32 protein-coding genes (1 of these 32 running past the window's edge) are annotated in these 57,671 nt (G+C 41.3%); 9 read left to right on the top strand and 23 right to left on the bottom strand.

From position 1 onward, the window contains the following. Positions 1-1,501, top strand: partial view of an AGE family epimerase/isomerase gene (locus AAA970_RS23820; protein ID WP_338239396.1) — the 3' portion only. Its footprint begins 308 nt before the window's first position; only the last 1,501 of its 1,809 coding nucleotides appear in the window; its start codon lies beyond the left edge, outside the window; it ends in the stop codon at positions 1,499-1,501. A 738-nt stretch (positions 1,502-2,239) separates the two neighbouring features. On the opposite strand, the gene uxaC is transcribed toward AAA970_RS23820, so the two are convergent. The 4 genes from uxaC to AAA970_RS23800 all read right to left on the bottom strand — a co-directional run bounded on the left by uxaC (position 2,240) and on the right by AAA970_RS23800 (position 8,816). Next, positions 2,240-3,658 (bottom strand): glucuronate isomerase, encoded by a 1,419-nt coding sequence (gene uxaC / locus AAA970_RS23815; RefSeq protein WP_338239395.1) that lies wholly within the window; start codon positions 3,656-3,658, stop codon positions 2,240-2,242. A 112-nt stretch (positions 3,659-3,770) separates the two neighbouring features. Next, complete coding sequence (locus AAA970_RS23810) at positions 3,771-5,165, bottom strand: MFS transporter (protein ID WP_338239394.1); 1,395 nt, start codon at positions 5,163-5,165, stop codon at positions 3,771-3,773. Positions 5,166-6,154: 989 nt separating this feature from the next. Then, positions 6,155-7,447, bottom strand: a complete 1,293-nt coding sequence (locus AAA970_RS23805) for a glycosyl hydrolase family 28 protein (RefSeq protein ID WP_338239393.1) — start codon at positions 7,445-7,447, stop codon at positions 6,155-6,157. Further along, positions 7,428-8,816 (bottom strand): glycosyl hydrolase family 28 protein, encoded by a 1,389-nt coding sequence (locus AAA970_RS23800; protein ID WP_338239392.1) that lies wholly within the window; start codon positions 8,814-8,816, stop codon positions 7,428-7,430. Before AAA970_RS23800 ends, AAA970_RS23805 begins: the two co-directional genes overlap by 20 nt. A gap of 368 nt (positions 8,817-9,184) precedes the next feature. Here AAA970_RS23800 and AAA970_RS23795 point away from each other — a divergent pair, with 368 nt between their 5' ends. Beyond that, positions 9,185-12,046, top strand: a complete 2,862-nt coding sequence (locus AAA970_RS23795; RefSeq protein ID WP_338239391.1) for an alpha-L-rhamnosidase-related protein — start codon at positions 9,185-9,187, stop codon at positions 12,044-12,046. Between the two features lie 1,502 nt (positions 12,047-13,548). Here the strand turns inward: AAA970_RS23795 and AAA970_RS23790 are convergent. The 5 genes from AAA970_RS23790 to AAA970_RS23770 form a co-directional block, all read right to left on the bottom strand. Then, entirely contained in the window at positions 13,549-14,985 is a 1,437-nt protein-coding gene (locus AAA970_RS23790; RefSeq protein WP_338239390.1) for a tagaturonate reductase, read from the bottom strand. A gap of 30 nt (positions 14,986-15,015) precedes the next feature. Continuing rightward, a complete protein-coding gene (locus AAA970_RS23785; RefSeq protein WP_338239389.1) occupies positions 15,016-16,662 on the bottom strand; it encodes a UxaA family hydrolase in 1,647 nt (548 codons plus the stop codon). Between the two features lie 317 nt (positions 16,663-16,979). After that, on the bottom strand, positions 16,980-21,851 hold the full coding sequence (locus tag AAA970_RS23780) for a hybrid sensor histidine kinase/response regulator transcription factor (protein ID WP_338239388.1): 4,872 nt from the start codon (positions 21,849-21,851) through the stop codon (positions 16,980-16,982). Positions 21,852-22,939: 1,088 nt separating this feature from the next. Next, positions 22,940-24,478, bottom strand: coding sequence for a RagB/SusD family nutrient uptake outer membrane protein (locus AAA970_RS23775; protein ID WP_338239387.1), 1,539 nt, complete (start codon positions 24,476-24,478; stop codon positions 22,940-22,942). Positions 24,479-24,506: 28 nt separating this feature from the next. Continuing rightward, positions 24,507-27,524 (bottom strand): SusC/RagA family TonB-linked outer membrane protein, encoded by a 3,018-nt coding sequence (locus AAA970_RS23770; RefSeq protein WP_338239386.1) that lies wholly within the window; start codon positions 27,522-27,524, stop codon positions 24,507-24,509. 475 nt (positions 27,525-27,999) lie between these two features. On the opposite strand from AAA970_RS23770, the gene AAA970_RS23765 reads away from it, so the two are divergent. Further along, positions 28,000-29,022, top strand: coding sequence for a hypothetical protein (locus tag AAA970_RS23765; RefSeq protein WP_338239385.1), 1,023 nt, complete (start codon positions 28,000-28,002; stop codon positions 29,020-29,022). Between the two features lie 415 nt (positions 29,023-29,437). Continuing rightward, on the top strand, positions 29,438-31,276 hold the full coding sequence (locus AAA970_RS23760) for a glycoside hydrolase family 2 protein (RefSeq protein ID WP_338239384.1): 1,839 nt from the start codon (positions 29,438-29,440) through the stop codon (positions 31,274-31,276). Positions 31,277-31,681: 405 nt separating this feature from the next. On the opposite strand, the gene AAA970_RS23755 is transcribed toward AAA970_RS23760, so the two are convergent. The 4 genes from AAA970_RS23755 to AAA970_RS23740 form a co-directional block, all read right to left on the bottom strand. Then, positions 31,682-31,837 (bottom strand): DUF1328 domain-containing protein, encoded by a 156-nt coding sequence (locus AAA970_RS23755; RefSeq protein ID WP_338239383.1) that lies wholly within the window; start codon positions 31,835-31,837, stop codon positions 31,682-31,684. A 435-nt stretch (positions 31,838-32,272) separates the two neighbouring features. After that, a complete protein-coding gene (locus AAA970_RS23750; protein ID WP_338239382.1) occupies positions 32,273-32,692 on the bottom strand; it encodes a sll1863 family stress response protein in 420 nt (139 codons plus the stop codon). Positions 32,693-32,748: 56 nt separating this feature from the next. Next, on the bottom strand, positions 32,749-33,648 hold the full coding sequence (locus AAA970_RS23745; protein ID WP_338239381.1) for a mechanosensitive ion channel family protein: 900 nt from the start codon (positions 33,646-33,648) through the stop codon (positions 32,749-32,751). A 129-nt stretch (positions 33,649-33,777) separates the two neighbouring features. Beyond that, positions 33,778-33,969 (bottom strand): CsbD family protein, encoded by a 192-nt coding sequence (locus tag AAA970_RS23740; RefSeq protein WP_338239380.1) that lies wholly within the window; start codon positions 33,967-33,969, stop codon positions 33,778-33,780. Positions 33,970-34,774: 805 nt separating this feature from the next. Here AAA970_RS23740 and AAA970_RS23735 point away from each other — a divergent pair. After that, on the top strand, positions 34,775-35,845 hold the full coding sequence (locus tag AAA970_RS23735; RefSeq protein WP_338239379.1) for an endonuclease/exonuclease/phosphatase family protein: 1,071 nt from the start codon (positions 34,775-34,777) through the stop codon (positions 35,843-35,845). A 277-nt stretch (positions 35,846-36,122) separates the two neighbouring features. Here the strand turns inward: AAA970_RS23735 and AAA970_RS23730 are convergent, their stop codons facing one another. From AAA970_RS23730 to AAA970_RS23715, 4 genes are all read right to left on the bottom strand, one after another. Then, positions 36,123-36,965 carry a nucleoside hydrolase gene (locus AAA970_RS23730; RefSeq protein WP_338239378.1) on the bottom strand — a complete coding sequence of 281 codons (843 nt, stop codon included), beginning with the start codon at positions 36,963-36,965 and terminating at the stop codon, positions 36,123-36,125. Continuing rightward, positions 36,966-37,292: a hypothetical protein gene (locus AAA970_RS23725; RefSeq protein ID WP_338239377.1), complete on the bottom strand. Its 327-nt coding sequence runs from the start codon at positions 37,290-37,292 to the stop codon at positions 36,966-36,968. It abuts the gene before it with no gap. Beyond that, on the bottom strand, positions 37,265-38,104 hold the full coding sequence (locus tag AAA970_RS23720; protein WP_338239376.1) for a transposase: 840 nt from the start codon (positions 38,102-38,104) through the stop codon (positions 37,265-37,267). Before AAA970_RS23720 ends, AAA970_RS23725 begins: the two co-directional genes overlap by 28 nt. A gap of 507 nt (positions 38,105-38,611) precedes the next feature. Beyond that, on the bottom strand, positions 38,612-39,490 hold the full coding sequence (locus tag AAA970_RS23715; RefSeq protein WP_338239375.1) for an NmrA family NAD(P)-binding protein: 879 nt from the start codon (positions 39,488-39,490) through the stop codon (positions 38,612-38,614). A gap of 506 nt (positions 39,491-39,996) precedes the next feature. Between AAA970_RS23715 and AAA970_RS23710 the strand changes: the two genes are divergently transcribed. The 4 genes from AAA970_RS23710 (at position 39,997) to AAA970_RS23695 (ending at position 47,668) form a co-directional block, all read left to right on the top strand. After that, the gene (locus AAA970_RS23710) at positions 39,997-41,451 is read left to right on the top strand and encodes a glycoside hydrolase family 28 protein (RefSeq protein WP_338239374.1); all 1,455 of its coding nucleotides are present in this window, start codon (positions 39,997-39,999) and stop codon (positions 41,449-41,451) included. Between the two features lie 26 nt (positions 41,452-41,477). Then, positions 41,478-42,848, top strand: a complete 1,371-nt coding sequence (locus AAA970_RS23705; RefSeq protein WP_338239373.1) for an MFS transporter — start codon at positions 41,478-41,480, stop codon at positions 42,846-42,848. A gap of 210 nt (positions 42,849-43,058) precedes the next feature. Further along, positions 43,059-45,293, top strand: a complete 2,235-nt coding sequence (bglX, locus tag AAA970_RS23700; protein WP_338239372.1) for a beta-glucosidase BglX — start codon at positions 43,059-43,061, stop codon at positions 45,291-45,293. Next, positions 45,290-47,668 (top strand): hypothetical protein, encoded by a 2,379-nt coding sequence (locus AAA970_RS23695; protein ID WP_338239371.1) that lies wholly within the window; start codon positions 45,290-45,292, stop codon positions 47,666-47,668. The genes bglX and AAA970_RS23695 overlap by 4 nt, the downstream gene beginning before the upstream one ends. A 225-nt stretch (positions 47,669-47,893) precedes the next feature. On the opposite strand, the gene AAA970_RS23690 is transcribed toward AAA970_RS23695, so the two are convergent. The 6 genes from AAA970_RS23690 to AAA970_RS23665 form a co-directional block, all read right to left on the bottom strand. After that, entirely contained in the window at positions 47,894-50,707 is a 2,814-nt protein-coding gene (locus tag AAA970_RS23690; protein ID WP_338239370.1) for a M14-type cytosolic carboxypeptidase, read from the bottom strand. Positions 50,708-50,805: 98 nt separating this feature from the next. Continuing rightward, a complete protein-coding gene (locus AAA970_RS23685) occupies positions 50,806-52,878 on the bottom strand; it encodes a beta-galactosidase (protein WP_338239369.1) in 2,073 nt (690 codons plus the stop codon). A gap of 142 nt (positions 52,879-53,020) precedes the next feature. Further along, positions 53,021-54,838 (bottom strand): glycoside hydrolase family 36 protein, encoded by a 1,818-nt coding sequence (locus tag AAA970_RS23680; protein ID WP_338239368.1) that lies wholly within the window; start codon positions 54,836-54,838, stop codon positions 53,021-53,023. Between the two features lie 39 nt (positions 54,839-54,877). Beyond that, positions 54,878-55,975, bottom strand: coding sequence for an ISAs1 family transposase (locus AAA970_RS23675; protein ID WP_053404476.1), 1,098 nt, complete (start codon positions 55,973-55,975; stop codon positions 54,878-54,880). A gap of 76 nt (positions 55,976-56,051) precedes the next feature. Next, on the bottom strand, positions 56,052-57,368 hold the full coding sequence (locus tag AAA970_RS23670; protein ID WP_338239367.1) for a glycoside hydrolase family 140 protein: 1,317 nt from the start codon (positions 57,366-57,368) through the stop codon (positions 56,052-56,054). Next, positions 57,361-57,671: hypothetical protein (locus AAA970_RS23665; protein ID WP_338239366.1), on the bottom strand; the 311-nt coding region annotated here is incomplete at its 5' end. The genes AAA970_RS23665 and AAA970_RS23670, both read right to left, overlap by 8 nt.

Genomic DNA, 57,671 nt, shown 5'->3' with positions numbered 1-57,671 from the left:
ATACCTCCAAGCTGCACAAAAAGCCCTGACCTACCTGAACAACTACGGTTGGGACCAAACTTATGGAGGCTGGTATTTCACCCGTGATATCGATGCTCAAAAATCTTTCGGAGCGCCCTGGAATCCGGAGGAAAAATGGACCTTTCAACAAGAATATGCTTTGGTTGGGCCAACAGCCATGTTCGAAGCAACGGCGGGAACGCCAACGCCCTATTCCGAGGAAACCACCGAAATGCTCGCCAAAGGATTAAAAGCATTGGATGATTATATTTGGGATAGCCGCTCGCAGTATTTAGGTTATTTTGAAAGAGCAGGTGAAAACTGGTCAAATCCAACCGGCAAGGGGTTTACGGCTACCATTGATGGCATCAATACACATACAGCATCATTAGCTTTAATGGGGTATAGCGATGCTATTGAAGAACGATACCTACGGTTGAGTGAAAATGCGGAAGAATACCTGGCCGGGAATGTCAATAAGAGTGGGATAAAACTCGGTTTCCCTGAAAACTTTAACAATAACTGGGAAGTAAAATGGGGCAGTACAAAAACAGGTATTGGTCATATTTTAAAAACGGCCTGGTGCCTTTCCCGAGCAAGTATATTTTTCGACGATGCCGAATTTCAACAAGCCGCCGATAAGATACTAATACAAATATTAGATCCTTCAAAAAAGGCGATCGATCACGAGAGAGGAGGGCCATTTCTTACTCTGAACTGGAAAACCGGAGAAATTACCGACAAGCGGAAAAACCATTGGGTGATGGAACAGGCTTTTACTTCGGGGCTTAGTAATTATTATAATACCACTGAAGAAGAACACCAATGGGCGTATCTGGAACTGGCAGATCGTGCCATGGGCTTTTTCGAAACACATATGCTCCACCCGAGCTTAGGTATCTCCTACCCCACCACATCTCAATATGGCACCCCCACTCAGGATGACCTCGCTGATATGTTCAAAGCGGGCTTTCACGATGCCGAGTTGGGCTATTTTATCTATTTATACACCAGTGCTTATTACCACGGAAAAACTTTTGACCTCTATTATTACCTCAAGGGAGAAAAGGGGCAAACAGTACAAATAGCACCTTTAGAAATGCAGGCGGGTGCCCTTAAGCTGGAAGCAGTCCAGTATCAAAATACGCCGTATACCGCCTTTGAAGCCAGTAGCAATACCCTGAAGTTTCCGGAAGCAAAAGAGGGAGTCTTCAAACTGACCTTTCGGCCTCAGTCCAAATCCAATCCAGTGCTGGCTACCGAGCAGCCTCCTACACTTAAAGTCTCTCCTACCGTTTTTAATAAGACGGTACGCATCAACAGCGGAAACCTAGAGACTGCCTGCTTTATTGACCTCAATGGCCGTCAATATGAGGCCGGCATTACCAACGCTCAGCGTCATTCCGTCATTGAGGCAAAAGAACAATTACCCCCTGGAATTCTCTACCTACAAGTGCAAAAAGCCGGAGTGTTGCATCGTTTTAAACTGATTCAGCAATAGGAGCAAGTTAAGCCGGATTATCATCCTTAAATCCGGCTTAAATTACTCGTGAAAATTAATCCGGATAATTCATGCTTAACCCGGATTATTCATGCTTTAATCCTCGTTTAGCTGTAAGGCGGAAAAAATGAAGGAATAACTTCCTATTTCAAGTTTTTTCCAACGAAGCAGATGAATGAGGAGAAAGCAAGCTTGCCCAAATTTGGGCTATAAAAAAATCAGGGAAACGAGTCTATTGAGTTGATAATAAAACAGTTAAGGTGAGCTACTTAATTTAGCGGTGAATAATTCGGGTTAAATCCTCGTTTAGCTTTAAGGCGGAAAAAATGAAGGAATAACTTCCTATTTCGAGTTTTTTCCAACGAAACAGAGGAATGAGGAGAACGCAAGCCTGCCCAAATTTAAGCTATTATAAATCAAAGTAAATAAATCGATCTGAACTGAAATTCATTTACTTGCAGTCAGTTAATGTATTTAGAGGGGAATAATTCGGCTTAATCTGGCATGGACCAGTAACCTCAAAAAAAAACCGTCACTACTCTTGGAGCAGGACGGCCAATACTATGAACTTATTAACTAAATGAAATTATAAAAGCGTGTTTAAAAGCCAAAATTCGCAGCGAGGGTTTAATTTATGCAGAAGCGATACTAGATTATTTTGTAAGATAGCATCGCTATTGTTGAGCAATTATCCGAAATCGCTTTCAACAATTCGAATTTGCAACCAGTTGGTGCACCTTATACATCCTCAAATTCCAATTGAAACGCATATTCATTGATATTATGAAAACAAATGTTTTCAATCACTTGTCCAATCCACTCCCGATCATTAGGTAGCAAACCCTGCTCTATTTCATGGCCAAACATATTGCACAGAATCCGTCGAAAGTACTCATGTCTTGGGAAGGATAAAAAGCTCCTCGAATCTGTTAACATCCCCACAAAGCAGGGTAATAGACCTAAGTTGGAAAGGGCATTCATTTGCCACTCCATTCCTTCCTTTTGATCCAGAAACCACCAACCGGATCCGAATTGAATTTTGCCTTTACTTCCTCCCTGAAAATTGCCAATCATACTCCCGATCACATAATTATCTGCGGGATTCAAATTATAGATGATCGTTTTGGCCAATTGGTCCGTGGCATCTAATCGACCCAAAAATTTGGAAAGTGCCATTGCTTGCGGTTGATCACCAATGGAATCATAACCGATATCCGGCCCAAGTTGCTCAAACTGACGAATGGAATTGTTTCTTAAAGCACCCAAATGTAATTGCATCGCCCAACCCATACGGTGATAGCGAATGCCGAGCTCATACATAATAGCAGAGCGATATTGATCACATTCTTTCTCTGTTAACCGAACCCCTGCAATCGCCTTTTGGAAAATAACCTCCACCTCTTCCAGCGTATAATCTTCTACATAGAGCTTTTCCTGCCCATGGTCCGACATTCTACAACGATGGTCATTGAAGTGCTCCATACGTTGCTCCAATGCGGTCAATAATGCCGAAAAACTTGAAATATTTCCACCACATACTGAACCCAATTTTTGAATATAATTTCTAAAATTGGTGGTCATATTAATATTAATGACCTGATCCGGACGCCAGGTCGGATAAATTTTGGTGAAATCATTAGTGGCATTATTTTGACGGTGGTACCTCAAATCATCCAAAGGATCATCAGTGGTGCAAACCACCTTCACCTTCATCTTTTTGAGCATGCCCCTGGTAGACAATTCCGGATCAGTACTCAACTGCCGAGATGCCTCTTCATAAATTGCTGCCCCAGTTTTGGAACTCAACAACTGATCAATCCCAAAATATCGCTTAAGCTCTAAATGTGTCCAGTGATACAATGGGTTCCGCAGGGTATAAGGTACCGTTTTGGCCCATTGCTCGAACTTGGCAGCAGGTGCCTGATTGCCCGTACAATAAGTCTCCTCTACTCCCATCGTACGCATCGCCCGCCACTTATAATGATCTCCTTCTAACCAGGCTTCGGTCAAATTATTAAACTGCCTGTTTTCCGCAATATCCTGAGGAGAGAGGTGGCAATGGTAGTCAATGATGGGCATATCCGCGGCAAACTGATGGTACAGATCCTGCCCGGTCTTGGTATCTAATAAGAAATTTTTATCTAAAAAAGGTTTCATATTTCCAATAAATGGGTTTAGTCAAAAGGTCATTATTTTAACTATTTTTTTCTTAAATGTATAGCGCAAGTAACCAATTTCATGATGCTCCAACTAATTGAAACTCAAAAAATCAGGACATAACCCCCTCAACTTCAGCTCCTTTCTTGGTTTTTCGTTCCCGTAAATCTTGCTGTACTTTAGCCATCGTTTTTTCATCCACTTTGTAAAGCCACACTAAAAGCACGCAAGCAATACTCCCTATAGCCGGAATGATACTGATTAATAATTTAATCCCCTCCATAGATTCCGGACTTTGCTCTGTATTGGCTTCATAGCCAAAATATGCCAGTAAGCTCATACTCACTACCCCCGCTAGCGACCAGCCGAACTTCTGGGAAAAGGTACTGGCAGAAAAGATCAGCCCGGTAGCACGGCGCCCGGTTTTCCACTCTGAGTAATCCGCAATATCCGCATACATCGCCCAAACAATCGGAGAGGTAGGCCCCATAAACAGGGAGGCCAACAGCTGCCCGATAAAAATAAGGGCTATTTGCTCTCCACTGAAAAAATAAAAGGACATCGTGAAGAAGGAGGATAAACCCATTAACCATAAATAAGTCTTTCGCTTGCCCAAACGATCGGTTAAGCCTTTAAATAAAAAGATCCCCACAATACCTGCCAGGCTACCTAATACCATAAAGGCTGGTGCTAATTTAATTTCCATTCCCCACCACATTACGGACTTAATCTCTACGTAATATTTGAAATAGTAGGCGATGGCGCCATTTCGAATAGAAACATAAAATATGGTAAACAAACCGGCAAAAAGTAGTAATAACCACGGGCGGTTTTTGGATAAATCCTTTAGATCATCCAGCACATTGGAGCGCTCCGCTACTATTGGCTTCACACGTTCCTTGGTAGTGAAAAAGGTGAAATAAAACAGCATAACGGCTAATACCGCATATACCAGAACCGTCAATTTATAGCCCATCGCATCATTTCCCTGCCCTAAAAATTCTACCAAATAATCATTCAGACCAGTCACAATTAAACCTGCCCCAAAGGCAAAAACAAAGCGATAAGAGGATATACTGTTGCGGGCTTTTTCATCATTGGTCAACACCCCCATTAATGCAGAGTAGGGAATATTCACAAGGGTGTAGATCATCATCATTAAAGAATAGGTGATCCAGGCGTAAACGATTTTACCCGTCGGGGAAAGGTCCGGAGTGGAGAACGTAAGGACGCCAATAATTCCAAAAGGAATGGCTCCCCACAACAGATAAGGTCGAAATTTCCCCCATCGGCTGTTGGTTCGATCAGCGATGATTCCCATAATCGGATCATTAAATGCATCCCATATCCTGGAAACAGAAAATAACAACGCAATTTGCACTAAGGGCAAACCGAATACATCCGAATAAAAAATCGGGAGGAAAAACATAAAGGTCTGCCAAAACAAATTGGAAGCCAAATCCCCGGATGCATAACCTAATTTTTCTTTAATTGAAACTGCACTCATCACTCAAAAAATTTATATGTGTTTGATGAGCAAACCAACACTTTTAGAGCACCAAAATCAGGCAATAAATGCCTGAAAAAGGGGAGAAATAGCCTCTAACGGCTATTCTTCGCTTAAAACAAAACTTCTTTCTGCGCGCCCCTTCGCATAGCCCCGAGCGTGCAACCTGTCCATGATGTATATTTCGAGGTTGACAAATCGAATCCAAAATTTGATCTTCGAAGAAAGGATAGCCCTTAAAAGGCATAGCATTGCTATTGAAAAAAACAATCTAAGGCGAAGGATACATGTTTTCGTTTAACTGCAGGGCGGAGAAAGCAAAATACGTCCCTGTTTCGAGCTTTTCTCCTGCAAGCAGTTATAGGAAAAAGCGAGCTTCACCCGGATAATTCATGCTTAAATCCTCATTAAGCTGCAAGCAAGATAAATGATGGAATAGTTTCCTGTTTCGAGTTTTTTCCAACGAAACAGATGAATGAAGAGAAAGCAATCTTGCCCCAATTTGGGCTATTATAGATCATTGAAAGCGACCTTTAAAGGTCTTAAAATGACCTGGTTGCGCTTAGTTAATAAATTTAGCGGTGAATAATTCGGCTTAAATCCTCATTAAGCTGCAAGCAGGATAAATGATGGAATAATTCTCTGTTTCATTTTTTTCCACGGAAACAGCTGAATGAGGAGAAAGCAAGCTCGCCCAAATCCGGAGCAATTAACCAATAAGCATTCACCACTAAGAGCGTGTTCAAAAGCCAAAATTCGTAGCGAAAATTTGAAGTGTTGGAGAAGTGATACCCGATTATTTTGAGAGAATAGCATCGCTATTGTTGAAAAATTATCCAAAATCGCTTCCAATAATTCGAATTTGCAGCCGGATAGTGTGCTTTTAAACACGCTCAAAATGGGATTGAAAACAGGGCACTTCAGTCGAGTCATTCCATTTATCGGTGAATTATTTAGATTAAGCTAAGCTTGGCTAATGTGCTTCCCAATTATGGTGTCAAGGCAGGAAGGGAAGAATTCCAGTCAAAATCCCAGGATTTTACATATAAATCATCCAACTGCCTTACCACATTCCCTCTGTAGGAGATTCCCTCCATACTAAAGCCTGCAGCATTTTCGGGCCGGCCCAGCTGAAAAACGGAATAAGCCGGAATAGCCCCGCTATATTCATGATCTTTTAACAAAACCTGCCTAAGCTGGCAACTTTCCTCTAACTGGATATTATAAAGCATCAAACGGCTATCATAAATCTGCACATTTTCCAACTTCATCCCCTCTATTTTCATTTCTTTGCCCTGTATGGCGACTGCCGCACCGGCCAGGCAATGGGCAATGTATATATTTCGGAGGCTCACATCTTTTAAATGGATGCCTTCCGCCAAATAACCTACCTCAATCACATTTCCATAATCACCCTTCCAAAAAACGGCCTGATCTACTTGTATATCCTGTGATGGCATTTCATTTTCGGACATAAAGGCAATGCTGTTGTTCCGCGTATTGCTGATCAAATGAGTAACCTTCACCCCTTTTGAGTTAAATATTTCCAGCGCATCATCCCCCATCCGAAGCTCCCGATTCCCCAGCACCTTGATATTACGCAATCGGATTTCTTCTGCGTTTTTGAGCACCATATGTTGATGAGGCGCATCTATTAAACTAATCCCTTCCACAATCACCTCACGGGCATTTTTAATCAGCAAGCCTGCCCGTCCGCTCGATTCTGCAATCGCACTCCCGTGAATTAGGCCAGCACCAAAAATATGGACATTATGCACATCCTCTACCACTACCGTTCCTTTCAAAATCGCCCCTCTTTTTAGATGCAAACGGGTATTAGAAGCCAGCCGTAACTCCCCGACCTGATGTACTCCCGCCTCAAAGGTAAGGGTTGCTTTTGGTGGCGAATGAATGGGCTGTTCGACCGCAACCATTAATGGGTAAACATAATTTCCATTAATTTTTAAAAAAAACTGACAGGCTTCTTTTACTTCTAAGCGCAGAACATTGCCCTGAATTTCTTGTTCAATATGCGCTAATTGCGGAATTATCTCCACCTCCAAAATTTCCCCGGGATATTGAACGTCAATCTGGTTGGTACCTTCAGAAATCTCGGTGGAGAGCAGTGCTCCGGGACGGCCATAATAGACCTCCTGAGCTTGTCCGTTAACCTTAACCTGATAATAATCAGTATAAAATTTATCAGATTGAGCATAAGCCCAAACCTGACAAAAAATTAGGCCAAAAATTAAAAATAGCCCTTTATTCGAAAGTGATGTCATAGGAATATTCACTGTAAAGACCAGCATCTGTTATATTATTTAAAACCTTATCATTTAGGGAAATATTATGAAAAGATATGCCCCTGTAGGCATATTGATCACTTAAACCTGTAATGAGCGAATTCAATTGTACAGGCCCCTGCATAGCGATGTTTTCCAGCATAATATTTTGACCATTTCCCCTGGTATCATCCTTGGAATAATGACTGTCCAAAATCTGAAAATGACACAAAAAACCATTGGCTTCTTCAATACGAATGTCCTTATAATGGACATTATGTACCAATGCGCGATCTCCGTTATGAATCGTGAAAACCCCTCCATTAGCTTCCACATGCAGCACATCGATGTTTGTAAAAAGAATATTCCCTATAGAATCTGCCTGCGTCTCAAAACCTATTTCTATCGCATTTCCCCATTCTGCATTCCAAAGTACACAATTTGAAACGCGGATATTTTCTACATTACGACAACCTACATCGACTTTTACCTGATGATGAACCTCTTCTGGAGCAGTGGGCCAATACACATCAAAGGGCATGGCTTTGATAGCAATACAATCATCCTTAGTCCTGATAAAAGCATTTTTCACCTCCACATTCCGACAACCTACCAGGTCAATGCCATCATCGCTTGGACGCCAGTCAATTATTCGGACGTCATTAATTTCCATATCATCACAGCCAAAAAAGGAAGTACTCCAACGGGGATTACCGATCAGATGGACGTTTTCCAGCTTACTATCGCGGGCTTTTATCCAGTTAATCCCATGATACCCTTGCTCAGCGCCATGCCCAAGACGACTATTATCAATAATACCATGGCCAAATATTTCTACCTCCTCAACATCCTCCATCAGGAAATAGCCTTCGACCACCGCTCCGGCCTGCACCCAAACCTTTTGTCCACTTTTCACCTGAGCAAATCCGTTTTGATAATATTCTCCGGATTTAAAAATGATGTCAGCTGGTCGGTCTTCAACAGGGGTTTGAGAAAAAACATATAAGAGTTGATAAACGCGCTGATCGAATTCCAACACCACCTTACTGGCCACCGGCATTGAAAAAATTACTTTCCCTCCTTCGATCTTTGCTTTAATACCAAGATTTTGGGGACGAATATCCACTTTTTTAAAGGCAAATTGCGGTTCTACCACCACCTCTACCGCTTTATGTGCACCAAAGGTTAATAAACCTGCCACCTCGGTGGGGTATACCGTGGCTTCCGCACCAGCCAGCCATGCTTTAAATTGCCCCGAGGGTTCTACCTCCTTGGGATAATGGTAAATGACGATATCCTCCTCAGCAGGAGCGCAGGAAAATAAATTATACCCCAGGATAAAAATTATAAATAAAAATTTTCGACTCATATCAGCCTTATAGAATAAAAATGAAATCATTATTGAACGATGACAAATTAAGTTTACCCTACCATAGCGAAGGATAAATTCTGTCGGAGAAAGTGTCGATATAAACCTGATTTAGCTTCCAAAAAAAACTACCCCTTTTGCGATGCAAGCTCATCTGAATAGGACGCTAAAATTACTCTATTTGCTAATGAAGCAAAGGAAATAACGCTTTTCAGGAAGGCAAGCAGGTATTGAAACCCCTGAAAAAGCTATGAAGGAGCATCCTATCGTGCCAAACCATCAGGAAAAAAGGGGACCAAATTGTCAATCCTAATGTCCTGAGCATTGCTTCATTGTAAAATATTAAGTCATTTGATAATAGCGGCAGGTTGAAAAGAATTTATTTTTTTTGGGTAATCATTGTTTTATGGGCAATTTCCGAGACGGTAACCGCTCAGGATATTCGCCCCACAATGGTATGGAATCGGGAGACGGGAAGTCTACGAAACGAAATGCTTTACTTTCGCAGGGACGTAACATTGGCCTCTGCAGCGCAACAAGCCATTCTGCATGTATATGCGGATTCGCGCTATGCGCTTTACGTGAACGAGACCTATCTGGGCTTTGGCCCGCTAAGGTCTTATCATAAAAACCCGTATTATGACACCCATGATATTACGCCTTATTTAAAAAAGGGAAAGAATGTGATTGCCCTAAAAGTTTTATCCAATGGGATGCAAACCTATCAGCTTTATGACAATAAAGGCGGCTTTAGTAGTTGGGGAAATATTGTCACAGATAGTCAAAATATTGACTTAAATGTTACCAAAGGATGGAAAGTCAAGTCTGCAGAAGGGGTGGAGCAGGACATGCCACGGCTTTCCTTTGCGGCAGGAGCGATTGAGGTAAATGATTATCGATTGGATACCCATTGGAATTCCTGCAAATTAGAAAGCACGGAAGCGTGGAGCTCGCCGAAACCTCTGAAAGCGCAAGATGCCTGGGGGAAATTTCATGTTCGGCACCTCCCCTATTTAACCAATGAAAAAATAGCCGTTGAGCCAACCATAAAAGCTTATCCAGTCTGCGAAGAGGAGAAGCTTTATTCCTTCCGTATTCCAGTGCCGGATTATAATTTACAGGAGTATAATCGGAGCTATCAGGGGGCGGCCTACACCTATATTTATTCCCCAAAAGCGCAGAAGGTACAGGCAGGACTTTGGTGGGGAAAATATGCCCTCAATGGCCAGCCAATCAAAAAGATAGGGCGAAAAAATCAGCAGGTACATCGGGAGGATTATGAATTTCCCCTGCGTCAGGGGTGGAATTTACTGACTTGCCAATACGGTGTGATCTGGGGTTCATGGGATTTTTATATGTCCTTACCTGCTGATCAAAATATCATCGTCAGTGCGACCAGGGAAGATCTGGCAAAGGGTACTTTTTACACTTATTGTCCGAAAGATCTACAATTAAATGCCGCCATTAAAGCATTAAATTTGAGCACCCTTCCCACCGAAAAAATCAATGGGAAAGCCATCGACTGGACCCTACAAAAACCTGGATTAGCCAATACCAGTCCGGCGCGAGATTTGGCCTGGACACAACCTGAATTACAGCACCCTATTAAATTAAAGAAAAATGGGAAACTAAAGCTTCCTCCATCGGAGACCGGTACGGTGATCTATGCTAACTTCCGGGAGATTCAACTGGGAAGATTATTCATTGAAGGGCAATTCCCCGAAGGAACCATTATCGATATAGGGTTCAGTGAAGAACTCAATAAGGACGGCTTTCCCTATTTATATCGTAGAGAGCAAATTAATGCCGGCATCCGCTATATCACCAGCAAGGACATACAGTCCTACGAAACCTTTAAACCCTACGGTGCGAAATACCTTAAAATTATCATTCGCAACCCCGGAGGAACTGCTAAGATCCACCAAATCGGTACCTATCGGCAAGTTTTCCCATTCGAAACCGCAGGAAGTTTTCATTGCAGTGATACTAACCTAAATAAAATATGGGAAGCCGGATGGAGAACTTTACAGCTTTGTGCCGAGGATTCCTATACGGATACTCCTTTCAGAGAGCGTGGTTTATATGCCGGTGATATGCTGCCGGAAGTGGCCATCACCATGGCCACCACCGGTGACCTTCGGTTAGCCGAATATTCTTTAGCGGTGTTTCAGGATATGTACTACCCTTATATGTATGAAAATTATGATGGGGTGCACATGGACTTTCCCTTTATTACGCTCTTGACGATGAACTATGTGAAGGACTATAGCGGGGATTGGTCGTTAATTGAAAAATATTACGATAATTATAAAAACCTGCTCTTGACCAATTTAAATCGTAAAAATGGTGAGGGATTAATTGAAGCGCATCACGTTTTTACGGAATGGTCAAAAATTAATAAAACAGATGCTGCCATGGGGTCGCTACAGGCCATCATATACCAGAGCATGAGCATTTTGAAAACATGGGCCCTCCATTTGAATAAACCGGAAGAAGAAATCGCCTTTTATGAATCAGAAATGACACAATTAAAAAGCGTATTTAATCGTCTATTATGGGATGACAGCAGAGGCCTCTATTATGATGGGATCAAGCAGGGGGAATTGATTGATGATCAACATCTATCCACTAGTATTTGGGCCATGCTTTACGGACTAACAAATCCTGAGCAAAACCAGCGCATTGAAGAAAACCTGTCGGAGGAACTGAAAGATATCGGGCAGGAGTTTCGGGGACGAAAAATTGCTTCCTACTCTTCTTATTATCTTTTTGCTTACCTCTACCAACAGGGAAAAACGGCATTGGCGGACGAATTTATGAAGGCGCACTGGGGAAAAATGGTGGAAGGAAGAGCGTATCCCACCGTTTGGGAGAATTTTGATATCGATCATAATCAGGGAACCTCCAGCCATGCCTGGAGTGGCCATCCTACCTATTTCCTAAGTACGGAAATATTAGGGGTAAATTTGGGATTTAATAAACCATTCGATAGAAATATAATAGAAATCATGCCTCAATCTTCCTACCTGGATTGGGCAAAAGGAACCGTGATGCATCCCTTAGGGCCCGTGGAAGTATCCTGGGAAGTACATGAAGATAAACTTTATGTAGATTACCGCGCTCCAAAAGGCGCGAAGGTCTTCATCACTCCCCGAGGCCGATTATCAGACTTAAAACTGATCATTAACCAAAAAGCTTTAGAAGTCGAAAAAGTGGCGAAAGGAAAGTAGTTTCCGCTTTCAAAGGTGGATTTCTTTTTAGGGAAAGAAAACGCAGCATCAGAAATTTAAGCCGGATAATTCAGGCTTAAATTCTCGTTTAGCTGAAGGGCGGGAAAAATGAAGAAGTTTTTCCTATTTCGAGATTTTTCCAACGAAACTGATGAATGAGGAGAAAGCAAGCTTACACAAATTTGGGCCATATAAAAATCAGTAGGCATGAGAATAATAGATTGATAATAAGCTGTTTTAAGTGAGCCAATAAATCTAGCGGTGAATAATTCGGATTATATGATAGGAGGGAATTTTGGATCAATTACCCTCGCTCCCACAGTGTTCATTTAAAGTCAGAAGCATCGAAAATCCTTTCTATAATCATCTATTTTTCATCGAAGAATTATAGCTTTAAAGCAAGCATTCCGAACGCTTTGAATTAATAGAATTGGCATTAACCGGGTTATACATGCTTTAACCCTCCTTTAGCGGCAAGGCGGAAAAAATGAAGGAATTTTTCATATTTCGAGATTTTTACAACGAAGCAGATGAAGGAGGAGAAAGCAAGCTTGCCCAAATTTGGGCTATAATAAATCAAAGAAATTAGATTATAAGCCCTAAAAAATGAACCAATTTTGATTGGTTGGTGAATTTAGCGGTGAATAATTCGGGTTAAGATTAAGAGCATTTTTAAAAGCATACCATCCGGCTGCATATTTTAGATTTGAAGCACGCTATAAAAATGGCAAACATGCTATTGCTATTTTTGAAACCTTTTCCATACCCGTGGTTTCTCCCGTCACTCGTCGCTAAATGACAAAATCACGGAAGCTTTCCTTTCCAACTGTATTCAAATGAAGTGATAAAGACTCGACTAAAATATGGAAAACAATGCTTATTCATTTTTGAATGGATGACGACCGACATTATGTTAAATCAAAAACTCTTTGACCATCCTTAATTTTGATAGCAAACGACAAAATCATCAAGGCTTGAAACATTGGTGCTAAGCCGAGAAAGTTGCCCGGGGAATCCATCAAATTATTATATTGATTCGAACAGAAAAAAACTATGAAGCCTTCCTGTTGAATGGTAATAGCCAGAGTTTCACCAGTGGGTCAGAGCCGGAAAATTCTGGCTTAAATTCTCGTTTAGCTGAAGGGCGGGAAATGAAGGAATATTTTCCTATATCCTTTTTTTCCAAGGAAGCAGATGAATGAGGAAAAAGCAAGCTTAGCCAAATTTGGTGGATTAAAAAAATCAGCAAAACCACTCGAAATACGCTGATAATGCATATTTAAGGTGGTTTGCTGAAACCGGCGATGATTAATTCAGAGTATGGGCGGATTTATGGACTTATCGGCACACCATCAGACTTCAAAAAACACAAACGCTAAAGCTAATTCAAATTATGAAAAGCGCTTGAGGATTTTTTTAATCACAATGGATCGTCTGGATCCACACAAATTCACCAGAGCCCCATGCAATAGTAATTCACCCTTCCATCCATTTTTTTGCCTTTAAGCATGTGCCAATAGATTATATTGCTGTAATACATGAGCAATACCCACCTGCTGAAGATCTTCCAATTGCCTGGCCACCAACTTGGTTATGCCCGGGATCTGATTTAAGTCCTGTTCCCATAAAGCTTCATAAGCCAATACTGCCTGGGCGGTTTTACTGCGATCATCCATCTCCCAGGCCTTTTGCACCAAAGCGATAATATCCGGATCATCTTGGAGGGCGATCAATTGATTGGCATATAAAAATATATAGCTGCTTAAGGCCAATATAAGTCGCTCCGGCAACTCGCCTTTACACTTGAAATACTGAAGCACACAGGGCAAAACACGGGTTTTGTATTTTGGAAAGGCATTCAGGGCGATGCTGGATAGATAGTGCTTAATATACGGATTCCGGAAGCGCTCCAAAACTTCATTTGCGAACTGTTCAAGTGCTTCAGGGGGCAGGCTAAGGGTAGGAATAATTTCCTGATGAATCGTCAATGAAAGATATTTGCCAAGCACCTTATCTTCTACGGCCTCTTGTACCGTTTGTAAACCACTAATCAACCCCAACGGCACCATCGTAGTATGCGCCCCATTAAGAATATGCACTTTCCGGTTTCGGTAAGGCTGTTGATCATCAGTATACACCACATTAAGACCAATAGCATCCAAAGGCAATGCGGCCTGCAATGCCCCTCCTCCTTCGATCACCCAAAGCATAAATATTTCTCCTTCTACGACCAACTGATCCTGATACCCCAATTCTTCCTGAAGGGTACTAATGGTATTTTTTGGAAATCCGGGCACAATCCGATCCACCAAAGTATTACAAAAAGTATTGGCCTGCTCCAACCATTGGATAAACTCCTCTCCCAAATCCCAAAGCTCCGCATATTTACGAACATATGATTTCAAAGTGGTTCCATTATGGTTAATCAACTCGCAGGGCACAACAAAAAGCCCTTTTTCCATATCCCCCTGAAACACCTGAAAGCGATGAAACAATAATCGGGTAAGCTTAGCAGGAAAGCTGACTGCCCCCTGCATTTCCATAGTATCCTGTTCATTAAAGGAAATTCCTGCTTCAGTGGTATTGGAAAAAATAAACTGTAATTCCTCCAATTCCCCTAAGGACAAAAAGCCTTCAAAATCAGTATAGGGATTATTGAAAGCTGATATGACATCGATTAATTCTGTATTGCGTACCAGCGCTCCCTTCTGGATCCCTTGCAGCACGGTATGATAAAGGCCATCCTGTGCTGCCAAATGATCCACCATGCCATGCTGCAGGGGTTGTACCACGGCAATATTACCATTAAAGTCTGTTTTTTGATTTAATTGCTGAATGGCCCAGTCCACAAAGGCGCGGAGAAAATTACCCTCTCCGAATTGTACAATTTTTATCGGTCTGCTTTGTGCCTGTGGGCATGTCTTCCTATTGAGTTTCATGATGGTAAAGGTAGAAGTTGAATATAAAAATTATAGCGATAAATCTTTTCTCCAGGGAATAAAATCATCCTGATTCAATTGCTCCGAACAGGTCAATTGTTCCCCACTGGCCACCCGGATAATGTGATCCATTAAAACGTCAGCAGATTCCTCCACGGACTGAATGCCCGAAATGATGCCGCCAGCATTAAAGTCTATAATGTCCGGCATGCGCTTGGCAAGTATACTATTACTGGAAACCTTAATGACGGGAGTGGCAGGATTTCCGGTCGGGGTACCGAGTCCGGTAGAAAAAAGAATCAGGGTAGCACCGGAGCCGGCAAGGGCGGTGGTGGACTCCACATCATTACCAGGGGTAAAGAGCAAATTCAGGCCTTTCTTAACCACCTGCTCGGTATAATCCAACACCGAGCTAATCGGGGCTCCTCCCCCTTTTTTCGCCGCTCCGGCAGATTTCATCGCATCGGTGATCAAGCCATCTTTGATATTCCCGGGAGAGGGATTGGCCTCAAAACCAGAACCGGCAGCCCTGGCTTTTTCACCATATTCCATCATTAAATGCTGAAAACGATAGGCATCCTTCCGGTCCATACAGCGATCGAGCAGGTGTTGCTCTACGCCATTAAGCTCGGGGAATTCCGCCAAAATGCTGCTTCCTCCAAAGGCGACCATTTTATCAGATATTTTACCCAATACCGGATTAGCAGATATTCCGGAAAAGCCATCCGACCCGCCACATTCCATACCGATCACCAATTGATCAACGGAAGCTGGTTGTCGACTAATTTGATTTATCTGACTTAAACCCAAAACGGTGGACTTAACAGCTTCCGCAATAAAAGCCTCCTCGGAAGGACTACCTTGTTGTTCATGAATATAAAGCGGCTTATTAAAACCGGGCGCCATCTCCTCCAGAACTTCCCTGAACATGCTTACCTGGGCGTTTTGGCATCCCAGACTTAAAAGCGTGGCACCTCCCACATTGGGATTCATTAAGTAGCCTACTAATAATTGACAAAATAAACGGGCATCCGCACGGGTGCCTCCACAGCCGGCATGGTGGGTGAGAAACCGCACCCCATCCACATTAGCAAAGGGGCGATCAACAGCGCTTTGTGGTTTCGCCACTTGCACTTCCTGCGCCAAGATTTGGGAAGCATCGGCTCCTTGGGCTGCCATATTCACCATTGCTTCCAGGCCCTCGGTTAGCTGTTGGTCATAGCCTAAATGGGGTTCCAGTGCTTTTTTGATCGCTAAAATATTCCGATTCTCGCAAAAAACTAAGGGAACCACCAACCAGTTATTGCGCGTCCCTACCTTACCGTCCGGGCGATGATATCCCATGAAAGTCGGCACCTTTTCCGGCTTTGGAGAGGTCCATTGATAGTCAAAATCCGGTTTGATTTCCGGTGTTTGGGTAGCATGTTTTACATTTTCAGTGGTAATGCGCTCCCCTTTTCTGATCGCCTGATGTGCTTTCCCCACCAATATGCCATACATCGTAACGGGATCCCCAATTTGGAAATCTCGAAGTGCAAATTTATGCTTAGCGGGCACATCATCGACTAATTTAATATACGCTGCTTTAAAGGGAAGTTCGCTTCCCTTAGGGAGGTCCTGCAAGGCCACCATGATATTATCCTGCTCGTGCACCAACAGGGTTTTGTGTATTGTCATATTTTTTTGATCATTGTTGGTTCACCCAAATTATTCACCGCTATATTCATCTAGTGAGTTTAAGTAGCTTTACTTCAATTAATTATATTGGCTTACTAATATCCCATTAGCCCCAATTTGGCCAAACTTACCTTCACCTCATTCCTCTACCGCTTTGAAAAAAACGGAAAAGGAAAAATTCCTTCATTTTTTCCGCCTGGCAGCAAACCGAGGATTCAAGCTTAAATAAACCGGCTTAGAGCATGTTTAAAGAGCTGATCTCCACTTTCGCTCTGTGAAGATCAATGCTGCCGGCTACCATGAATAAACACCCGGATTTAAAAATCCCCTAACTGCTTATGATTTTCTTTATGTTTTTGGATAGAAAAGCTTTTAGGGGTTTCTCCAAATTTTCGTTTAAAACACTTACTAAAATACTTGGTATCACTAAAACCCACCATAGTGGCTACCTCTGCTACGTTATAATTTTTCTCAGAAAGAATCTTTATAGCCAGCGTCATCCGATAGTGACGAATAAAATCATTAATCGATCTGCCGGTCAATCCCTTTAATTTTTCATAAAGCACCGTTCTGCTCATGCCCATCTCCTCTGCCAATACCAAGACCCCAAACTGAGTATCAGCAATATGTTTCTCTATAATCGCCACGACCTGATTCAGGAAGGTTTGTTCATCATCATTGACGTCAAATTCAGAAAGGATATTGGTTTCCTTTACCTGCCCCTTTATTTTTTCCTTTTTACTGAGAATATTTCCAAGTTTATTCCTGACAATATCCATATCGAAAGGTTTCAATATATAATCCACCGCACCTAATTTCAGTCCCTGCTTCACTGAATTATTATCCCCTTTTGCGGTCAACAGAATCACCGGGATATGCGCCGTATTGACATCGTTATTCAGGCTTTCACACACATAAAAACCATCGGCCTTCGGCATCATAACGTCCGATAAAATAATGTCCGGTAAAATTTCTCGGGCTTTTTTCACTCCTTCGATGCCATCACGGGCCACCGACACCTGCCATTCCTCCATCAGGCAAACCCGAAGGTATTCCCGCAATTCATTATTATCTTCAATCACCAGGATGCTTGGCAACGCTTTGGAGCTGGGTAGTTGGTGGCTGGTCGACTTTAAATCTACCTTTAACAATTCATCGTAGGATACCTGCGATGCGGCCAAAATGGATTCCAGCTCCGAAATACTTTGCTGTTCCTGCAAACCAGAAGTATCCAAGGGTAAAACGACCGTAAATTTCGTTCCATGCTCATCCGGCCCTTCCTCATAACTTTCGACCGATACCGATCCCTGATGCAATTCCACAAAAGATTTCACCAAAGAAAGGCCAATGCCTGTCCCCTGACTACCACTATCGATGCGTTCGCTTCTGTAGTAGCGTTCAAATACTTTATCCAAATCATGTATTGGAATACCGATCCCATTATCCCGCACCACGATTTGTAAATAATCCAGCTGCTCTTTCTTCATCTGTTCCAATTCCACCCAGATGGTGCCACCGCGCGGGGTATATTTTATGGCGTTATTGACCAGGTTAAAAACAATTTTTTCAATTTTATCATGATCAAAGAATCCTTCAGTTTGGAGAGTATTATCGACAAACTCCAAATTAATCTCCTTTTCACGGCCCACCCATTTAAAGGATTCTGTTATGTCCTGTACCTGTGAAGCCAGATGATATCGGCTTAAATTGAGTTTTGTATTGCCCGTTTCTGCCTTGCGTAAATCCAAAATCTGATTGACTAATCGTTCCAGTCGTTTGGCATTTCGTTCCACCAGCTGTAGAATTTGATACTCCTGCTTGGTCAGGCTCTGGCAGTTCTTCACCAATTCTTTCACCGGGCTGATAATTAAAGACAGTGGGGTTTTAAATTCATGAGACACCTCGGTATAGAAGCGTTCATTTTTCAGATTCATTTCCCGCAACTCATGAGACTGTTCACTGATTTTTTCATAGGCCAGGGCATTCTCCAATGCAATGGTGATATAATGTCCCAGGTTTTTCAACAGCCCCATATGCTTTTCATCAAAGTCATTTTTCGTATAACTTTTGGCGACAATAATACCGACCGTATCCCGCTCCTGCATATGTAGCGGTAAGTACAAACCGGAATGCGGCTGATTATGATAATATTCCCCTGCCTCCCCGAAGAGTTCCTCAGCTTTATGCTTCAGGTTTCCCGTCAATATTTCTTCCTGATTGCGGATAGCGTAGGTAGATAAACGATTCTTCTCCTCTATCGCCAGGATATCCTTCACCGGCTCCTTTTCATCATGGCCTCCGGACCAGAATTCAATTAAATTTTTCTCCTTATTGATATAGCCCAACATCAGTTCGTCAGCACCAATCAGTGTAGAGAGGGTTTGGGAAATCTGAAGAAAGACCACACGAATATCTACTGAAGCGGTGACTTTATAGCCAAAATTGAGCAGCATATTAATTTGCTCATGGCTATTATGTAACTTCATACTTTGACTTTGGATCTCCTCATTCTGCTCCAAAATCTCATTTTTCTGTTCTAAAAGCTCCCGGTTTTTCTCCTGCAAATCAGTCGTCTTTTGCTGTACTTTATGTTCCAATATCCGTTGTTGACGTTGCATATTTCGTACCCGCCAATAACTGGTCGTATAAATACTAATCACGAGAAATACCACCACCCAAAAAATCAACCAGGGAGATTTCCACCATGGACTAAGCACTTCAATTTCCAGGCTTTTGAATTGTGGATTCCAAACCCCATCACTATTGGCCACCCTTACCTGCAGCCTGTGTTTGCCCTCGGGTAATTGGTTGTAGTAGGCGGTTTGTAATTTCGAAGCATTCCGCCAATAGGAATCTACCCCCTCTAATTTATAATGGATTTTATTATTGCCGGAACCGTCAAAACTGATGGCCGCCAACGACAATTCCAAATCCGTCTCATTATGATGAAGTACTATCTTGTCGGTATAATGGAGATTTTTTTCCAGAATAAAACCGGATTTTAGCGTATCTCCAATTTGAATCTTCTTCCCCCCAATTTTTAGTTCGGTGATGGAGGGTGTCGCATAATGCTTACTTTCCAAAATATCTCCGGCCTGAAAGAATGTAAGTCCTGAGATGCCTCCAAGATAAATTGTTTCATCAATGGAGCTGAGGGAATAGGAGTTGGTTAAAAAATTATTCCCGGCAATCCCATCCTTTTGATAATAATTGCGCGACTGTCGCTCATCAGGGTTAAAGTGAGATAAACCGTGGTCGGTGCTAATCCAAAATCTCTGGTCTGCGGTTTCAATGATCGACTTAATGGAATTGGAAGCGAGTCCATCCGCTGTGGTAAAGACCTCGAAAGTCCCTTTTTCGGTATCCATCAGGTGCAGGCCTTCAGTTGTTCCTACCCACGTTCTTCCCTGGCTATCCTGCCTCAGATTGCGAATGTAATTACTACGTAAACCCGCCGGATTATTGCTTTCAGCCAGGTAGTGTTTCACCTCCCCCGACTTGGGAAAAATCCGATTCAAACCTAATATAGAGCCAACAAAGATAGTGGAATCATGACCCACCATGAGCTCATAACATTTATTAGAGGTCAAGCGCTTACCTTCAGGGCCATTGACGGTATAATTTAAAAATTTAGACTCCCCCTTCTTGCGGGCATAAACGCCATGATCAAAAGTAGAGACCCAAAGGGTTCCACTAAAATCTTCCTGAATGGACCTTACTGACCAGCCCTCGAAGTAATATTCACTCGCGGGATCATTATTATAATAAATAATTTTATTGGTCTTTGGATAGTATTGCGCCAATTTACCATTAAAAAAACCTAACCAATAAAAACCGTTTTTACTCGGGGAAATGGTAGAAATTGATTTCCCCTGAATACGATGGTGGTACCGCCCTGTCTTTTTATGATACTGAAAAAGACCATCTTTTGAGGCTATCCATAGATTTTTTCCCGCATCATGCAAGCTATAAATGTGAGTCAGGGAGGGGGAAGTGCTATGAGTGGGAAGATCCTCCTGGGTGAAAAAAGGTTGCTCCTTAAGATCTACTTTCACCAGTCCCTCCCACTCTAATCCGATGAGTAATACCTGATTCTCGAGGTATTGCATACTCATCACCATATCATTTAGGATTTGGTCATTGGAAGAGGTAGGCAGATCCAGCTGCTGAACGACTTTTTTGTCTTTAACGGCGAAGATCAATCCGATCTGTTTGATGGAGCTCACCCATAATCTATCCTGATCATCCCTGGTGGCACGAACAGCATTAATGTCCAGGATTTTTTCAAAATCTTCCCCATTCATTTTTGCCGCAAAGAGTCCGTTTTTAGTACCTAAATAGATGGTATTTTCCACTTCCTGAATGAAGTTCACCACATCCTGGTCTTTATCCCCAAAATGATAATGGTCGACATAAATGGGATACCCTTTATTATTGAGGGCGATTTTACTCAGGCCATTTTTTTCAGTGATGACCCAAAGATTACCATGACTGTCCTCAAACAATTGTCGGATGCTATTAGAAGCGATTTGATTGTGGTCGGAAATGGCATCATGTCGATAATTCCGGAAGGTTTGATCCATGGGGTCGTAGCAGCTTAAGCCATCGGTTGTTCCGATCCACAACAAACCGGAAGAATCCTCCATCAGGGACGTCACCTGGTTATTGGCAATACTATTTTTTTGCTCGGCAAAATAATGTGTAATGCTATTATCGGGATGAATTTGATTCAGGCCATTCCGGGTGCCAATCCAAATACTTCCATCGCTGGCCTCCAAAATGGATTTCGTTTGTGGGGTTACAAAATCGTTGGAGGACAAACCGGAAGCTTTACAGTAAAATGTAAAACTATCGTCAATTAGATTAAAACAATCTACCCCACCGGTATAATATTGAATCCAAATTCTATTTTTGGAATCCAAATACAAATTGGAAATCATGGAACCGTGCAAGCCATTATTCCCAGAGGCGGTATATTCATAAGTTTTAATGTGGGTGCCATCGTATCGATGAAGTCTCCGCGTTGTGGCAATCCAAATAAACCCATGTTGGTCCTGAACAGTATGCAAGACTCGTTGAAATTGATAACTGGTATGTTCAAAAATTTTCTCCACCCTAAGCTTTTTATCTGCCATTCCTGAGAAAGGAGCAATAAAAAGCATAAACATTAACAGTAAAAAAAGTCTCATAAGCCGATTAAAAAGTGATGACAACCTGCATAAAGGTGAAATTTTTTTTCAGAAAAGAAAAATTAACGGCAACTCCCGAAAAGGGTAAAAGCCTGTCAATCAGCATACATCGCATTTATGGGGACAATTTATCCCAAATTAACCGACAATATTTACCCTCAGCCCACTCAAATATCCATACCATTGGGGGGCTTAATACCTCCACTAGCAATAAAAGTCCCCTTGGGTCACCCACATTTTCAGTTGCGCTCAAACACTTTACTAATAAAATTTTAATCATTCAAAGCCTCATCCTTTCATTCCCCCAATTACCTATGACCTCATCAGCGGTTACCAAAAGCATGATGATCGTTATCCTCAAAAAAGGAAGCTCCGGAGCTAGTGAAAAAACCCTTTAATTCGGAACGCTCATTTGTCCACAGATTAATGGGATTAATGAAATTAGGACTTTAAAATTGCAGCTAAAAAAACATGGCCCGATAACACCTCCTTCTGCTGTGGGTCTAATAATTACAGGTAATCAATCATCCAGCCTATTTAAGAAAATCCTTTTCATCCCATTTATTTGTGGAAAATAAGGATCAGTTGGTATTTACGGAGCATAACAATAAATGAGGAGAAAGCAAGCCTGCCCATATTTGGGCGATTATAAATCTAAGAATATAAATTGTAATGAGCTGAAATTAATTTACTTACGATCGGTTAATAAATATGGCGGTGAATAATTTGGCTTAAGCCGGATTATTCATGCTTCAATCCTCTTTTAGCTGCAAGGCGGGAAAAATGATGGAATAGTTGCCTATTTCGAGTTTTTTCCAACGAAGCAGATAAATGAGGAGAAAGCAAGCCTGCCCATATTTGGGCGATTATAAATCTAAGAAAATAAACTGTAATGAACTGAATTTAAATTACTTGCGATCAGTCAATAAATATGGCGGTGAATAATTCGGCTTAAGCCTTCATTGTCCGGGACAACAGACCAAAAAAAAACCGGCACCTACTCCCATAGGCACCGGCTGCAGTGCAGGCTGGCTATGCACAGCCAACACATTCATTTTCAACTTAATACTCCCAACAAAATAGATACATTAGAAGGAATTATTAAAGTTAATATCCTCCAACGGTATTGGATAGTGCTTGGCCAATGCCGGGCTCCAACCTTTGTCCAGCATAATGGCATTGGAAGCTGCATCTCCCCAGCGAACCAAATCAAAATAACGCAAGCCCTCGAAACAAAATTCTACTCTACGCTCATGCTTGATCACTTCCATCAATGACTTACCCGTAGCAGTCATATAGGAAGCGACATCCTTGCCATTATCGGTTAATTCCTGCACAGAAGAATAACCAAAAGCACGTGCTCTCACTTGGTTAATTTCTTCCATTGCCGTCTGGGGATCACTGTCCACCACCGTCTCGGCATGCATTAATAGCACATCGGTATATCTTATGATGGGGAAATTTTCCGTTTGCTGACCACTTCCAATCACCGGGTTGGCTTGCGCACCGGACTTAATGCCTTTTAATACACAATACGGGTAAGTAGCCGAGCCTTTATAAACCGTGCCTTCCGCATATGGAATACTGTCCCCATCAGAAAGGATAAAATTCTTTTTCCGCAAGTCACCCTCTTCAAATTCCTGCACCAAATCTTTGGTAGGAATAATATTCTGATAAGCCGAAGTAGTAGTAGGGCCAATGAAGGTATTCCGAATCGACACACAAGCGGAGTTCTTATTATCATCAAAATAAATATTACCCCCTCCGTAAGAATCATCTATTTGAACCTCAAAAATACCCTCTTCACTATTATCCCCTTCAATAGTCCAAATCAGATCCACCGGAATTAAGCTGTAATTGCCCCGATTAATCACTTCTCGAAGCAGTGGTTCCGCCTTGGCGACCTGCTTCTCATACAAATAATGACGGGCCAGCAAAGCTTTGGTCGCCTCCATACTGGCACGACCGGTAGCAAAACCACTTTCATCGCTCCATGGTAAAAGCTTATCTTCTATGATGGTCTTCAGGTCCTGCTCAATAAAAGGCACTATTTCATCGGTGGAAATAAAAGGATGACTTTGGCTGCCATAATTTTCCTCGGTCACTAAAACGCCCTCACTCCACAAATTTACAATATGCTGGTAATAGAGTGCTCTTAAAAAACGTACCTCTCCTTCCATTTGCTCTTTACCGGTGGCATCAGAGGCGGGCAATTTCTCCAACACAATATTGCAACGCATGATCCCTTCATAAAGAGAGTTGTAAATCCCTCCTCCTCCAATCATCTCGGTATCATTGGTTACCAAAAAACCACGGTCAAACAACACCTTATCGGTGTTATCAATATTGTAGGTCATATAGCCCTGAAATCGTCCCTCCAATGTGGTGAGATCATCCGTGCCGATATCACTTACCACCCCGTAGAATTGGCGATACAAGCCAAAATTATTCAACGGTGAATAAGCCGCCACCACGGCTTTTTCCATTTGCTCCGTGGTTTTATAATAGGTATCCGGACTTACGGTGTCTATCACCTCAACGTCCAAAAAAGAATTACACGAAAAAGCGGTTAGGGAAAGTATAATTCCTAAACTATATTTTTTTATGATATTTAATATCTCAGTCATCTTAAAAAAATTTACTGATTCAAAAGAATTAGAATGCCATTTGAAGACCGGCGGTCATACTGCGTACTGCAGGGTAAGTTCCCCCGTCATAACCAATGGTGAAACTACCGTTCGGGTTACTGATATTACTCGGATCCAAACCCGTATATTTAGTGATGGTAAACAGATCGATTCCACTAATAAATACCCGCACTGAATTCAATTTCCAGCGATCTAAGAGTGCTTGAGGAAGGGTATATCCGATTTGAACGTTCTTCAGGCGAATGTAATCCGCATCCTCAATCCAGCGATCGGAAACGGCACTGTTCGAAATGCCTTTGTGAGCAGAATTATCATTCAAACTAACAATCGGGAACTCGGAATCCGGGTTCCTGTCCGGATGCCAGGATTGCTCCAATACATAGGACAATCGGTTACCATAACCCGCACCATTTTCTAAAGCAAGACGCGTCTTATTATACAATTGATGCCCTCCAACTCCCTGCACAAAGATGCTGAAATCAAAGTTATTATAACGTAAGCTATAATTTAAACCAACAAAGTAGGTAGGATGAGGAGAGCCCAGCACTTCGCGATCATCTGCATTTACTTCTCCATTACCATCGAGGTCACGGAACATCTGCTTACCCGTAATTTCATTAATCCCCTCACGACGATATCCATAAAAAGCCCCAATAGGCTCTCCTGTACGGAGTAAACTGGCATCATTCGCCAGGCCATTTTCCCCTATAGTCGTCGGAAGGTCCTTTATCTCATTTTGAATCATGGTGGAATTCAGGGAAATAACATGCTCCCAACCATTATCATTAAAAGCTTTATAGGATAAATTAAGTTCTACCCCATTATTCACCAATTTACCGGTATTCACCCAGGATTGACCACGAACACCCGTATATCCTCCCGGATTAACTTTCAACAACATATCTGTCGAATTTCTGATGAAATATTCCGCAGTAAAGGTTAAAGCATCATCGAACAAGCCCATGTCCAAACCGATATTGGTTTGCTGAACAGTCTCCCAGCCTAAATCATCATTGGCGATTTGCAAGGGTGCCGTTCCACTGATATCTCCGGTTGGGAAAGGATATTTGATCTGGGAATTTAATCCTGCTACAGCATTACCGATTTGACGGCCCAATTCCCCATAACCTGCTCTCAGTTTTAAATTGGAAAACACATTTACATCTTCCATAAATTTCTCTTCAGAGATTTTCCAACCAGCAGAAAATGACGGGAAGCCCGACCATCTCCGGTCTCTCTTAAATCTGGACGAGCCATCCATTCGATAACTACCGGTAAAGAGGTAACGATTGTCGTAATTATAATTCACACGACCCAAAAATGACACCTGACGATAAACCTGATTGGAGCCGTAGGAAGTTCGAATATCACCTGTTTGTGGAACCCGCGTTCCCTCCTCCAAATCTACGGCATTAATTTGCATGCCGATCAGCTGCTCTGACATCACCGAATTACCCACCATTCCGTTAACCGTGTGCTGACCGAACTCTTTATTGAATTTCAGGTAATTTTCAATCAGAATATTCATTTGTTGATTATTCCGGATATTCAGGCCGTTTTGCGAAGGATTAAGGTTAGCCGCTAAGCCCTGATCTACTTTGGGATTGTAAAAGTTTCTGTCATCCAGTTGATAATTTAAGTTAACATCCGTCCGGAATTTTAATGGTTCAGTAATGGCGATCTCCGAGAATAAATTCGCAATTGCGCCATAGGTTCTTCTATATTGATCCCAAAGTTCTCCCACCAAAGGGTTAGGAAAGTTATTATTACCCGATATATCAAAAGTTGGTTTACCTAAGCCATTTAAATTGTCCGGATCATAGGGTTGAATCTGAGGGGCTGCCTGGTAAATATTCATACTTTTATCCGTAATCGGATTCTTTTGCTTGTTGGAAAAGAATAAGGTGGAGTTTAATCCTAAAGTAAGAATACCTTTGGTCTGGCGGGTACTAACACCCAAATTCAATCGATCGTAACCGGTATCGGCAATGGTCCCTTCCTGTGTAATATACCCCAAAGAAACACGATAAGAGCCATGATCCGAACCGCCGGACAATGCCAAATCCGCCTTGGTCACCTTCCCCATTTCAAAGACCAAATCCTGCCAATCGGTATTGATCCCCATCAGCGATTCATCATTCACCCAAGCCGGCGGGGTCAATGGACTCAAAGGCGTGGAGGCATTAACCACCATCTCACTGGTATATTGCGCATAAGTGCGCGTATCCATCATATCCAGTCTGCTTGCAACTGCACTTACACCCGTTTCTACATTAAAGGTAAATTTAGATTCCCCGGATTTCCCGGATTTAGTGGTTACAATGATCACCCCGTTCGCTGCCCGGGATCCGTAAATTGCCGCAGAGGAAGCATCTTTTAACACCTGCATACTCTCAATATCAGAAGGATTGATCCCGGAGATATCTGACAATTGAACCCCATCCACTACATATAGTGGGGTGGAATTTCCATTAATGGTCCCGACGCCGCGAATATTAATATTGGGGCTCGCTCCAGGCTCTGCTGTACTGCTGACAAAAACACCGGACACGCGGCCTTCCAGGGCGGAACTCACATTAGATACCGGGAATTTGGTAAGGTTCTCCGTATCGATCACCTCAACCGCACCAGTAAGGTCACTCTTTTTCATCGTGCCGTAACCTACAACAACCAGCTCATCCAGCTCAGTTACCTCTGCCACCAACCGTACATTAATCTGGGATTGATTACCCACAATAATCTCCTGGGTTTTATACCCTATAAATTTATATTGGAGCGTCACGGCATCACCCTGCCCGACTTTAAGAGCATAATTTCCCTCAAAATCGGTGATGGTACCAATCGTTTCTCCTTTGATAACAATATTAACCCCTATTAACGGGCCATCCTTATCCGTGACCTGACCACTCACGAGTCTATCTTGTGCAAACGCTCCTACCGAAGCCAAACAAAAAATTAAGGCTATTAGAAATAGGTGCTTTAACCGACCTTGGCAGATCGGCAGCTTTGTTCTTCTTCTATTCATTTTGCTTGTCTATTAAAAAATCTAATATTATGAACACCTCAAATGTATCGGCTTTTCAAAAAGGAAGGGAGCAACTAATGTTTGAAATGGGGGAATTATTGAGGTATTGAAGTCATAAAAAAAATAGTGCATTTTTACTTTATTGAATAATTAGTTGTCTTTTAAGGTTTTTTTTGAATCAAATTCTCTTCTGATTCTAATTACACCGATGACCATTAACCTGATCGCCCTTAGGCTCCTAGCGATGATCCAGCCCCTGAAATCCTTAAACCTTCCCCTAAGGAAGTTTGAAATTAAATTAAAGTTAAAAAAAGACACCTTTACAGACAAATAATGGCCTCATTCAAATATCCCGCTAACTAGTTTTGAGCATATCAAAAAAACAAAATCAATTTTTTTATCAGATCAAACCTTTGATTCAATAATAGCGCAAAGGCCAGATCAAAAACTGTATTTATCAAACTTTATAAGAGTTATGACACATTTGAATTTTTTACCAAAAAACACCTTCGCCTTCCTATTGTGCCTAGTCTTCGCGGCTATCGCTTTCGTTTCCTGTAGTGAGGAAGAAAACCCCGCTCCTGCAGTGAACTATACCTTAAATGTGGCAGGACAAACCGTTAGCATGACCGACGCTGGTAGCGGAGCAGTGGCTGGAACCGTAAAAGGACTTACTACCAACACCTTTGAATATGCAATCGAAGACTCGGAGGGCAACACGTATACCGGCAGTTCGGAGTTGGATTTGACCAATGACATGAAATCTGCAGTGATTGGGGAAGATGTGAAAGGAAAAGTGACCGATCTTACCATGGAAGCAGGTGCAAAAGGAAAAGTGCAAACCCTTTCCCAAGCGTATTTGGATTTCGAATGGAAGGCCCCAGAAGTGAATGTAACCTTCACTTTAAATGAAGCAAAAACAGAAATTGCGGTGAAAGCTCAGGTGGTACAGGCGGTAATGGCAAGTCCTAAAGACCCAGAAAATCCAGAATGTACTGACACCAATTTGGAGACCCTTTGGGTTGTGGGAACCGGAGCTGGCGGATGGGATCGTGACGAGACCAACTTAATGGCAAGGGAGAGCGATGACAATTGGATTTATGTATTGGAGCACGAAAATGTAAGCAAGCACTTCGAAAAATTAAAAATTGTAAACAGCGAATGCTGGGCAGACGGTGAGTGGGCCATTGGTGATGAACCTTTATTGGAAACTATTCCGATCGATCAACAATTTGAAGGAGCGACCATCTCCAGAGAATATGATTTCCAATTCAGAAAAATTGACGTAGAATTAGAGCCAGGAACTTGTAATAAAATCACAGATGAACTTACAACTTGTGGTCCTGACAGAACGGATGATGTAAAACTAACCTTCCTGACTGACGAGCAAAAAAATGATTATAACAACCCTATCTACAACGTAACTTATAAATTGGATTTGACTTCTATGAAATTCTCTATCCAATATACCATCGTTACTCCTCCTACTCAAAAATAAGTAATGGAGTAAAAATAAGTAGTAAAAAAATTAATACCAGGTTTTGTCCCTCATTGGATGTTTTAATCCAGGCTGGGGCAAAACCTTTTTAAATATTTAGGGGAAAACATTAGGGATCTATTAACCCGAATTATTCACCGCTAAATTTATCGACTAAACGCAAGTGCTTTGTTTTCGGTCATTATAATTTGTTTTCTTTGGTTTATAATAGCCCAAATTTTGGCAAGCTTGCTTCCTCCTCCTTTATCTGTTTCGTTGGAAAAAACTCTAAATAGAAAAAATTCCTTCATTTTTCCGCCTTACAGCTAAACGAGGATTTAAGTAGGAATAATCCGGATAAATAGCAAATGAATGATAATTTACTCATAAGACCACACCCTAAAAACAGCGCCTTTGGCTCCTTTTTTTAAACACTATGAAAAAACTATTTTTTATTTTCACGCTATGGCTAATGGCATATTCACTTCATGCCACGCCTTTACTACACAATGTTTTTAATCGTCAAGCCGTCTCTCTGAATGGAAAATGGCACTATATTGTGGACCCCTACGAAAATGGCTATTATAACTACCGCCGAAGTGCCTATGATACCTGGGGACCAAACCTGAATCCGGGGGTTACGGCTTATTTTCAAAATGCCAAGGCCAGGGATAAAAGCGAACGTTGTGAGTACAACTTTGAAAAGGCCGAGACCATGACCATACCAAGCAGTTGGTCAACTCAAGAGGAGAAACTCTTTTGGTATGAAGGAGTGGTTTGGTTTCAAAGAAATTTTAAACACGTTAAGAAAGAAGCACATCGGACCTACCTTTACTTTGGGGCGGTAAACTATGAGGCACATGTGTATGTCAACGGAAAAAAAGTAGGTATTCATATCGGTGGGTTCACGCCATTCAATTTTGATATCACCGACTTTTTAAATGAGAATGGGGAAAACTTTGTCATTGTGAAGGTCGATAACAGCCGTAAAGCTGAAGCGGTCCCTACCCTAAGCACTGACTGGTGGAACCACGGCGGTATTACCCGTGAAGTGAAATTAATTGATGTTCCTGAGGTCCATATTAAAGATTACCGATTTAAGTTAGATAATAAAGACCTCAATCAGGTTCTAGCGGAAATAAAAGTTAATGGGGTTAACAAAGCAACCGCAGTAGAAGTGGCAATACCCGCACTTAAATGGAAAGAAACCATTAATACCAATGCGGAGGGCTTTGCCTCCTTTACCTTCAAAAACAAAAAATTAAAGCTATGGACACCTGAGGAGCCCCATCTATATGAAGTGAGTCTCAAGGTGGGGCAGGATCAATTAAGGGATAAAATCGGCTTTCGAAGCATCACAACCCGCGATGGACAAATTTTATTGAATGGCTCCCCCTACCAACTAAAGGGCATATCTGTACATGAGGAGAATCCTATAGGTGGTCGCCGAAACTATAGTGAAACAGATGCACGCCAGATTTTCCAATGGGCCAAAGACCTGAATGCAAACTTTCTTCGCCTTGCCCATTACCCTCATAATGAATACATGCCACGTTTAGCAGATGAACTGGGCTTCTTACTTTGGGAAGAAATCCCTGTTTATTGGACCATTCAGTGGGAAAACCCTGAAACTCTTGCCAATGCCCAACAGCAACTTTCAGAGGTAATATTCAGAGATAAAAACCGTGCGTCGGTCATTATCTGGAGTGTAGCTAATGAAACACCGGTTAGCGATGAGCGCACAAAATTCCTGACAAACTTAACCAAAACAGTAAGGACTCTCGATGATAGCCGATTGATAAGTGCGGCCATGGAGGTGAGCCAGCACCATTCCTCAGGAGCAAAAGTAATCGACGATCCATTCGGTGAAGTGGTTGATATCATCAGTTTCAATCAGTACCACGGCTGGTATGGTGGTGATATTGATGATTTTAAAGACATTAAATGGCAGATAAAATATAATAAACCGGTCATTGTTAGTGAATGGGGAGGTGGTGCCTTGGCCGGCTATCACGCAGATGCTGAAACTATCTGGTCTGAAGAGTTTCAGGCCAACCTGTACAAAAAAACACTGGAAGGAATAGATAATATTCCTAATTTGGCTGGCTTCACACCTTGGGTTTTATGTGATTTTCGTTCTCCACGCAGACCTTTAGCGGATATTCAGGACATGTGGAACAGAAAGGGTATTATCGGAGAAGGTGGATTGAAGAAACAAGCCTTTTATATCTTAAGCAACTATTACAAAGCAAAAACGGATAACCCTTCACAATAAATAAAAAAGGAACCGTCCCTAAAAAACGTTTAGAGTGTGTTTAAAAGCCAAAATTCGTAGCGAAAATTTGATTATTGTAGAAGCGATACCGGATTTATTGGAGAGAATAGCATCGCTCTTGTTGAGAAATTATCCAAAATCGCTTCCAATAATTCGAATTTGCAGCCGAATGGTGTGCTTTTAATCACGCTCTTAGGAACGGATCCTTTTCATAATAATGGCGGTCATACCTATCCAATCCAGCGTTCCATCTAAAAGAGCGTTTTTTAAAAGCCAAAATTCTCAGCGTAAATTTGAATTTACAGCCAAGTGGTGTCCTATTAAACACGATTTAGGGTAATCTGGAGCAGTAATACACAAAAAAACGGATAGGAAGTATGAATATTAATGCATTAAATTAGATCTTTAGACTGAACCAAAAAATAAGGATATAACAAAAAAGATAATAAAAATAACAAAAATAATTTTAGCGATTCCAGCAGCTCCACGGGCAATATTAGTAAAACCTAAAACACCAGCTATTAAAGCAATGACGATAAATGCAATTGTCCAAGATAACATAATAGATAAATTTAAAGATTTATAAAATAATTATAATAACATTATAGTGTTAGGTTATTAAATGATCAACACTTAGAGCATGATTAAAAGCCAAAATTCGTAGCGAAAATTCGATTATTGTAGAAGCGATACCCGATTATTTTGAGAAAATAGCACCGCTATTGTTGAGTAATTATCCAAAATCCTTTTGAATAATTCGAATTTGCAGCCGAATGGAGTCCTTTTAACATACGCTAAAAGCGAACTATGCATTAATCCAGAATGGATGGCAGATCCTAAGCCGAAAAAGGGAGCGCTGACATTTCGGGAAATCTAAGACCTTTAATCTTTTGAATGCATATTTTAATAAATGCAAAAACAGATATAATTTAAAGTACAACACAACTCAGGTTAAAGAGCACCTAAGTGCTCTTTAAACTAAATATACACACGTTTCTACCCTTCAAAGGTCTCCTCAATATTCTCCCCTACTTCTTCAATTTTAGCTTCCATTTTTTCAAAACCATCCTCGACATTATCCTTAAAGGAATCCCAACTGTCTTCAGTTTGATCCTCAATATTGTCTAACGTTTTTTCAAGTTTAGAACGATCACCTTTGAGCTCAGCTATAGTCTCCTTCCACTCCTCTTTGGTCTCCGCTTTGGCGTCCTCTAGATTAGCCTGAATATCCTCCAACTCTTCATCTATCTCCCCTATCATTACGTTCACTTCATTCTTCAGCTCCTGCTTTTCCTCCTGCCATTCCTTCACTATTTCAGAATTAGCCGACGCATTTTTTTTAGATTCACATTGTACAAATAAAAGCATACATGCAATTACTGCAACACCTAATGGAAGTTTCATTAATATTTTCATAAATAAATTAATTTTTATTGTGTTCGTTTATTAAATAATGATTTATTGAATATTCACTATGCATTTACCTCCATGACTTCCTCTTTGGATGAGGAAAGCTGCCGGGGATTAAACTCCAGCGTTCGGATTGGAAATGGAATCGTGATTTCATGTTCATCAAAAGCTTGCTTTATGGAAATAATGGCTTTCTTTCTTAATTCAAGGAACCCTAATTCCGGAGGCCCTGGAAATTTGATCCAAAACCGAATCATAAAATTGATCGAGCTGTCTCCAAACTCATAATAGTCAAAAATGATATTATCCGGGTCTACAACGCCTTCAAGCTTTTTAATGCAGTTTAACACCACGCTCTCTACTTCCTTTAAATTGTCATTATAGGAAACGCCGACTGATAAATCTATACGCCGCTTTCCGAGCTTGGAGTAATTATAGATCGGGTTCTGCATCACATCTTTATTAGGAATATGCACCTCCTGCCCCTGAAAGGTTTGCACGATTGTGACCCGAATAGTGGTTTTCTCGACGGTGCCCATAATACCGTTCAGCTCCACTACATCCCCAATTCTAAAGGGCGTTTTAAAGGCCAATATAATTCCAGATATAAAATTTGCTGATATATCCTGGAACGCAAAACCCAAAGCAATACCAATAACTCCAACCCCTGCCAATAGAGAGGTCACCGTTTTCTCAAGCCCTAGAATTCCTAAAATAATAAAGAAGCCAGACCCAAGTACCGTATAATAGATAATGGTGGCCAGCAAATTTTCCAACACCCTATTATCGATGGTTTTATTTAATAATTTGTTGGAAAACTTTTTAATATATTTTGCTAGTAGATAGAAAAAAACAAAAAGCAATACAGCGATGGCCATATTTGGTAGCATGGTAACAAAGGCATCCAACCAACTGTCTAATTTAGCCATCACTTTATTAATGGGCTCTTGAAGATTTCTCATAATTTCCAGGAAGAGTTTGTGGCGTACGTTACGGAACAATCAAATGGTGTCTGAATAAGGCTAATAGAACCGCAAAGGCGGAAACGATCACCCTTATTCAGAGCAACTCAGTAGGGCAAGCAATTAAACTTATGAAATGAGTTTATTAATTTCCTTTTTTATGGCTTCAGTAGATTCACCCGTTTTTTTCTGGATCGCCCCAATCAATTTATCTAAAGCGCCCTCCGCATACAAGGCATCGTCATTGACCAAGTCACCATATTTCTGTTTCAACTTACCCTTTGTTTCATTCCAATTACCTTTAACTTGTAAATCGTTCATGTTTTTTTAGATTTAGTTTAACATTGTTTTCGATCTTATAGGTGGAATTATTGTACCATAATCTATAAAAAACCGTAATCCCCCTCTACAAGCACCTGAAGGCGGTTTTAATAATTTCACCCCTATACAAAAAACCGGTATATTGGGGAAAAAATTGCCCATACTAGGGCGAATTAGCCCCAAAAAAAGCCTGGCATATGATTTTAGTATTCCTTAGCCGGATTAATCATGTTTAAATCCTCATTTAGCTGCTAAGCGGAAAAAATGACATCATTATTTCATATTTGGAGTTATTTACAACGAAACAGATGAAGGAGTAGCAAGCCAAACCAAATTTGGGCTATTATTAAATCAATAAACACAATTTTATTGAATTGAAATGAAGTCATATAAGGAGACCTTCTAAATCTAGCGGCGAATAATTCAGGTTAATAACCATTTCTCAAATGGTCAATTAGCTTGATAAAAGAATCGCCTTGAAGCGCATTACTCATTCAAAATCAATAAGAAAATTTGACGCATAGCCGAAGCGATACCCGATTATTTTAGCAGAATATCATCCCTTTTATAGTAATATTTACCAAAACCACTTTCAGGAATTCAAATATGACGACTCACGATAATGTTTCAATCTTGCACTTGGATAATTATTGACTTAGGTGAGGACTTGAATCAAGCGAGACTGAAAATGTGGAATGCCAATTGAAATGTTTATATTAAACCTTGCAGACAGCATTTCGAACAAACGGAGACATTACATTCAGTTTGTCCGTTGGGAAATAAAAAAATAACCGATATAAATTAAATGATATCCACTATTTGTATTTCGGGCTTGATCATCAGTATGGTGATAACCACCCTTCAATTATTAAGAAGAGATCATTGGATCATTCGGATGTCCGATTTCCCCCATGCACAACTCACCGTTATGACGGTGGTATGCCTGGTCGGTCTCTTATTTTTTTCAGACCTTGGAAGCCCCTGGTACATCATGGCTCTGGAAATTTCCGCAGGCCTGAATCTTGCCTATCAATTTTATATCATTTTTCCCTACACTCGCCTTTCCCCAAAACAAGTTAAAACCATTGAAAACCAAAACCATACGACAGCAATTTCTATTTTGGAATCTAATGTATACATGGACAATGATCAATATGACAAATTGATTGCTCTGGTCTATCAATATCAACCCGATATACTCATCACGCTTGAAACAGACCAAAAATGGCAGAATAAATTATCCATATTGGAATCTGAATACCCTTATTCGGTGAAATGTCCTTCAGACAATACTTATGGAATGCACCTTTATTCCAAAAGGAAACTAGTAAATCAGCAAGTACATTATTTAATTGAACAAGATGTGCCTTCCATAGAGGCTGAACTATTAATGGAAAACCAACAAAAAGTCCGATTGCATATTTTACACCCCAAACCTCCCAGTCCTACACAAAATAAAACCTCTACTCCTCGGGACGCTGAATTGATCCTGATAGCCAAACAGATCGTCAACCTCAAACTACCAGTAATTGTAGCGGGAGACTTAAACGATGTGGCCTGGTCACATACCAATCGGCTTTTTCAAAGAATCAGCGGCTTACTTGACCCAAGGATTGGACGAGGATTTTTCAATACCTTTCATGCTAAATATCCTTTTATGAGGTGGCCATTAGATCATATTTTTCATTCAAATCATTTTCTTGTATCAAGCATTCAGCGCCTACCCAACATCGGATCAGATCATTTCCCTATGTTTATCCAATTACAATATAGCCCTTCAAGGGCAGCCAAGAAAAATGATAGTAATCTTTCCGCTTCCCTGGAGGATCATCAAGAGGCAAAAAAAAAGCTAAATAAAGTAAATATAAGAACTTAATCTCCACATGATACACGATTCATGATGATTGGGAGTGGTCACCTGAATAACTAAAACATTACCTTTTATCATATTTTAAATTTTCCTTACTCCCCGAAAAGCATAATTAGCCTGCCAAAAGTGAAATCAATTCACACCAAAAACAATATTGCCATTCAAACGATAATAATTGCTATAACTCCTAATGAGAATAGCCTCCATTTTTACCAACATTCAATCAATCAAACTATTACCCATAGCAATTTTTAGTAACAACGACCAAGTAGTACCTATAAGTTTAAGATGACCGCTTCGTCTGCCTGCCCAATAATTCATTCAGATAGATTTCCATTTCCTGCTCCACGCCTTCCTTTTGATTTACGAAAAAATGATTTTCGTTTCGTACATCGGTATTCCATCTGCTTCCCTTTTCAGTATCAAATTCCAAATACCCATTATCCAAAACCTGGAAATAATCCCGGCAGCCCCTTACTGCAAAATCCACCGTCGTTAAATCCCAGCTTGGCCGCTGATCCTCAATAATTTTTTGCTCAACATTCCATAACCAATCTCGATAGGCTATTCTAACAATATTACCAGGAGGAGTAGCCGTTAGAGATTTACCAGTAAAAACATTATCTCCGGCATTAATGAAATATATTGGCTTTGGAAAGGACTTCACTAAAACCGCTGTATACTTAGCGGTCCCATTACGGAAAAAATTCCACTCTTGTTGAAAATGCCCCTCCACATTATCTGCTTTCAAGGCCCCCAATGCTACCCAATGTTTAATCTTCTGTTTAATCAGTTGTTGACCATCTAGAGGAGAAAACTCATCGGGCTTAGAGATAAATAAATCATACAAACCTTTGGTATGACCAATGGTCACATATACGATACTGCTGTCACTGGCTTCAGAAAGCAACTGTCTATTTAAGCGGGTCTGTTCCTGCACTTCCCTATTACAAATAACCCGGTTTCCGAAAGCAGTAGTATCCCGTGCAAGTTTCTCGGCCAGCATTTTATCCAGGGGATCCCCTACTTCCGGATCCATATTCGCACCAATAGGAATATGACCATTATTATAATACTGATTCACAGCATCTATCACCCCAACACCAAAAGGCACGCGACCATACAACTAGACATTTATTGATTTGGGGCAAATTTTCCGATCATGGCTTAAGAAGTGAATCAGGATATACTCGCCCCAATTTTCTATTCTGTAATCAGCTTCTGCGATGCATTCGACTCCTTTTCGAAAAACGGAAATGGATCTGTACCTTTTACCATTGGCATAAGTTTTCAGACTAACACTTTTGTACTTTTTCAACCCATGAGCTATGATTACCGAATATGCAAAAACGACAATAGCCATCATTAACCGGCATCTATCTGCTCCCTGAACATTCATTTTTTCAAGGTCAAAACCATTGGTCTTCAAATGTCTGAAACATGTCTGAAACATGTCTCAATTTGCCATCGCTTCCGATAGTCCTCAGCTACTTTATATGCGTTTTTAGATAGATTTGTCAGAAGGAAAATCACAGGTTCCTTTTCCGCATCTTCACTTTTCTTGATGACCATCCGGCAATTGTCTCCGGCTTCAAACTTCATCTTAGCGGACATCGTTTTGCCCTTCACCTTACTATTTATGACTTTTGAAATCATTTGCGCTTTCGTCATAGATTTTTCATTCCACTGATTCTTAAAGTTGCATTCTTTTACCCGAAGCACATATTTAAAGCCGTTATCCTCAAGGTATTTGATGAATTTCTGTCCTGCGTATTCACGATCAGCCAAGAGAATTTTGCCTTCAAGATTGAATAACTTTGACGCCTCTTCAAGCAACTGAATTCTTTCTTCCTGATTACTGATGCCCTTCTTTTCCAGATTCATGAAATAGATCGGCACAGCTACTCCATTATACAAAATTGCCAAGGTCATGAAATGAAAAGTGCGATCCCCTTGCTTCCAACTGGTGCCATCCACCATCAAAAAATCCCCACCTTTATGCATATGCATGGCGGATAATTGCAATAGATCACTCCATAAATGGGTGTCAGAATATTCCGTAAATATGCGGGTTAAGCGTTTGTAATGACCAGAGGCGGAAGTACTCTGATTTTCTAAAATGCTACCTATGCAATCTTTCACTTTATTAAGACATACGGTTCCTTTTCGGATGATACCTAAACTTAAAGCGAGTACATTTTTCCAGCAAGCTTTACCCCATTTTGGAAATTCTTGCGTAAGTTTGCTGTGAAGCGAATTGAACATAGATCTTTGTTGGCGTTGGAACCCAAAGTTACTATTGTTGATTCGCTTTTTACGTTTTTAGGCAAAAATGTCTAGCTGTATGGCACGCGACCTGAACTATATATTACGCCTAGGCAATTCGCCTCTGATAAATTCATAAATTCATTTAGAATAGCCAGGGCTCCTACATCATCACAATCAGAACCCATATCAGTATCTAAAATAATTTGAACAGGATCAGAAGCAGATAACCCTCCTTTTGTTTGACAAGAAGAGCACAATAATACTATTCCACATAAGATAAGTAAAAAATATTTTAACATTATTCATCAAATTATAGATTAAAAAATAATTTAAATACACAATCGCAAAAATCAATAAGTAAAGAGGGTTATGAGTACAAAATATATCAGGATAATTTTATAGACACCTAAATTACAGTAGCTTGGTAATGAGTATTGGTATTTATATTGTTTGAGTGGATGGAAAAGCATTTGCTAATTCGGCTTCGATTAAACCAGTTTACCTTTAATTATTTCCGCAAAATAATGAAGACTCTCTTTTAATAAATGTTTCTAAATTAGTAGGATTTTTACCCGTAATTTTTTTATAAAAACCGGAAATTCTCGGAGGCTTCTGAAATCGTGGCAAAAAATGTAATAAAATCATTACCAAAATCATTCCGCTTTCCATTCCCGCTCTAGATTTAATTTGATAAAAACGGAAAGGATTTACATTTTTAAACCTGACTTCCTTACCCCCAAACTGACTAATCAAAGCAGCTACAGTTTGAAAAGATTCATTTTCATTACCGGTTAATTCGATCGCCTGCCCGCTATAGTCTTCAAAATTAGTTAATAATAAAGCGGCAACCTCCCCAATATTTTCTACATCTACCCAATTAAAAACCGCATTGCCTGCCGGCAAAACGATTTCTCCCTTATTTTGAATGTCCCTCCGTAAAACGGTAGTCAGATTCTGCATAAAATAACTGGGTCTTAAAAATATATAATCCAGTTTGCTTTCGATCAGTAACTGTTCAATTTTATGATGAGGAATAGCTTTACTACGTTCCGCTCCCTGTACCGACAAAAAGCATACTTCCCGAATTCCCTTGCTCGCAATTTTATCAATTAGTGGCTTATAATAAGTTTTGATATCTGAGATATGAGGGGGACGGAGCAAAAATATACGATCAATATTTTCCAGCGCTTTATCAAAAGTATCCTGCTGCTCAAAATCAAAATGGGTAAATCGCAAAGAGGGGAAAACTTCAAATTTTGCCTTGGCTTGCCCAATATTTCGAACGCCAGCAATGATCGTATCATCACCTTTAATTTTCATTAAATGGCGAATCACTTCAAAACCAATATTACCAGTGGCTCCAGTCACTAAAATGTTACTCATATAGGAAAATTAACTTTGTTCTTATGAATACGCTCCTTCAAGATAGTTGCGCATTTATTTTCAATCCCTAATTACAGAAATAGCTATAAAACAAACAAACTATTGATTTTTATCAGTCTACTTCCCTCATCAAATCATCCGACCTGCTGATTGATCCAGATAAAATTGGTTTGCTCAAAAGGGTATTTAAAAGCCATGAACTAAGTGAGCTTCCTTTCTCCTGATTCATCAGCTTTTTGGGGTAAAACCAAAGACATCCTAATTTTTCTTTTTTCCCGTTATGCAGCAAAACGAGTGTTTCTGAATGAGGGATGCGGCATAAAGAAGAAAGGTCCCCCCCTGATCTTATAAAAAGGGAATAAATCATCCGATAAAGTTGAAAAATAATCGGAAGATAAAAAAAATCCTCCATAAGCATTTTTATAACTAATAAGAAAGATCATCCCCATCATATTCGCAGAATTATGGGATCTTGAACTAATAATTTTTTAGCAAAAACTTTAATCATGAAATATCTTTTTTATCTCTTTATCGGTCTTCTATTTCCTGTGAGCGTTTCTGCCCAAGGGCTCAATATTGTTGATTTTGGTGCCGTAGGCGATGGTAAAACCGACAACACCGAAGCGGTTCAAAAGGCGATCGATGAAGCAAGCCGAAAAAACACCACCCTTGTTTTCCCGACAGGAACATTCATGACGGGAATGATTCACCTGAAAAGTAATGTTACCATTGAGCTGAAGTCGGGTAGTGTGTGGCAGGCAGTTCCTGATTTGAAATTGTTCCCTGAAATCCCTTCGAATGCGGATTTGAGCCAATCGGGTGGTTACACCATGTCGCGCCGTGCATTTATTTTTGGGGACAATTTGGAGAATGTTACTTTGACGGGTGACGGTACCATCTACCCTTCTGGCGATCAGCATGAGGCCTTTCCGATGTTGGAAGAAAATGGTAGCAAACGCCCGTACGGTATCTATTTCAGAAACTGTCAGAACATTACCGTTCGCGATCTGACACTGACCAATTCGGCTTTCTGGATGCTGAGAACTTACCTTTGTGATAACGTTCGTATCCACAACATCGAATTGTTCAACCATGCGAATACCAACAATGACGGCATGGACATTGTGGATTGTCATCGGGTACACATCTCTGATTGTACCGTGGACTCTGCGGATGATGGAATCTGCCTGAAAACAGAAGCCCCAAAAGGGACCGAAGATGTGGTGATCACCAACTGTATCGTTTCTTCCACCGCTTCTTACATCAAATTGGGAACAGGCTCATTCGGTACTTTCAAGCGCATAACGGTTTCAAACTGCGTTTTGCGTCCAACTCGCGCGACCAAGATCGTTCATGGTTTGGGCTACCGCAATGGTATTACGGGCTTGTCTTTGATGTCTGTTGATGGTTGTGATATTGAAAATATCAGCTTCAACAATATCGTGATGGATGGTATGATGACGCCGATTTTCATTCGTTTGTCGGATCGTCATAAGGTAACGCATACTGAATACAATCATCACCCGATTACGGCTGGAACGATCAAAAATATTTCTTATTCCAATATCACCGCCACCAATATTGGTAGCGTTCCTGTAAACATCACGGGCTACCCTGAGCACTATGTGGAAGGGGTCAGCATGCACAACTGTAAATTTGAATACAACACGGCAGGAACTGTTAAGGATTTGACTTCTGAGGTTCCTGAGAATTCAAAAAATTATCCATATCCTAAAATGTATGGTACCGATTTGCCTGCATCAGGTATTTATTTCCGACATGTAAAGAACATCATTTTTGATCAGGTACAAATCGCTCCTGCTGAAGGTGATCCTCGCCCTGCGATTCACTTTGATGATGTGATCAATTACCGTGGAGAGAATGTTTTGGTTGATTATCAAGACATTAAAAAGAAACAATTTGTGATCAAGAATTCTGGTAAGCTGAAAGCGGGTATTTAATTTTTTCATCTATAAAGTTTACTGTAATGAAGCTTTCATTCAAAGAAAAATTCGGGTATAGCCTCGGAGAGTTGGCAAGTAGTGGTTTGTGGCAGACCCTTATGTTTTTCCTTCCTGCTTTTTATACCGATGTGTACTTACTGCCTGCGGCGGCTACGGCGACCCTGTTTCTGATCGTTCGTGTTTTTGATGCGATGAACGACCCGATCATGGGGACGATTTCCGACAGAACCAACACCCGATGGGGTAAGTTCAGGCCGTTTCTGATGTTAGGAGCCTTGCCGTTGGTTTTTACGGCGGTGATGATGTTTACCGTGCCCGATTTGAACCCGACAGGAAAACTGATTTATGCCTATGCAACTTACTTCTCCTTCTTGATCTTCTATACGATGGTAACGGTGCCTTTCAATGCTTTGATCGGGGTGATGTCGCCTGATCCTGAGCAACGCACTGCGCTGTCTTCCTTCAAATTTGTCTTTGCCTATGGTGCAAGTTTGTTGGTTCAAGGAGGATTGATCCCATTGGTAGAGAAATTAGGCGAAGGAGATCAAGCTAAAGGATACCCATTGGCGATCGCTGGATTGGGTGTTCTGTGCTTGGCGGGATTGCTTTTTGCCTTCCTGACGACCAAAGAGCGGGTTCAGCCTATGAAACAAAGTGCGAACAGTATCAAGGAGGATTTCAAGGATTTGAGTTCGAACCGACCATGGTTGCTTTTGTTCTTCAGCTCGATCACCCTGTTGATTTATATCGGTATCCGAAGCTCGGCGGTGATGTACTATTTTCAGTATTTCGTTGGGCGCAAGGACCTTGCATCGCTCTTTATGGTGGTGGGAACGATCGCCGTTTTGGCGGGTGTAGTACCTACCAATTGGATGGCTAAAAAGATCGGTAAGGCGAAGCTGTTTATGATTTGCTTGGGAGTGATTTCGGCTTCCTTGGTTTTCAATTATTTCCTCGGCCCCGATCAAATCGTTTTGATCTTCGCCACACAGATTGTTTTCTCTTTGGCATCAGGGCCGACAATGCCTTTGCTGTGGTCAATGCTGGCAGATTCTTCCGATTATTCTGAGTGGAAAAATGGTCGTCGCGCCACAGGGCTCGCCTATTCTGCCGCAACTTTCGCCCAAAAGACAGGCGTTGCTATTGGTGCGTCGGGTACTTTGGCATTGTTGAGCTGGTATGGCTATGAGCCGAATGTTGAGCAAGGAGCCGATGCATTGATGGGGATCAAAAATGCCATGACAATCTATCCTGCCCTCATTGCTTTTGGTTCCATCGGATGCTTTATGTTCTATAATTTGAGTGATCAGAAATTAGAACAGATCAAACAGGAATTGCAATCGATCAAAGACAATGACAAATCGGAAGCGAAGTCATTGGTGGATGCGGAATAAAACTATTTCACAAAGGCTGTTGCCGACCCATATCTCCCAACATTAATCCTAATAATTGAGGAGCCCTTTTTGAGAAAAGGGGAACCCCAACCCTGAGTTTTCCCTCTACCTTTGTGGTTTAAGTTGGATGTCAAAAAGGGTTAAATTATACAGGAATTCAAACGGAGATAAGGGTCGCGACAGCCTTTTTATTTTTTAAGATGTAAAACAATGAGATCAACAACTACTACATCATTTTTTGGAGCCTATATCATTTTTATGCTTTTGGTTAGCATGACTGCTTGTGGTGAATCAAAGGTCAAAACAGATCCCACCGACGCAAAAGTCGAGGAGATCTTGAGTCAAATGACCCTGCGCCAAAAAGTTGGACAGCTGAACCAACTAAAACACGCCAAGTTGATCGCCAATAACCATAAGGAAACGGACATCAATATTGACTCCGCCGTGATCAATGGTGATGTCGGTACATTCCTGAATGTATGGTGGATGAAAGACAAAAGGCACTACCAAAAATTGGCAATGGAGCACACAGGTGTTCCACTGATTTTTGCTCTTGATATTATTCATGGTTTCAGAACGACCTTCCCTGTGCCTTTGGGCGAAGCGGCCTCATGGAATTTGCCTTTGATCGAGCGATCAGCAAGAATCATGGCGATCGAAGGCACTTCTTCGGGCAATATGTGGACTTTCGCTCCTATGGTCGATATTTCTTTTGATGCCCGTTGGGGACGCATGATGGAAGGTGGCGGAGAGGATCCTTATCTCGGAAGCCAAATTGCTGCGGCAAGAGTACACGGTTTTCAGGGAGATGACCTGAGCGCCAACAACACCATGCTCGCTTGTGCCAAGCACTTCGCCGCTTACGGGCAAGTCGAGGCTGGTCGTGATTACAATCAGACAACGGTTTCGGAAAGATTCTTACGCGAATATGTTTTGCCACCATTCCATGCAGCCGAAAAAGCCGGTTGTCGGACTTTCATGAATGCTTTTAATGACTATGATGGTGTGCCATGTAGTGGTAATAAATTCCTGATCCGAGATATATTAAAAGGAGAATGGGGATTTAAAGGCGCTGTGGTTTCGGATTATAATTCTTTTGAGGAAATGGTTGATTGGCGATATGCGAAGGACCGAAAACAGGCGGCCTTGAAAGCCATTGAAGCAGGTTCGGACATCGACATGATGGGTTTGGTATATATGGATCATTTGCAGGATTTGGTTGAAGAAGGGAAAGTGGATGTGGCTTTGATTGATGATGCGGTACGTCGGGTGCTGAAGCTCAAATTTGAGTTGGGGCTTTTTGATGATCCTTTCAAATATTTTACCGATGGCTTACAGGAAAAAGAGTGGCGACACCCTGAGTACGTGGAGCATGCCCGCAAGATTGCCCGCGAGAGCATGGTTTTGCTGAAAAATGACAAGCAACTTTTACCATTATCCAAAACCAAATACAAAAAAATTGCCGTCATTGGACCGATTGATGCCAAGCCTGAAACTCATATGGGCACCTGGTCTGCGGCAGGTCCCAAAGAGGACGTGGTTCGTTTTACCGAAGGCATCAGAAATAAATTAGGTAAGGCAGCAAAGGTTACTTTCGAAGCGGGATGTGCCGATGAACATACTGCCGATACAAAAGCCCTGAACCGAGCAATCCGACTCGCCAAATCTTCAGACTTGGTGATCCTTACCCTCGGAGAAGGACAATGGTTTTCGGGTGAAAATACCTCTTTGGTGGATATTTCTTTACCTGAACCTCAGGTACAATTAGCCAAAAAAATCAAAGCCCTCAACAAACCGACCGTAGTGGTAATGGCCGATGGCCGTCCGATCTGCATGCCGTGGATCAAAGAAAATATGCCCACGATTTTGGAGTCATGGTTAGCAGGCTGTGAAGCAGGAAATGCTTTGGCTGATGTATTGTTTGGTGATTATAATCCTTCGGGAAAATTGCCTGTAACCTTCCCCGCAAATACTGGACAGGTGCCGATCTCTTATCTTCGAAAAGCGACAGGAAGACCGACTGAAAATGGTACCCGATATTTGGATGCCTCCAATGAACCTGCCTTCCCTTTTGGCTATGGATTGAGCTATACGAATTTCAAATACAGCAACCTGAAGATTTCTACGGATAGCCTCAAATTAGGACAACAACTTGAAGTGAGTGTTGATCTTGAAAATACTGGTCAATACGATGGCAAAGAAGTGGTGCAATTATATATCAGTGATTTGTATGGAAGCACAAGCCGACCTTTGAAAGAACTGAAGCATTTCAAATTGATAGCGCTCAAAAAAGGCGAACGCAAAACAGTTCATTTTACCATTGCCGAAGAAGATCTGAAGATGTGGAATGAGCAAATGAAATTTGTGGCCGAGCCTGGCGAATTTCAGGTACAGGTCGGTACCAATTCCGATGTAGTAATAACGAAAAATTTTATACTCTCATGAAAAAGACCTATATAAATATTGGGCTTTCGTTGCTGCTGCTCTCTGCGGGCGGTTGTGCGATGAGTCCTCAGCAAAAGCAGACGGAGGTGGCGACTATCCATCAAGAAAAGAAAGTCGATCAGCTGATTTTGATGCACAGCCCGATGGGTGTCCGTGCGGAATATAACATCAGTCAATCAACGATTGAGTTGTGGATCAACCCTAAGGCTGGCGAAGACAACAGCTATAAAATGCGTAACTTCTCTAACCGTGATGATCATACCAAGATCTTTGATAAGATCAGCCTCCCTGCCCTATCGGCAATGGATTACGTTTCGACGGATTACGATCCATGGCATACGGTGGTGCATTATAAAAATCAGGATGTGCACATCGCCACCTTGGAAGATAGTCCTGTATTTTATATCTGGACATCGAAGGTGGGCATGATAGATCTGAAATCTGACAAACAGGATACGCCAATCAAGCGATCAGAAAAAAGCTTCCTTAGTGCACATCCCGACCGTGGTTTGAACTTTGAATTTGCTGCCGTATTGAAAGCGGGAGATTTCCAGCATCAGTTACAAATCGATCAAGGCCGAAGCACATATTGCCGTGGAAATTTAGAAGCAAATCAACCGATTTTCATCGGGGGGGCGCTTAAAGGTGAGCATATTGAACGAACCTTAGAAGAATTGGCAGCGAAGGGTCAACAAAAACTAATGGCCGAAAATGATATGGAAGTCAATAAAGAAACGGCTTTCGGTAAGTTGGTCTTGAATGATCATGATTCCCTGCAGAATTTGATTGATTTCAACAAGCGAATTTTCCTTTCGGCACAAGACAAATCTGGGGCGATGCAGGCGGCTTTGCAGAAGATCTATTACCTGATTTGGGTACGTGATGGCGGTTTGGCTACTTCTTGGATGGCTTATTCAGGATGGGTAAATCCATTGGATAAATGGACTGATTTCCTAATGGCAAACCCGACCAATATTGAGGAAAATGGACGTACCGGCCGATTCTTTGGACAGATGGCGAATGGAAAAATCACCAAATGGCAAGAGGATGGATTGTTTTATGCGGTATGGTCCGCCTTTACACATTGGACACAAACTAACGACACCAAATACATCAGCAAGGATAATCTGAAACTGATGATGGAGGCCTGCAACTGGTTGGAGGATTATTGTTATGATCAGAAAGAAGGCTTATTCTACCGTCAATATTTCTGCGAAACGCCATTGTATAACAGCCGTGATTTTGGTTGGGACAATGCGGTAGGAAAACCTGTTTTGGGTTGGGATGCACCTCCATACAAAGGTAAAAAAATCGAGCGTAGCTATGATATTTATATCAACCTGTTCAATTACAGCGTCTATCGCATGTTGCATGAGATGTGTGAGGTGCAGGGTATTAAGAATAATTATGCTGAAAAAGCTGAAGCTTTGGTGCAAAAAATGAAGCCTTTGTTCCCTGAAGGTAAAATGCCATACTATGGAAAAGCAGTCGCGACTGACGGAACAGTTTTGATGGCTGACGGCTATGGTTTGGACGAAACAGACTATATCTGGGCATTGACTTGTCCGCCATTTCTCCCAAAAGAATTTGATATTGATAGCTATCAAAAAACATTGTTTGATGATCTTTTGGTGAAGAAAGATGAGTATTTCTTGGCGGGATACTTCTCTATTTTGGCGACATTGGAGATGGATGACATCAATCAGGATGATTTGAGAAAAGCCATTGATTATGCAGCCAAAGAATGCTACATCCCTTGGAAAAACATGCCGATGGCCGGTGCAATGGTGGAGATGAGTGGCTTCTACCCTGCTGGCTCGGATCATCAAATCCGACCACAGATTTTCAGCATGGGCGCATGGTTCGGAGCGATGACCAACATTGCCGTGAAGCGTTTGCCTCACGGTCTGGCATTACAGGCAGGGAAATTGGTTAATGAGATCACCGATTATCAATATCAGGGTAATTTGATCGATTTCAAATTTGAAGGCGAAGGCACATTGGACTACTTTACCGTTAATGGCAAAAGGGTTACAACATCCAATCAAATTCCTGATGCGTGGTTGAACAAAGACAAGAATGAAGTGATTGGCTACCGTTCGACACAAAAAACGGATGCACCTAAATTGTTGAGCTCAACGATTGAGTTGTTGGATTTGAAAGAAGGCAAGGGCGATATAAGCTTCACATTCAACTCCATTGCCGAAGCACAAATCGTTTTATGCAATGCCACTGCCGAAGCGATTGAGGAATTGACGGATGCCAACGGCACAGCGATTCGTTTCCATACCAATGTGAATCCTCAGGGACACACTGTGATCAGCTTTAACCATAAAGGAGAATTGAACTTGAAGGTGAAACAGGCTGCGGTTTAAGTTTTTGAAATATACGTAGAGGCGTTCGGAAGAACGACTGACATTTGGCTTTCGCGAGAGTCCCCTCTCGTGATAGCTTAACATTTGAAACTATCACAAGACGGAGTCATGCAATCGTATAGGGCGTACTTCTGTAAAGGCGTCATTAATTACGTCTCACGGCACGCAGACATATAAAAGGCAGCCCGAAAAGGCTGCCTTTTTCACTACCAATCAATTTTAAATTTACTTCATCGTTTTTTCTACTTCAGCATAATAATCCCAAACCGCTCGGGCTACACCTTCACCATATTTTTGGTAATCTTCAACCGTCAAGTAAGGGTTGTCACCTGCCAATTTCGATTGCGAAAGTTCGATTGTTCCCGATGGCGTTCCATATTTATAGTAATACGCACGCATACGCCCCGTACTCTTTACGCCAACATGTTTGATTTTCCAGTATTTGTTCAGGTGTACCGCAAAGTCTTTCAATGTATTCTCATTTGGGCAGAGAATCGTGTGCTTCTGTACCTGCTGAGAATGGCTATGTACATCCAATAACATATCTATATGGCCATGAGAGTAGATATCCTGACTGTATTTTTGTAAAGCCTGAACCTCTTTCAACTCATTGTCCATTACTTTCTGAGAGTGATCTTCACCCCAAGAGGCATTCATATCACGCATGCTCATATTGTAACGAGTCGTTCCGAAGAATACCCCATCAGGGTTCATCATTGGGATGACTTTGAAGATGAATTTCTTACGGATTTGTGCCGCGCGTGCATCGTCAGAAATCAAGTACTTGATCAATCCTTCCGCTAAATAACCGCCACAATCTTCACCCGCATGCTGCATCGCATCGACCATGATCACCTTTTTACCTTTATCATCCACATTAGGATCAGTAATGCTAACCACTTGCAAATGACGCTTTTGTTTAGTTTTGGCGATATAATCAACCTGTACCAAAGGGTTGTTGAACAAAGAGAAGATCAAAGCTTCTTTTCGGTTATAGGTATAGGGGTGCGCATAGGCAATCCAAACATTGTCCTCGGTAAAAGTGTGGGTGTATTTGAACTCAAATTTCTCTGCATCATATTTAACATCCGTGATACGGTCCCAATGCCCAATATCATAACTGAAAACCGGTTGTGTGTAATCTGTGAAAATAACGTGTGGCATGCCACGGTAGATGCCCTTCATGTCTTCCAAAACAGTGGTGATCGTTTTGCCTTTGACATTTTTCATCTGATAATAGAACCAATAATATTGATTACCTATGCTATCCTCTTTGAGCCAATGCTTGGTGCGGCCCACGAAATGATTAGGAGATTTTTCATACATATAATCCAAACTTCCATGATCGAAATCTGCCGTAACAATCGTCTTATTATCAGCCTTCACTGGACTTTCATTCAACCATTTCACTTGGTTCAACTCTTCCAACCAAGCTGGTACTTTTCCTAGTCGATGCTCCAACTGTGCAGCGTATAAAGACTCAGGAGTAACTACTGTGCCAGTCGATTCAAGTGCTTCACATTGCTCGGCTTTGAAGCTGATCGGGTTACCATGCATCCCTGCCACGATTGGCATCACATAGAACTGATGCTTGGCATTATAGAAATCATTTTTGTCCCAGAAAGGATAAACCGAAACATCCTTACCAGTGTAATGATGATTCCAAAGCACCAATTTACCCAAATGCTGTGGGTTATAACCACCCGATGGACCGTTGGTTCCTGCGCCCGCTTTTCTTTTGAAAGAAGACTTTACATTGTCATACAAGTTGGCATAAGGATAGGCCGCGTGAATATCCAAAGCAGTTTGAGGTTCACTTTCACAATGCCAAAATACGTTACCAATTGCACTGTGGGTAACCGTAAAAGCATCTTCATTTTGTTGGAAATCTTGTACTTTACCCACAAAGACATTGTTACTGTTTTGTAGGAATACATTGTGTCGGCCACGGTTGTATCCATTGCCAAACATTTTCAGATCCACTACCGAACATGCCGCCAAATTGTACAAACGCATGCCCATGTTATAATCACTGATGTTACAGTTTTTGATAAAGCTGTTCACACAGGCGGACATCATCAATGGACTGAAAGCTTTTTTCTTGATCAACAATTGGTGGTTACCTGGATAGTAGCCTTCCCAATTCCCTTTGATGTGAATACCTTCGATCCCCACGTTCTCAAGATGAGGGAAAGTACGAAGCTCCCAACCGTGTTTTGCAACTGCAGGGATATGTACTGGCGACTCGAAAGTAACCGTATTGCCATCAATAGATTTGATCAAATGGCGTTCAGAAAGGGTCATTTTAGCCTGATACCAACGGGTATTTGTTTTTTGTTCGTCCGCTTTGGTAGGAATATCATACGGCTGAGTATAGAACAACTTCACCTGACGGTCATCGGTTGGCGGAAGGTACAAGGTTACCCACTGTCCAACTTTCAAATTGTCGGCATTTTGCACCTGTACATCGAATGACTCACCCACAATATCAGCACTGATTTTGGTGATAAAATCTGTTTTCAGCTTCAAGTGGGCATGTGAAAAGGCAGGATCATGATCGCTTACTTTTTGGAATCTGAACTTATAAATTCCCGAGGTGATCGCCGTTGCGCCCGCCCGCTTTTGGATTTCAATAGTCGTCTTTTCAGGACCATCACCTTTCAATACGACATTACTGTGTTGGATCAGGATGTAATCATTTTGCTCTTGTAAATTGGTGTTGACTAAATATTTTCCCGCAGGGAAATAGACGATCCCTCCCCCATTTTTCTCCGCTTGAGCAATGGCTTTTTTGATGGCTGATTCATCCGATTTACCGTCATTGGCAACGGCGCCGAAGTCGGTAATATCGAAAATATCCATGGATGGTGCCGTAATTGCTTTTTCCCCGAATGCATATCCCGCATATGAAAAATCAGGCAAAATGGCTTTCTCAGGCTGTTGGCTATGCTTGACAAAGTTGTCATATATTCTTGCTGTTTTGGGGTTGCAGGCCACAAGCAACAACAGTGAAAAAAATAATAGGAAAGGTCTTATCATGATAAAAAATTCTAATGATCTTCCTACAATAATGAAAAATGCCCCTCAAAGGGAGGGGCACATTTTATCACAAAAACTGAACGTATCGACTTTGGCTTTTACTTACTTTCAACAATCGCCACACCCCAAGGGGACAACTTCAGTTCACTATTTTTCTTAACTTTTTTATCGCTTAATAATTCTTTACCCGAGGCAAATGGATATTGAATGGTCTTCTCTTCGGCAGAATAGTTGAATACATAATGAATGGTTTTACCTTCCCTATTTACTCCTTTTCTCACCGTGATTGGGAAAGCCAAGGATTGAGCATCGGACCACAAACCAGCCGACTTCACAGCATATTCCAATATTTCTTTTGTTGCTTCAGGTGTTGTTTTACAGGCTACATAAGTCGCTTCACCTTTACCATATTTGTTGGTCGTTACCGCCGCATATTTTCCCCAAACTGGGTGATCATAATTTGCCAATACCTCAGCGCCCTTGGCATTAACCATCTCCATCCAAGTATTAACATCAGTGGCATCTTTACCGAATTTGATCTTGTCAGAATGTAATTTCACTGATTTTGGTACAGTGAATTGATTGTACTGAATACCACAAGCCTTATTGATAATACCCGGCTGCAAACTGTGGCGTACCTTCACATTTTCATCGCTCACTCCGCTTCCAAAAGTGTACACCACATGACCTCCCTGCTTTACATAAGCATTCAATCGTTCCAAAAGTGCATCCGGTGCGGCATACAAAGCTGGTACGACAATCATCTTGTATTTATTAAAATCTAAACAAGAAGAATCTACCATATCCACCTCTATATTCAACTTATAAAGGGCATCATAATACAAGCGAAGGATGTCGTTGTATTTGGTTTTAAACACCCAACTGAACTCATCATAGCCTGTTTGAGCTTCATTACTCACCAAGAAAGCTACCTGATTATCTTTTCTCAAACCAATCAAGTCTTTGTTCAAACGCTTCAAGTCCTTACCGATTGTCTGCGCCTCCATATAGGTAGGGTTAGGCTCAAAATCATGACTGAGTAACCCCTTCCAATACGTTTCTGCAGAATTATGAATAGAGTGCCAATGCCAGTAACCAACCATGCTTGCACCTGACGCAAGGTGACTGAATGCCTGCAATCTTAATTGACCAGGGTAAGGCAACCATTGTGGGAATCCCTGCGCTTCGGTTTCAATGACAAAGTAATTATTCCCATTTTTTAACGAACGGGTCATGTCACCTCCAAAGGCAATTTCCATCCCTGTCAAATCATCCTGCGTAGGGTGATAAATATCGACACCCGCAACATCCATTGCTTTCGATGCTTCGAAGTGATTCACGCTTGGCTGCAATCCGTAAGAATATCCTCGCCAATCGAAGTCAAAATTATGTGTAATGAACTGATCAGGATGGGAATACTCACGAACGATTTTTGCCTGCCAAGCCAAAAATTCAGTTACCAAACCTCTTCTGAACTTCTCAAACTCAGCTCGTAAACTGGCGTTGATCGTACCATTTACCGAAGGAAATTCTTCCCAGCTATTGATGCGGTTACTCCAGTAGTCCAATCCAAAAGCCTTGTTCAATGCTTTTAGGTCCGGCCATTTTTTCTTCATGTACTCCACAAAAGCCTTCTGAACATTCGGACCTGCCGTATTGTAATGCTTCGTTTCATTATCCAATTGATAACCGATGATGGCAGGATGATCTTTGATATGCTCCATGATTTTGCGGATCACGCGCTCAGCATGAAAGCGGTAATGCTTATTGGTAATGTCCATTTGCTGGCGCGCACCATATTGGTACTGCCCGTCTTTGCTGATGGCCATGATGTCGGGATATTTTTTCACCAACCATGGTGGCGTCGCATAGGTAGGTGTTCCAATAATCACCTTGATGCCGGCTTTGTGCATGGCATCCAAAACGCCGTCAATATGTGAAAAATCATAGACATTGTCCGAAGGCTCAACCGTACTCCAGGTAGATTCGGCAATTCGAACAAAGTTGATGCCCGCTGCTTTCATCATTTCAATGTCTTTATCTAAACGCTCTGTGGGCATATATTCATCATAATATGCCACCCCAAAGAGCAATTCCTCTTGCTTGTACTTTTGCGCCATAGCCTGAAAACCAAGCAATAGCGTAAATAGAAACACAACTCCTTTTCTCATTATCCTAAAAAATATAAATACTAAAAATTTATTTAAAACTGTTTTCCTCAGGTATTTCCATGGATTTATTCGACTTATTAAGTTGGTTATAAACTATATCCTACGGCCAGTGTGATTGTTCGAACATCCCCACACATCATGTCTAAATTCCCTGCTGGATATTGATTTCGATCACTCCAGATGTTGGTATTTTAAATCCATGAAAATCATTTACCGCGACCTGTTGCTTTTGCTCTACTAATTTGCCTTTACAATCAAACACTTTATAGTTAATCGTTGAAGGATGATTGAGTTTGACCACTACATTTCCCTGATGACTTCCATCAATGATGGTAAGTTTTTTAACGTCATTATTCTTCAATTTCACCAAATTATTGGTATATACTGCTGAAATCTGTTGGCCATTTTTTACAGCAGATAGTTGGGTGAAATGTTCGCCAGGATCATCGGCAAAGAAATCACCACGCATCAGTACGTCCTCATGCTGAGTGTAGAAGTTTAACCAAAAATCAACGGTTTCCTTTTGCACCTTATTCATATCTTTCACTTTTACACTCACCTGAGGCACAGCGAAAATGGTATTGATGAATTGTAAGGCAAGGCTTTCAGCCGTATCATCATGATGCCACAACATCATGTCGGCATGTACGGGTAATTTTGGTGCAAGCAACTTGATTTTTGCCGTATATGCTCGGTTGGCAACCTCCATATTGGCATTGTCAATCGCGCGGAACATATTGGCGTACTGTTGAGTAAGCACATTGATATATGGCTGGCGGAACTCAATCAATACCTCAGGGTTGATTGCATGGAGCTTCGAATAAATATCTGCAATCATCGCCTCGGTTGCTTCATTGATGGAAGCATAATCTCTTCCATCGGCTTTGGTCATTGGGGTATCCGCATCCGGATACATTTGTGCCAAAAAGTCAAGTTTAAGACCATCCAAACCATAATCTTTCATCAAACGAGTCGCGGTGGTGATGATATACTGTCGAACTTCAGGGTATCGAGGGTCAATGATAAAGGTGTTGGACCCCTTTTTGAATCGGATATATTTACCCTGGAATTTTTTTGCTGCTTCTGAATCCTGTCCCAACATTGAGGTGGACATCCACAGCATCACTTTCATATCCAGTTGCTGAATGGACTTCACCAAATGTTTCATTTTTGGCAGACGCAGCGGTTGATAATCCCCAATACCCGAAAAATTCAAACTATCGTTCATCGTCATCCAACCGTCATCAATAATGATGGTTCTCATGCCCATCTTTCTGGCTTTTTTGCATTCTGTTAGCAGCTCTTTTTCTTCAAGAAAATGGTGGTAGCTGTACCAGGTAGAATACAGCGGTGCCCATGCTCCTTCGGGGATATGTGCCGAAGGCGTATTTCCCTCTACTTTGGCAACATCAAGCACTTTAGTAATAGATTTTTCATAACGAATATCTGCAGCATTGAAGTAAATACTAAATTCATATTGCTTAACCTGCTGAACAGGAGGTTTATCTGTATTGATATTTAATTGATGTTTGAATACTGCCCCTTCTTCATCCAGCTTGACCTTGATCACTGAAGTTTCCAATTGTTCAGAAAGCATATAAGTCAATCTATTTTTTTGAGATTTACTTAACATACTGATCAAAGGCAGCGTGCTACCAAAACGATTATATTGGGTGATATGGTAATTTGATCCACCGCTAAAAGGCGAATCATTGAATACTGAATATACATCTACCGACGGGGTTTCAAAAGCAATCCTTACGGCTGGCAACTGCTCAGGCTGAGCTGATTTTAGGCTCATCCGGGCAATAACCAAATCGCCTTTCTGTTCCCATTTAAGGGTCGATTTGAAGTGTGGGTTTTCCACTTTCATCGACCAATTTTTGATCAAGGAAATCGGCTGACTATATCCTAAGTTGTAAGTGAATAATAATAAAAGTAAGACGTTTAATTCTTTCATATCAAAAAGTTATACCAGACAAAATATAGGGCAAACGCATCAGGAGATGATGGATATAAGGTAGTTATGATCCATTGAAGCCTTGTATCTCCTCTTTTTCTTACTGAGTTTATCATCCATTCTAGAAATTCTCTGCAGTGCGATTTTTCGGAGGATATTTAAGTTTTCAGCGGAATGATCCTTTCTGGCTCTACAAGCATCCTCATTAAATGTCACATCCAAATGCCAGTGCAGTTGATTCTCTATGCTCCAATGTCCTCTTGCCAATAAATTGTAGTATTTTGGATCTGAAATTTCTTCAGAACTCATGTAGAATCTAACCTGCTTACTTTCCTTCCCTTTAACATTTCGATTACTCTCAATCTTAACAATAGTTTTTAGCCCTTCCCAACCAGTTAATTGCTCCTCTTCCGGCAAAGATGCCATTGAAATTATAGTGCATTTACGTTCTTCTTTTCTTCCATGCCCTTCTTCAATCATTAAGTCAAATTTGCTAGGATTGTGGAAGCGGAATGCATCTTCAACAATCTGATAACTGTTCCTCTGGTTTTTTTTAAGCGAAAGAAAGTATTGAGCATCACAATCTTGTGTTATTTTTTGAGCAATCTCCCTTTGACACCCTATCGCATCAATACTCACCGTAGCGCCGGCCAATTCTATGCTATCAAGTAATTCAGGAATGGCTGTAATTTCGTTGCTTTTATTTTTAACCTTTTGTTGGCCTATGCAAATATTATTTTCACCAACCCAAGCACTTAATATGTATAAACCTTTATTCCCTTTTTGATTTGGAGAAACTCCCCTTAATTTTTTCCCATCTAAAATCACCTGCTTTTCATTTACAACGTCCAGTAATTGTTGCCCATCTTCTTTGAGACTATTCAGCAATGAGTCTGGTCGTAATCTTTGTAGAACTCGATTAAAGGTATCATGAGAGGGGATACCATTCGATAAATCAAGGCACTCGGCTAGCCATTCATAATTTTGCTCTCCGAAAATTACCATATCTTCAAAATCTTCGCCATTACAAATCATTGTTGCTAAGGCGATAAAAAGGATATTTTCTAATGGATGAAGACATCTCCACTCTTGGCGAGGGTCTTCTACTCCTGAAAAAATAGTCGTGGGTGTATTCATAGGGCAAAAATAAACCAATTTCTCAATAGTTTTTAACTTGATGCGTTTGCCCTAGACAAAATAGGTGGAATTAGGATCAACTATTATTACCTAAAGTTATAATAATCACGGCATCCCTATTTATGTATTTCTTAGGAAAATTGACCTCAATATTATTGGTCAATGAATGATTTTCAAGTCGTTTGCTTTTGCCTGTTGCAGGATCAAAGATGCTGATACTCATAGGCAAATCGTTTATGTTTACAGTGAAATTTTTGGCTTGTTCCTGATAAATCAAGAGGTGGTGATCGGATGTCAATGCCTGTAAAGTATCATCTGCATCTGTCGAGATGTGGGTTGGCGTCAACTCATACCAACGGCATTGTTCCATCAATTTTTTGAGGTACTGCATCTGCCCTCCTCCTTTTGCCTTCAATCCATGTTTCCAATCTACTTCCACAGACGATATTGGCTCACGGCCTTTCTGCCACATTTGCCAAATACCATGGTGCCCGTAGGTATGTCCGCAGGCGCCTGCGAATACAGAACGGTAAGCCGACTGACGAATATCTAAAGCATGGAAAAAGCCAATTTCAGGTTTCCACTGAATCGGATGATCTTCGTAACAAGGTTCACCGTCTAATATTGGGCGGTTCGGTTGTCTAACTTCTGCGATCAAACTATCGGTTGGATATCTTTTTCGCCAATGCCCGGTTTGCAAAATGTCTAAATCCAACCATTTGGCATCTTTAACAATCATCGAAGCAGCGTATCCCCCACGTGGGTGATAGGTCATCATGTGTTTGCCGTGATCTTGCTCCTGAATCCCCTTGGCCATTGCATTGACGGTTGCTAATTCTTCATCGGTTTCCATATTTCGATCACCACCCAATACATAAATAATATTGGGTTGATCTTTATATCGCTCACCAATGAATTTGCCATAAGCATAGGCATTTTCAGGATTAAAAACCACTGGACCAGGTCCCCAAACGAGCTTTATTTTATCCCCCCAAGTAGGCAAAAGTGCAATTTGAAGGTCATAACGCTGCGCGCACTCGACCACCCAATCGACCCACTTAAAGTAGGCCTCATTGGGCTTTGCCGGATCTTGATCAATCAATGGCAAGTCCCCATTTCGGTTAGGGGCTGTCAGACCATCAAGCTCAGCAAGAGCGACCGTCTGAATGACATTATACCCTTGACTTGCTCTTTTTTTGAAATAGCTTTCTATTTCTTTTTTATCTAATCGATGGATCAATTCCCATGCGGTATCACCCAACCAAAAGAAGGGTTTACCTTGACCATCAACCAAATACGCTTGATCTTTAGCAGGTTTTATTTGTGCAAAACCTGCTGAAAATATCAACGAAAAAACAAATACTAAACTAAGCTTACTCATAAACTTATTCAATGATTATCAATGCCATACCATGTCGAGGGATGCTCACCTGTAGCTTTGCATTTGATCCATCAAAATACATATCCGCCACTTCGATATCTTGCAACTCCCCCACTTCTTTAAGTTTGCTTACCAATTCATCAGAAACAGGCTTAGCACCCCATTCCAACCATTTGCGGTAAGTATTATTGTGTTTGCGATCCAAGCGGATCACATTCACTTTTTTTCCTTTCAGTTCCGTAGCACCATTTTCAAGCTCAAAATTGAATTCTGCTACTTGACTAAAATTATCGTCAGTTTCATTGAAATTATAGG

Origin of the sequence: Persicobacter diffluens (assembly GCF_036244895.1) — a bacterium.
Taxonomy (GTDB): Bacteria; Bacteroidota; Bacteroidia; order Cytophagales; family Cyclobacteriaceae; genus Persicobacter; species Persicobacter diffluens.
The sequence above is the reverse complement of the archived record's forward strand: the minus strand, read 5'-3'. Positions and strand labels throughout refer to the sequence as shown.

What these genes read in the sequence shown, in the direction of transcription:
- uxaC (WP_338239395.1), bottom strand. Translation starts at nt 3,658, where the DNA reads ATGAAACCTTTTTTAGATAAAAATTTCTTATTAGATACCAAGACCGGG.
- AAA970_RS23810 (WP_338239394.1), bottom strand. Translation starts at nt 5,165, where the DNA reads ATGAGTGCAGTTTCAATTAAAGAAAAATTAGGTTATGCATCCGGGGAT.
- AAA970_RS23805 (WP_338239393.1), bottom strand. Translation starts at nt 7,447, where the DNA reads ATGACATCACTTTCGAATAAAGGGCTATTTTTAATTTTTGGCCTAATT.
- AAA970_RS23800 (WP_338239392.1), bottom strand. Translation starts at nt 8,816, where the DNA reads ATGAGTCGAAAATTTTTATTTATAATTTTTATCCTGGGGTATAATTTA.
- AAA970_RS23790 (WP_338239390.1), bottom strand. Translation starts at nt 14,985, where the DNA reads ATGAAACTCAATAGGAAGACATGCCCACAGGCACAAAGCAGACCGATA.
- AAA970_RS23785 (WP_338239389.1), bottom strand. Translation starts at nt 16,662, where the DNA reads ATGACAATACACAAAACCCTGTTGGTGCACGAGCAGGATAATATCATG.
- AAA970_RS23780 (WP_338239388.1), bottom strand. Translation starts at nt 21,851, where the DNA reads ATGAGACTTTTTTTACTGTTAATGTTTATGCTTTTTATTGCTCCTTTC.
- AAA970_RS23775 (WP_338239387.1), bottom strand. Translation starts at nt 24,478, where the DNA reads ATGACTGAGATATTAAATATCATAAAAAAATATAGTTTAGGAATTATA.
- AAA970_RS23770 (WP_338239386.1), bottom strand. Translation starts at nt 27,524, where the DNA reads ATGAATAGAAGAAGAACAAAGCTGCCGATCTGCCAAGGTCGGTTAAAG.
- AAA970_RS23765 (WP_338239385.1), top strand. Translation starts at nt 28,000, where the DNA reads ATGACACATTTGAATTTTTTACCAAAAAACACCTTCGCCTTCCTATTG.
- AAA970_RS23760 (WP_338239384.1), top strand. Translation starts at nt 29,438, where the DNA reads ATGAAAAAACTATTTTTTATTTTCACGCTATGGCTAATGGCATATTCA.
- AAA970_RS23755 (WP_338239383.1), bottom strand. Translation starts at nt 31,837, where the DNA reads ATGTTATCTTGGACAATTGCATTTATCGTCATTGCTTTAATAGCTGGT.
- AAA970_RS23750 (WP_338239382.1), bottom strand. Translation starts at nt 32,692, where the DNA reads ATGAAAATATTAATGAAACTTCCATTAGGTGTTGCAGTAATTGCATGT.
- AAA970_RS23745 (WP_338239381.1), bottom strand. Translation starts at nt 33,648, where the DNA reads ATGAGAAATCTTCAAGAGCCCATTAATAAAGTGATGGCTAAATTAGAC.
- AAA970_RS23740 (WP_338239380.1), bottom strand. Translation starts at nt 33,969, where the DNA reads ATGAACGATTTACAAGTTAAAGGTAATTGGAATGAAACAAAGGGTAAG.
- AAA970_RS23735 (WP_338239379.1), top strand. Translation starts at nt 34,775, where the DNA reads ATGATATCCACTATTTGTATTTCGGGCTTGATCATCAGTATGGTGATA.
- AAA970_RS23725 (WP_338239377.1), bottom strand. Translation starts at nt 37,292, where the DNA reads ATGTTTCAGACATGTTTCAGACATTTGAAGACCAATGGTTTTGACCTT.
- AAA970_RS23720 (WP_338239376.1), bottom strand. Translation starts at nt 38,104, where the DNA reads ATGTTCAATTCGCTTCACAGCAAACTTACGCAAGAATTTCCAAAATGG.
- AAA970_RS23715 (WP_338239375.1), bottom strand. Translation starts at nt 39,490, where the DNA reads ATGAGTAACATTTTAGTGACTGGAGCCACTGGTAATATTGGTTTTGAA.
- AAA970_RS23710 (WP_338239374.1), top strand. Translation starts at nt 39,997, where the DNA reads ATGAAATATCTTTTTTATCTCTTTATCGGTCTTCTATTTCCTGTGAGC.
- AAA970_RS23705 (WP_338239373.1), top strand. Translation starts at nt 41,478, where the DNA reads ATGAAGCTTTCATTCAAAGAAAAATTCGGGTATAGCCTCGGAGAGTTG.
- bglX (WP_338239372.1), top strand. Translation starts at nt 43,059, where the DNA reads ATGAGATCAACAACTACTACATCATTTTTTGGAGCCTATATCATTTTT.
- AAA970_RS23695 (WP_338239371.1), top strand. Translation starts at nt 45,290, where the DNA reads ATGAAAAAGACCTATATAAATATTGGGCTTTCGTTGCTGCTGCTCTCT.
- AAA970_RS23690 (WP_338239370.1), bottom strand. Translation starts at nt 50,707, where the DNA reads ATGATAAGACCTTTCCTATTATTTTTTTCACTGTTGTTGCTTGTGGCC.
- AAA970_RS23685 (WP_338239369.1), bottom strand. Translation starts at nt 52,878, where the DNA reads ATGAGAAAAGGAGTTGTGTTTCTATTTACGCTATTGCTTGGTTTTCAG.
- AAA970_RS23680 (WP_338239368.1), bottom strand. Translation starts at nt 54,838, where the DNA reads ATGAAAGAATTAAACGTCTTACTTTTATTATTATTCACTTACAACTTA.
- AAA970_RS23675 (WP_053404476.1), bottom strand. Translation starts at nt 55,975, where the DNA reads ATGAATACACCCACGACTATTTTTTCAGGAGTAGAAGACCCTCGCCAA.